At 64.8% G+C, this 57671-nt stretch carries 46 protein-coding genes and 11 pseudogenes (2 of these 57 running past the window's edge); 39 read left to right on the top strand and 18 right to left on the bottom strand.

Annotation, left to right across the window (positions count from 1 at the left end; genetic code table 11):
• The 3 genes from parC to F7R26_RS14600 all read left to right on the top strand — a co-directional run.
• Window positions 1–1072, top strand: the 3' end of a protein-coding gene (gene parC / locus F7R26_RS14610; RefSeq protein WP_150990753.1) for a DNA topoisomerase IV subunit A. It extends 1280 nt beyond the left edge of the window; only the last 1072 of its 2352 coding nucleotides appear in the window; the start codon falls outside the window, past its left edge; the stop codon is at window positions 1070–1072.
• Window positions 1073–1174: 102 nt separating this feature from the next.
• Window positions 1175–1846, top strand: a complete 672-nt coding sequence (locus tag F7R26_RS14605) for a chromate transporter (RefSeq protein ID WP_241754324.1) — start codon at window positions 1175–1177, stop codon at window positions 1844–1846.
• Window positions 1843–2373 (top strand): chromate transporter, encoded by a 531-nt coding sequence (locus F7R26_RS14600; protein WP_150990751.1) that lies wholly within the window; start codon window positions 1843–1845, stop codon window positions 2371–2373. The genes F7R26_RS14605 and F7R26_RS14600 overlap by 4 nt, the downstream gene beginning before the upstream one ends.
• Before the next feature lie 222 nt (window positions 2374–2595).
• Here F7R26_RS14600 and F7R26_RS14595 read toward each other — a convergent pair whose 3' ends face one another.
• On the bottom strand, window positions 2596–3741 hold the full coding sequence (locus tag F7R26_RS14595; protein WP_193692081.1) for an IS481 family transposase: 1146 nt from the start codon (window positions 3739–3741) through the stop codon (window positions 2596–2598).
• A gap of 883 nt (window positions 3742–4624) precedes the next feature.
• Complete coding sequence (locus tag F7R26_RS14590; RefSeq protein WP_150993343.1) at window positions 4625–6457, bottom strand: ABC transporter ATP-binding protein; 1833 nt, start codon at window positions 6455–6457, stop codon at window positions 4625–4627.
• A gap of 362 nt (window positions 6458–6819) precedes the next feature.
• On the opposite strand from F7R26_RS14590, the gene hutU reads away from it, so the two are divergent.
• The 9 genes and pseudogenes from hutU to F7R26_RS14545 all read left to right on the top strand — a co-directional run bounded on the left by hutU (window position 6820) and on the right by F7R26_RS14545 (window position 17377).
• Window positions 6820–8505, top strand: coding sequence for a urocanate hydratase (gene hutU / locus F7R26_RS14585; protein ID WP_150993341.1), 1686 nt, complete (start codon window positions 6820–6822; stop codon window positions 8503–8505).
• Window positions 8506–8513: 8 nt separating this feature from the next.
• Window positions 8514–10040: a histidine ammonia-lyase gene (hutH, locus tag F7R26_RS14580; protein ID WP_193692168.1), complete on the top strand. Its 1527-nt coding sequence runs from the start codon at window positions 8514–8516 to the stop codon at window positions 10038–10040.
• A gap of 92 nt (window positions 10041–10132) precedes the next feature.
• A complete protein-coding gene (locus F7R26_RS14575; protein ID WP_150993337.1) occupies window positions 10133–11533 on the top strand; it encodes an amino acid permease in 1401 nt (466 codons plus the stop codon).
• A gap of 185 nt (window positions 11534–11718) precedes the next feature.
• Window positions 11719–13026: an MFS transporter gene (locus F7R26_RS14570; protein ID WP_150993335.1), complete on the top strand. Its 1308-nt coding sequence runs from the start codon at window positions 11719–11721 to the stop codon at window positions 13024–13026.
• On the top strand, window positions 13023–13979 hold the full coding sequence (hutG, locus tag F7R26_RS14565) for a formimidoylglutamase (RefSeq protein ID WP_150993333.1): 957 nt from the start codon (window positions 13023–13025) through the stop codon (window positions 13977–13979). The genes F7R26_RS14570 and hutG overlap by 4 nt, the downstream gene beginning before the upstream one ends.
• A 100-nt stretch (window positions 13980–14079) precedes the next feature.
• Entirely contained in the window at window positions 14080–14352 is a 273-nt protein-coding gene (locus F7R26_RS14560; RefSeq protein ID WP_150993330.1) for a type II toxin-antitoxin system Phd/YefM family antitoxin, read from the top strand.
• On the top strand, window positions 14346–14771 hold the full coding sequence (locus tag F7R26_RS14555; RefSeq protein ID WP_150993328.1) for a type II toxin-antitoxin system VapC family toxin: 426 nt from the start codon (window positions 14346–14348) through the stop codon (window positions 14769–14771). The genes F7R26_RS14560 and F7R26_RS14555 overlap by 7 nt, the downstream gene beginning before the upstream one ends.
• 263 nt (window positions 14772–15034) lie before the next feature.
• A pseudogene (locus F7R26_RS14550) lies at window positions 15035–16232 on the top strand (tyrosine-type recombinase/integrase).
• On the top strand, window positions 16229–17377 hold the full coding sequence (locus F7R26_RS14545; RefSeq protein WP_150986385.1) for a PDDEXK nuclease domain-containing protein: 1149 nt from the start codon (window positions 16229–16231) through the stop codon (window positions 17375–17377). The pseudogene F7R26_RS14550 and the gene F7R26_RS14545 overlap by 4 nt, the downstream one beginning before the upstream one ends.
• 271 nt (window positions 17378–17648) lie before the next feature.
• On the opposite strand, the gene F7R26_RS14540 is transcribed toward F7R26_RS14545, so the two are convergent.
• The 4 genes from F7R26_RS14540 to F7R26_RS14530 all read right to left on the bottom strand — a co-directional run bounded on the left by F7R26_RS14540 (window position 17649) and on the right by F7R26_RS14530 (window position 22848).
• Window positions 17649–18425, bottom strand: coding sequence for an HNH endonuclease (locus F7R26_RS14540; protein WP_193692080.1), 777 nt, complete (start codon window positions 18423–18425; stop codon window positions 17649–17651).
• A gap of 212 nt (window positions 18426–18637) precedes the next feature.
• Window positions 18638–20683 (bottom strand): AAA family ATPase, encoded by a 2046-nt coding sequence (locus F7R26_RS14535; RefSeq protein ID WP_206702492.1) that lies wholly within the window; start codon window positions 20681–20683, stop codon window positions 18638–18640.
• Between the two features lie 363 nt (window positions 20684–21046).
• Window positions 21047–21271 carry a hypothetical protein gene (locus tag F7R26_RS40790; protein WP_206702491.1) on the bottom strand — a complete coding sequence of 75 codons (225 nt, stop codon included), beginning with the start codon at window positions 21269–21271 and terminating at the stop codon, window positions 21047–21049.
• Between the two features lie 206 nt (window positions 21272–21477).
• The gene (locus tag F7R26_RS14530) at window positions 21478–22848 is read right to left on the bottom strand and encodes an RES family NAD+ phosphorylase (protein WP_150986382.1); all 1371 of its coding nucleotides are present in this window, start codon (window positions 22846–22848) and stop codon (window positions 21478–21480) included.
• 668 nt (window positions 22849–23516) lie between these two features.
• Between F7R26_RS14530 and F7R26_RS14525 the strand changes: the two genes are divergently transcribed.
• The 5 genes from F7R26_RS14525 to F7R26_RS14505 all read left to right on the top strand — a co-directional run bounded on the left by F7R26_RS14525 (window position 23517) and on the right by F7R26_RS14505 (window position 28896).
• On the top strand, window positions 23517–24344 hold the full coding sequence (locus F7R26_RS14525; protein WP_150986381.1) for a DUF932 domain-containing protein: 828 nt from the start codon (window positions 23517–23519) through the stop codon (window positions 24342–24344).
• 65 nt (window positions 24345–24409) lie between these two features.
• On the top strand, window positions 24410–26461 hold the full coding sequence (locus tag F7R26_RS14520; RefSeq protein ID WP_150986380.1) for a ParB N-terminal domain-containing protein: 2052 nt from the start codon (window positions 24410–24412) through the stop codon (window positions 26459–26461).
• A 62-nt stretch (window positions 26462–26523) separates the two neighbouring features.
• Window positions 26524–26733: a hypothetical protein gene (locus tag F7R26_RS14515; RefSeq protein WP_150986379.1), complete on the top strand. Its 210-nt coding sequence runs from the start codon at window positions 26524–26526 to the stop codon at window positions 26731–26733.
• A 224-nt stretch (window positions 26734–26957) separates the two neighbouring features.
• A complete protein-coding gene (locus F7R26_RS14510) occupies window positions 26958–27773 on the top strand; it encodes a hypothetical protein (protein WP_150986378.1) in 816 nt (271 codons plus the stop codon).
• Window positions 27774–28581: 808 nt separating this feature from the next.
• Entirely contained in the window at window positions 28582–28896 is a 315-nt protein-coding gene (locus F7R26_RS14505; protein ID WP_150986377.1) for a DUF736 domain-containing protein, read from the top strand.
• Between the two features lie 354 nt (window positions 28897–29250).
• Here F7R26_RS14505 and F7R26_RS14500 read toward each other — a convergent pair whose 3' ends face one another.
• Complete coding sequence (locus F7R26_RS14500) at window positions 29251–29544, bottom strand: helix-turn-helix domain-containing protein (RefSeq protein ID WP_150986376.1); 294 nt, start codon at window positions 29542–29544, stop codon at window positions 29251–29253.
• Between the two features lie 248 nt (window positions 29545–29792).
• Between F7R26_RS14500 and F7R26_RS14495 the strand changes: the two genes are divergently transcribed.
• The 9 genes and pseudogenes from F7R26_RS14495 to F7R26_RS14455 all read left to right on the top strand — a co-directional run bounded on the left by F7R26_RS14495 (window position 29793) and on the right by F7R26_RS14455 (window position 37358).
• Entirely contained in the window at window positions 29793–30104 is a 312-nt protein-coding gene (locus F7R26_RS14495; protein ID WP_193692079.1) for a DUF2958 domain-containing protein, read from the top strand.
• Between the two features lie 343 nt (window positions 30105–30447).
• Window positions 30448–31218 (top strand): annotated as a pseudogene (locus F7R26_RS41770) (DUF2285 domain-containing protein).
• 83 nt (window positions 31219–31301) lie between these two features.
• Window positions 31302–31590, top strand: a pseudogene (locus F7R26_RS14485) (helix-turn-helix transcriptional regulator).
• A gap of 97 nt (window positions 31591–31687) precedes the next feature.
• Window positions 31688–32461, top strand: a complete 774-nt coding sequence (locus tag F7R26_RS14480; RefSeq protein ID WP_241754537.1) for a replication initiator protein A — start codon at window positions 31688–31690, stop codon at window positions 32459–32461.
• Between the two features lie 252 nt (window positions 32462–32713).
• Complete coding sequence (gene parA, locus F7R26_RS14475) at window positions 32714–33352, top strand: ParA family partition ATPase (protein ID WP_150986370.1); 639 nt, start codon at window positions 32714–32716, stop codon at window positions 33350–33352.
• Window positions 33349–33621, top strand: coding sequence for a chromosome partitioning protein ParB (locus F7R26_RS14470; RefSeq protein WP_150986369.1), 273 nt, complete (start codon window positions 33349–33351; stop codon window positions 33619–33621). Before parA ends, F7R26_RS14470 begins: the two co-directional genes overlap by 4 nt.
• Entirely contained in the window at window positions 33618–34163 is a 546-nt protein-coding gene (locus tag F7R26_RS14465; RefSeq protein WP_150986368.1) for a DUF2840 domain-containing protein, read from the top strand. The genes F7R26_RS14470 and F7R26_RS14465 overlap by 4 nt, the downstream gene beginning before the upstream one ends.
• Window positions 34160–34759 carry a S26 family signal peptidase gene (locus F7R26_RS14460; RefSeq protein ID WP_150986366.1) on the top strand — a complete coding sequence of 200 codons (600 nt, stop codon included), beginning with the start codon at window positions 34160–34162 and terminating at the stop codon, window positions 34757–34759. The genes F7R26_RS14465 and F7R26_RS14460 overlap by 4 nt, the downstream gene beginning before the upstream one ends.
• Before the next feature lie 621 nt (window positions 34760–35380).
• A pseudogene (locus tag F7R26_RS14455) lies at window positions 35381–37358 on the top strand (relaxase/mobilization nuclease domain-containing protein).
• 47 nt (window positions 37359–37405) lie between these two features.
• On the opposite strand, the pseudogene F7R26_RS41455 reads toward F7R26_RS14455, so the two are convergent.
• From F7R26_RS41455 to F7R26_RS14440, 4 genes and pseudogenes are all read right to left on the bottom strand, one after another.
• Window positions 37406–37797 (bottom strand): annotated as a pseudogene (locus tag F7R26_RS41455) (enoyl-CoA hydratase/isomerase family protein).
• 31 nt (window positions 37798–37828) lie between these two features.
• Complete coding sequence (locus F7R26_RS41450; protein ID WP_277820345.1) at window positions 37829–38119, bottom strand: enoyl-CoA hydratase-related protein; 291 nt, start codon at window positions 38117–38119, stop codon at window positions 37829–37831.
• Between the two features lie 110 nt (window positions 38120–38229).
• Window positions 38230–39011 (bottom strand): annotated as a pseudogene (locus F7R26_RS14445) (SDR family NAD(P)-dependent oxidoreductase).
• A 30-nt stretch (window positions 39012–39041) separates the two neighbouring features.
• A complete protein-coding gene (locus tag F7R26_RS14440) occupies window positions 39042–39677 on the bottom strand; it encodes an enoyl-CoA hydratase-related protein (RefSeq protein ID WP_416351334.1) in 636 nt (211 codons plus the stop codon).
• Here F7R26_RS14440 and F7R26_RS41765 point away from each other — a divergent pair.
• Window positions 39558–39854, top strand: coding sequence for a hypothetical protein (locus F7R26_RS41765; RefSeq protein WP_416351340.1), 297 nt, complete (start codon window positions 39558–39560; stop codon window positions 39852–39854). The genes F7R26_RS14440 and F7R26_RS41765 overlap by 120 nt on opposite strands.
• Here the strand turns inward: F7R26_RS41765 and F7R26_RS41995 are convergent.
• The 6 genes and pseudogenes from F7R26_RS41995 to F7R26_RS14420 form a co-directional block, all read right to left on the bottom strand.
• Entirely contained in the window at window positions 39835–40530 is a 696-nt protein-coding gene (locus F7R26_RS41995) for a thiolase family protein (RefSeq protein ID WP_463675069.1), read from the bottom strand. The two genes, F7R26_RS41765 and F7R26_RS41995, sit on opposite strands and share 20 nt — an antisense overlap.
• Window positions 40475–41008: a thiolase family protein gene (locus F7R26_RS41990; protein ID WP_463675068.1), complete on the bottom strand. Its 534-nt coding sequence runs from the start codon at window positions 41006–41008 to the stop codon at window positions 40475–40477. The genes F7R26_RS41995 and F7R26_RS41990 overlap by 56 nt, the downstream gene beginning before the upstream one ends.
• Before the next feature lie 31 nt (window positions 41009–41039).
• Entirely contained in the window at window positions 41040–41933 is an 894-nt protein-coding gene (locus tag F7R26_RS41985) for an AMP-binding protein (protein ID WP_277820344.1), read from the bottom strand.
• Window positions 41887–42705, bottom strand: coding sequence for an AMP-binding protein (locus F7R26_RS41980; protein ID WP_277820343.1), 819 nt, complete (start codon window positions 42703–42705; stop codon window positions 41887–41889). Before F7R26_RS41980 ends, F7R26_RS41985 begins: the two co-directional genes overlap by 47 nt.
• The gene (locus F7R26_RS14425; RefSeq protein WP_043373378.1) at window positions 42702–43769 is read right to left on the bottom strand and encodes a CaiB/BaiF CoA transferase family protein; all 1068 of its coding nucleotides are present in this window, start codon (window positions 43767–43769) and stop codon (window positions 42702–42704) included. The genes F7R26_RS41980 and F7R26_RS14425 overlap by 4 nt, the downstream gene beginning before the upstream one ends.
• A 2-nt stretch (window positions 43770–43771) precedes the next feature.
• A pseudogene (locus F7R26_RS14420) lies at window positions 43772–44911 on the bottom strand (acyl-CoA dehydrogenase family protein).
• A 194-nt stretch (window positions 44912–45105) separates the two neighbouring features.
• On the opposite strand from F7R26_RS14420, the gene F7R26_RS14415 reads away from it, so the two are divergent.
• From F7R26_RS14415 to F7R26_RS41760, 3 genes and pseudogenes are all read left to right on the top strand, one after another.
• Complete coding sequence (locus F7R26_RS14415; RefSeq protein WP_463675067.1) at window positions 45106–45807, top strand: AraC family transcriptional regulator ligand-binding domain-containing protein; 702 nt, start codon at window positions 45106–45108, stop codon at window positions 45805–45807.
• Complete coding sequence (locus F7R26_RS41975; RefSeq protein WP_463675066.1) at window positions 45792–46085, top strand: helix-turn-helix domain-containing protein; 294 nt, start codon at window positions 45792–45794, stop codon at window positions 46083–46085. Before F7R26_RS14415 ends, F7R26_RS41975 begins: the two co-directional genes overlap by 16 nt.
• A gap of 488 nt (window positions 46086–46573) precedes the next feature.
• A pseudogene (locus F7R26_RS41760) lies at window positions 46574–47517 on the top strand (MBL fold metallo-hydrolase).
• Between the two features lie 188 nt (window positions 47518–47705).
• On the opposite strand, the gene F7R26_RS14405 reads toward F7R26_RS41760, so the two are convergent.
• Entirely contained in the window at window positions 47706–48083 is a 378-nt protein-coding gene (locus tag F7R26_RS14405) for a transposase (protein WP_051962189.1), read from the bottom strand.
• Window positions 48084–48252: 169 nt separating this feature from the next.
• On the opposite strand from F7R26_RS14405, the gene F7R26_RS14400 reads away from it, so the two are divergent.
• The 9 genes and pseudogenes from F7R26_RS14400 to trbB all read left to right on the top strand — a co-directional run.
• Entirely contained in the window at window positions 48253–49620 is a 1368-nt protein-coding gene (locus F7R26_RS14400; RefSeq protein WP_012436225.1) for an MFS transporter, read from the top strand.
• 24 nt (window positions 49621–49644) lie between these two features.
• Window positions 49645–51423, top strand: a pseudogene (locus tag F7R26_RS14395) (acyl-CoA dehydrogenase).
• Between the two features lie 24 nt (window positions 51424–51447).
• A pseudogene (locus F7R26_RS14390) lies at window positions 51448–52195 on the top strand (electron transfer flavoprotein subunit beta/FixA family protein).
• Window positions 52196–53128, top strand: a complete 933-nt coding sequence (locus tag F7R26_RS14385) for an electron transfer flavoprotein subunit alpha/FixB family protein (RefSeq protein WP_193692077.1) — start codon at window positions 52196–52198, stop codon at window positions 53126–53128.
• A 17-nt stretch (window positions 53129–53145) separates the two neighbouring features.
• The gene (locus tag F7R26_RS14380; protein ID WP_027015136.1) at window positions 53146–54060 is read left to right on the top strand and encodes a LysR family transcriptional regulator; all 915 of its coding nucleotides are present in this window, start codon (window positions 53146–53148) and stop codon (window positions 54058–54060) included.
• Between the two features lie 25 nt (window positions 54061–54085).
• Window positions 54086–54316, top strand: coding sequence for an EexN family lipoprotein (locus tag F7R26_RS14375; RefSeq protein ID WP_027015135.1), 231 nt, complete (start codon window positions 54086–54088; stop codon window positions 54314–54316).
• 217 nt (window positions 54317–54533) lie between these two features.
• Window positions 54534–56549 (top strand): annotated as a pseudogene (locus tag F7R26_RS14370) (conjugal transfer protein TraG).
• Window positions 56546–57010, top strand: coding sequence for a CopG family transcriptional regulator (locus F7R26_RS14365; protein WP_012436232.1), 465 nt, complete (start codon window positions 56546–56548; stop codon window positions 57008–57010). Before F7R26_RS14370 ends, F7R26_RS14365 begins: the two are co-directional and overlap by 4 nt.
• Window positions 57007–57671: the 5' portion of a P-type conjugative transfer ATPase TrbB gene (trbB, locus tag F7R26_RS14360; protein WP_050873413.1), read on the top strand. 373 nt of this gene lie beyond the right edge of the window; the window shows 665 of its 1038 coding nt (coding positions 1–665); the start codon lies at window positions 57007–57009; its stop codon lies beyond the right edge, outside the window. Before F7R26_RS14365 ends, trbB begins: the two co-directional genes overlap by 4 nt.

The following is a 57671-nucleotide window of genomic DNA, read 5'->3' as shown; positions in this document are numbered from 1 at the left end:
CCGCGAGAGCGATGAGCCCAAGCCGGCGCTGATGCAGGCCTTCGGCCTGTCGGACCGCCAGGCCGAGGACATCCTGGAAATCCGCCTGCGCCAGCTGGCCAGGCTGGAAGCCCTGCGCATCGAGCAGGAGTTGAAGAGCCTGCGCGACGAGCAGGCCGAGCTGGATGTGCTGCTCAAGTCCGAGACCATGATGCGCCGGCGCATCATCAAGGAGATCGAGACCGACGCCAAGCAATACAGCCCGGAAGACAAGGATCCGCGCCGCACGCTGATCCAGGAAGAGCGCCGCGCCAACGCCGAGGTGCGCGTGGTCGACGAGCCCGTCACCGTGGTGGTCTCCCAGAAGGGCTGGGTGCGCACGCGCCAGGGCCACGGCCATGACGCGCAGCAGTTCACCTTCAAGGCGGGCGATACGCTCTATGGCACCTTTGAGTGCCGCAGCGTGGACGTGATGCTGGTGTTCGGCACCAATGGCCGCGCCTACACGGTGCCGGTGGCCGGCTTGCCGGGCGGGCGCGGCGACGGCGTGCCCGTGACCACGCTGATCGAGCTGCAGCCCGGCAGCCAGATCGCCCACACCTTTGCCGGCAGCGTTGACCAGCGCCTGCTGATCGCCACGCGCGGCGGCAATGGCTTCCAGACCAAGGTCGGCGACATGGTCAGCCGGCAGAAGGGCGGCCGCGCCTACCTGACGCTGGACGAGGGCGACGCGCCGCTGTTGCCCGCGCCGATCGGCGAGGAGGCCACACATGTGGCCTGCCTCTCGGCCAACGGCCGCATGCTGCTGGTCGCGCTCGACGAGATCAAGTCGCTCTCGGCCGGTGGCCGCGGCGTGATCCTGATGGAGCTGGAACCCAAGGAGACGCTGCAGCAGGCGATTGCCGTCGGCGCCCCGGGGCTGGTGGTGTCCGGTGCCGGGCGCGGCGGCAAGCCGAGCTCGCAGAAGCTCTACGGCCAGCTGCTGCTGCCTTATGTGGGCAAGCGCGCCCGCAAGGGCCGCGCGCTGGATCTCAAGCTCAAGGAGCCGAGCATCGAGCCGGTACGGATCGTGCCGCCGGCGAGCGGCAACTAAGCCGCGTCCACCCGAACTGGCCCTGCGCGACAATGCGCGGGGCCTTTTTCTTTCCCGGCATGCCGGACCGCCCCGGCGGCCATGCCTCTTCCGTTACAAGCGATGCCAGTTACTCCCTCTCCCACCGGCGACGACCCGATGGTAGCGCTAGCACCCCCACCCACGCCGCGGCGCCTGTTCATCGAATTCGCCCGCATGGGGCTGTCCGGCTTCGGCGGCGTGCTGCCCTTCGTGCGGCGTGCCGTGGTCGACCGCAACCGCTGGCTGGGCGACCGCGATTTTGTTGAACTGCTCAGCCTCGGGCAGGTGCTGCCCGGCCCCAACGTGATCAACCTCGCCCTGATGCTGGGCTTGCGCTTTGCCGGGCTGCGCGGTGCGCTGGCGGCCTTTGCTGGGCTGGTGATGGTGCCGATGGTGGGCGTGCTGGCGCTGATGCTGCTGTACGAGCACTACCGCGACGTGGCGGCGGTGCAGCGCATGCTCACGGGCATGACGGCGGTGTCGGCGGGCCTGGTGCTGTCGACCGGCTTCAAGCTCGCACAGAGCCAGCCGCGCACCGTGCGCGGGTTGATGATCGGCGGCGCGGCGTTCGTTGGCATCGGGCTGTTGCGCTGGCCGCTGGTGCCGGTGATGGCGGTGCTGGTGCCGATGGGGCTGGTGCTGGAGTGGCGCAGCGAGCAGCTTGCGCGGCGCGCGCGGGCGGAGGCTATCGAGGTGTCGTCCATGCCGCCCGCGCCGCCCGTGCCAGCGGTACCCGGGGAGCCACGGCAATGAGTTCACCGAACGTGCTTTCCAGCCTGCTCACGCATTTCCTGATGCTGTCGTTCCTCGCCATCGGCGGGGCCAGTACCACGATCCCCGACATGCATCGCTTCCTGGTGGAGTCGAACGCCTGGATGAGCGACGCGCAGTTCTCCGCCATGTACGCCATCTCGCAGGCCGCGCCCGGGCCGAACATCCTGTTCGTTGCCTTGTTCGGCTGGCAGGTGGCCGGCGTGGCCGGCGCCATCGTCGGCATGATCGGCATCTGCGGGCCATCCAGCGTGATCGCGCTCGGCTTCGAGTATTTCGCCGGCCGCTCGCCGCAAGCACGGTGGCCCGGCCTGATCCGGCGCGGCCTTGCCACGCTGACCATCGGGCTACTGTTTTCCACTGGCTGGATCCTTGCCGCGAGCGTGGATCACCGCTGGACCGCCGTGGCGGTGACCGTGGTTACTATCGGGCTGATGTTGAAGACTAAGGTGCATCCGCTGGTGCTGGTGGCGTTGGGGGCTGGGGCGGGGGTGATGGGGTTGGTTTGAGGATAGGGTTGTTGGCTGTTTTTTTTACGGCGTTGGTTTTTGGACCCAAAAGCCGTACGACATTGCCCTGCGGGGGTGGTCGCTGTTTGTTTGAGCGGCGTTGGTTTTTGGACCCAAGGGCCATACGACATCCCCCTGCGGGGGCTGCCGGTCACTTTTCTTTGACCGGTGTATAGACCGGGGACATGGGTGACACATGTGCGAGGACATGGTTGACACATTTTAAGCGGCATTCGGGTCGTTTAGGTCGATGCTTCCGAAGCGATGATGTGCGAAGTAAAGGGCGTATTTGCCGCTGTGTCTGGCGTCAGGCCGCAGCGCCACGTGCAGCTTGGCTAGGGCATTCGAAACCTTGAAGCGACGTCCCTGGAAACAGAGCTCGCCGTGCCATTTGACCTGCACTACGGTGTCGTCAGGGCCGTATTCGATGGGCGGCAACTGCTCCGGATATGGCCTCGGGCTGGGCCGATACCGCGTGACGGGCGTCGCCAGGCCAAGGGCTTCGTGAGGTCGCTGCTGGTTGTAGACATCGCGCCAGCGATCGAATGCGCGCTGCGCATAACGGCAGGAAGCAAAGTCGTTGCCGGTGAGCACCTCGGCCTTAAAGGTGCGGTGGAACCGCTCATCCTTGCCATTGGTTTGTGGGTGCGCGGGGCGGCTATGGCTCAGGCGTACGCCCAGGCGAATCAACCAGATCGCCAGGGCCGTGAGCTGGCCGGGTTGGGAAGGGCTGCCCCAGGGCGCACCGTTGTCGGCGTTGATGCGCAGCGGCAGCCCATAACGACGGAAAGCCTCGCGCAGATGGCGCTGCACCACTGCAGTCTGGGTTCTGGTGCAGGCCGTGAGCAGGATATTGAAGCGGGAATGGTCGTCCAGCACTGTCAGCGGGTAACACGGCACGCCGTCTCGGGTGGCAAACCAGCCTTTGTAGTCCATTTGCCAGAGATGGTTGGGCTCGGGATGCTCGAAACGCTGCCATGCCACCGATTTGGCGGAGGCCTCCGGGGTAATTAGCCCGTGGCGATGCAGGATCGAGGTGACAGTGCTGGGAGCCGGCGCCTCGGTATGCCCCAGGTCCTGCAAGCGGCGGCTGATCTTGCGCCCGCCCCAGGCAGGATGCTGCTGGCGAAGCGCGATCACGGCCTGTTCAAGGTCGGCGTGGGTCTGTTCCGGGCTGCGACTGGGCCGCCGAGAGCGGTCGACCAGACCGGCCTCGCCTTGCTCGGCATAGCGCGCGAGCCATTTGTAGGCGGTCTGGGGACTGATGCTGAAACGCCGGCATAACTCGCGGCGATTGCTGCCCTCTTGCTGGGCCAGAAGGATGAATTCTTGACGAAGGCTCATGGTGTCGCGCGTGCTCCAAGGCATGGTCGGATTCCGGGCAGATTCATTGCCCGAAAGTGTCAACCATGTCCTCGCACACCCGTCACCTATGTCCCCGGTCTATACAACCGGCAAAGAAAACTAACGAAAAGAAAGCCGCCCTGCCGGGAGCAGAGCAATCAGGCTTATGTGGGGCAGTGGTTGCGTCGTACGGCCCGGAGTGTTGGCTGGCGTGTTTTACCGGCTCAAAGGACATCGCACTTGCATGACCCACGGGTTACGTCGTGCAGCCCCCGACCTCGCTTGCGGTGACCATTCCCACATCTGCCGTTCGCGGCGCGAAGTGCTGCGCCGTTTCGGGCGTGGCTGGTTTCGTGGTTTTGTCTCGGAGGACGAGCGCCGTGGCTGTGAGCGCGGCCCTAGCGGACGGGCCACGGTGCCCACCACGAAACCCGGGAAGCCGAGAGCAAGGTGCCGCTCGCGCCGGTACGGCAGGGCATCAAATGGCCGAGCGCCCGCCGCCAGAGACAAAACCACGAAACCACGAATGCAGGCAGTGTCGCGGCCCTTCGATCCGCGAACGGCAGATGGCCGAACGCTCACCGCGCACGAGGTCAGGGGCCCCGCCACGTAACCCCTAGGTCATGCAAGTGCGATGTCCTTTGGGCCGGTAAAACACGCCAGCCAACACTCAGGGCCGTACGACGCAACCAACGATATCGAATAGCCTTATTGCTCTGCTCCCGGCAGGGCGGCTTTCTTTTGGTTACTTTGCTTTGCCGCGCAAAGAAAAGTGACCGGCAGCCCCCGCAGGGGGATGTCGTACGGCCCTTGGGTGCAAAAACCAACGCCGCAAAAACAAGCCACAGACAGCCCACGCATACAGGCCCTTGGGCACAAAAGCCAACGCCGCCTACATCAATCCCCCCTAATCTACCCCCACAAACCCCCCAGTCTGATGCGCCCACAACCGCGCATAAAGCCCCCCACGCGCCAGCAACTCCGCATGCGTGCCGCTCTCGGCGATCCGCCCGTCCTCCAGCACCACCAGCCGGTCCATGCGCGCGATGGTGGACAGGCGGTGCGCGATGGCGATCACCGTCTTGCCCTGCATCAGCGTCTCCAGGTTCTCCTGGATGGCGGCTTCCACTTCGGAGTCCAGCGCCGAGGTGGCTTCGTCCAGGATCAGGATCGGTGCGTTCTTCAGCAGCACCCGTGCCACGGCAATGCGCTGGCGCTGGCCGCCTGACAGCTTCACGCCACGCTCGCCTACCTGCGCATCCAGCCCCGTCGCCCCATGCGCATCGCGCAGGCGTGGAATGAACTCGCCGGCATGGGCGTCGTCGGCCGCGCTGAGCAGTTCGGCCTCGCTGGCGCCGGGGCGGCCGTAGCGCAGGTTGTCGCGGATCGAGCGGTGCAGCAGCGACGTATCCTGCGTCACCATGCCGATCTGCGCGCGCAGGCTTTCCTGCGTGACGCTGGCGATGTCCTGGCCGTCGATCAGGATGCGTCCTTGCTCCACGTCGTACAGCCGCAGCAGCAGGTTGACCAGCGTCGACTTGCCGGCGCCGGAGGGGCCGACCAGGCCGATCTTCTCGCCCGGGCGCACCACCAGGTCGATGTTCTCGATCACGCCCGAGCCCTTGCCGTAGTGAAAGCCCACGCCTTCGAAGCGCACCTCGCCACGCGCGACGCGTAGCGCTTGCGCGTTGTCGCGGTCGCCGACCGTGCGCGGCACGGCGATGGTCTGCAGGCCATCCTGCACCTGGCCGATGTTCTCGAAGATGCCGCTGATCACCCACATGATCCAGCCCGACATGCTGACGATGCGGATCACCAGCCCGCTCGACAGCGCAATCGCGCCGACGCTGACATGGCCCTGGCTCCATAGCCACAGCGCTAGCCCCGTGGTGCCGGCGATCAGCAGGCCATTGAGCGAGGTCACGGTGAAATCCATGGCGCTGACCATGCGCCCGGACAGGCGTGCCTTGTCGGTCAGGTCGGCCATGGCTTCGCGCGCGTAGTCCTCTTCATGGCGCGTGTGGGCGAACAGCTTGAGCGTGGTGATGTTGGTATAGCCGTCGACGATGCGTCCCATCAGCCGCGAACGCGCGCCGGTGGCGGCAACCGAGCGCGCCTTCACGCGTGGCGTGAAGTACAGCATGGCGGCCACGTAGCAAGCGATCCACGCCACGAGGGGAATCATCAGGCGCCAGTCGGCTTGCGCGAACAGGTAGAGGGAGCTGGCCGCGTAGATCAACACATGCCAGATGGCGTCCACGGCCTGCACCGCTGAATCGCGCAGCGAGAAGCCGGTCTGCATGATGCGCTGCGCGATGCGCCCGGCAAAGTCGTTCTGGAAGAACGACAGGCTCTGCTTGAGGACGTAGCGGTGGTTCTGCCAGCGCACCAGGTTGCCCAGGCTCGGGTTGATGACCTGGTGCACGAGGATGTCGTGCAGGCCGTTGAAGAACGGACGCAGCAGCAGCGCCACCACCGCCATCCACACCAGCTCGACACGGTGGCGCGCGAAGAAGTCGGCGGGCGGCGTTGCTTGCGCCAGGTCGACCAGGCGGCCGAGAAAGCCGAACAGCGAGACTTCGATCAGCGCACCAGCCAGTCCCACGCCCAGCAGCAGCGCGAAGACCGGCCACACTTCCCGCAGGAAATAGGCGTAGAAGCGCCAGATCTGGCTGGGGGGCTGGGTGTCGGGGAGGGCGCGGAACGGGTCGATCAGCCGTTCCAGGAAACGCATCAGCATGGGATTCCAGGGGGGTTGCGCGGCGATCGCCTTGTCCGGGTCGCAGGCGGGCTCGCGAGGGCCGTATCGATGCCATGGGCATGCGGCGGATCAGGAACATCATACCGCGCTTGCGCATCGCCGATGTCCGTAGCCGCGGGCGGGTCGTCCCCGTCGCGGTGCTTGGGTGCGTGCTCCGGAACGGCGAGCACTATACGTCGCTCCCATCATTTTAGTAATCACAAGTGCATTTTTTTGCCCACGCATGCGGCTTGTCTCCGGGAATACCCCAATTTATCCAAGCTTGTCTATACAACACTATACATACCTAGCATGGCTGAACAGACCGGTTCGAGCCGGCCTTATTGACCCAAGGAGTTCCCGTGAGCAACACCGACCGCTTTCGCGATGTAGAGATCCGCGCCCCGCGCGGCAACCAACTGAACGCCAAGAGCTGGCAGACCGAAGCGCCGCTGCGCATGTTGATGAACAACCTCGACCCGGAAGTGGCGGAGAACCCCAAGGAGCTGGTGGTGTACGGCGGCATCGGCCGCGCCGCGCGCAACTGGGCGTGCTACGACAAGATCGTCGAGACGCTCAAGACGCTGAACGACGATGAGACCCTGCTGGTGCAGTCCGGCAAGCCGGTCGGCGTGTTCAAGACCCATAGCAACGCGCCGCGCGTGCTGATCGCCAATTCCAACCTGGTGCCGCACTGGGCCACCTGGGAACACTTCAACGAGCTCGACGCCAAGGGCCTGGCCATGTACGGCCAGATGACCGCCGGCAGCTGGATCTATATCGGCAGCCAGGGCATCGTGCAGGGCACTTACGAAACCTTCGTGGAAGCCGGGCGCCAGCACTACAACGGCAACCTCAAGGGCCGCTGGGTGCTGACCGCCGGGCTGGGCGGCATGGGCGGCGCGCAGCCGCTGGCCGCCACGCTGGCCGGCGCCTGCTCGCTGAACATCGAGTGCCAGCAGACCAGCATCGATTTCCGCCTGCGCACCCGCTATGTCGATGAACAGGCCACCGACCTCGATGACGCGCTGGCGCGCATCGCCAGGTACACCGCCGAAGGCCGCGCCGTCTCCATCGCGCTGTGCGCCAACGCCGCCGAAGTGCTGCCCGAACTGGTGCGCCGCGGCGTGCGCCCGGACATGGTCACCGACCAGACCAGCGCGCACGATCCGCTCAACGGCTACCTGCCGGCAGGCTGGACCTGGGGCCAGTACCGCGACCGCGCGCAGACCGAGCCGGCTCGTGTGGTCAAGGCCGCCAAGCAATCGATGGCGCTGCATGTGCAGGCCATGCTGGAGTTCCAGAAGATGGGCGTGCCCACCTTCGACTACGGCAACAACATCCGCCAGATGGCCAAGGAAGAGGGCGTGGCGAATGCCTTCGATTTCCCGGGCTTCGTCCCCGCCTACATCCGCCCGCTGTTCTGCCGCGGCATCGGCCCGTTCCGCTGGGCCGCGCTGTCCGGCGATCCGCAGGACATCTACAAGACCGATGCCAAGGTCAAGGAACTGATCCCCGACGATGCGCACCTGCACCGCTGGCTGGACATGGCGCGCGAGCGCATCAGTTTCCAGGGCCTGCCGGCACGTATCTGCTGGGTTGGCCTTGGCCTGCGCGCCAAGCTTGGCCTGGCATTCAACGAGATGGTGCGCAGTGGCGAGTTGTCGGCGCCGGTGGTGATCGGCCGCGACCACCTCGACTCCGGCTCGGTCGCCAGCCCCAACCGTGAAACGGAAAGCATGCAGGACGGCTCCGACGCCGTGTCCGACTGGCCGCTGCTCAATGCGCTGCTCAATACCGCCAGCGGCGCGACCTGGGTCTCGCTGCATCACGGCGGCGGCGTGGGCATGGGCTTCTCGCAGCATTCGGGCGTGGTGATCGTGTGCGACGGCACCGACGAAGCGGCCGCGCGCATTGCCCGCGTGCTGCACAACGATCCCGCCACCGGCGTGATGCGCCATGCGGATGCCGGCTACGACATCGCCATCGACTGTGCACGCGAGCAGGGCCTGAACCTGCCGATGCTCAACAGCAAGAAGGAAGCTTGAACGTGAATGTGCTGAACCTCAAACCTGGTCAACTCACCCTGGCGCAGCTGCGCCAGGCCTATCTGCAGCCGCTGCGCGTGAGCCTGGATGCCGGGGCCGCCGAGGCCATCGCCGCCAGCGTGGCCTGCGTCGAGAACATCGTTGCGCAAGGCCGGACCGCCTATGGCATCAATACCGGCTTCGGCCTGCTGGCGCAGACTCGCATCGCCCGCGAGGATCTGGAGAACCTGCAGCGCTCGCTGGTGCTGTCGCATGCCGCCGGTGTGGGCGAGCCGCTCGACGACGCCATGGTCCGCCTGATCATGCTGCTAAAGATCAATAGCCTGGCGCGCGGCTTTTCCGGCATCCGCCGCAAGGTGATCGATGCGCTGATCGCCCTGGTCAATGCCGAGGTCTATCCGCATATCCCGCTCAAGGGCTCGGTGGGCGCCTCTGGCGACCTGGCGCCGCTGGCGCATATGTCACTGGTGCTGCTGGGCGAAAGCCGTGCCCGCTACCAGGGCGAATGGCTGCCGGCGCGCCAGTCGCTGGCCCGTGCCGGCCTGGAGCCGCTCACCCTGGCCGCCAAGGAAGGCCTGGCCCTGCTCAACGGCACCCAGGTATCCACCGCTTACGCGCTGCGCGGCCTGTTCGAGGCCGAGGATCTGTTTGCCGCGGCCACGGTCTGCGGCAGCCTCAGCGTCGAGGCCATGCTCGGCTCGCGCGCGCCCTTCGACGCGCGCATTCATGCGGTGCGCGGCCAGCGTGGCCAGATCGACGCGGCCGCCACCTATCGCGGCCTGCTGACCGATACCAGCGAGCTGGCGCGTTCGCATGCGCAGTGCGACAAGGTGCAGGATCCCTATTCGCTGCGCTGCCAGCCGCAGGTGATGGGTGCCTGCCTGACGCAATTGCGTCAGGCAGCCGAGGTCCTGGAAGTGGAGGCCAACGCGGTCTCGGACAACCCCTTGGTGTTTGCCGCCGAAGGCGACGTGATCTCGGGCGGCAACTTCCACGCCGAACCGGTGGCGATGGCCGCCGACAACCTGGCGCTGGCCATCGCTGAGATCGGCTCGCTGTCGGAGCGCCGCATCTCGCTGATGATGGACCGGCACATGTCGCAGCTGCCCCCTTTCCTGGTAGCGAACGGCGGCGTCAACTCGGGCTTCATGATCGCCCAGGTCACCGCCGCGGCGCTGGCCAGCGACAACAAGGCACTGGCCCATCCGCACAGCGTCGACAGCCTGCCGACCTCGGCCAACCAGGAAGACCATGTATCGATGGCGCCGAATGCCGGCAAGCGCCTGTGGGCGATGGCCGAAAACGTGCGCGGCATCCTTGCCGTGGAGTGGCTGGGCGCCTGCCAGGGCCTGGACTTCCGCGAAGGCCTGAAGAGCTCGCCCAAGCTGGAGCAGGCACGCAGCCTGCTGCGCGCCGAAGTGCCCTACTACGAGAAGGACCGCTTCTTCGCGCCGGATATCGAGACGGCGAGCCGGTTGCTGGCGGCCGGCACCCTGAACGCGCTGCTGCCGGCGCGGTTGCTGCCCAGCCTCTGAGGCTTGGGGCATGACGCCCGGGGGTGGGACGCCTGCCACGCAGCAGCCCGCGCCCCGGGCGCGACAAAAAATAAAGATTGGGAGACAAATCAATGCAAGAGCAGTCGCAAGGCCTGCAGCGTGGCCTCAGCGCGCGTCATATCCGCTTCATGGCGCTCGGATCGGCCATCGGCACGGGGCTTTTCTACGGTTCGGCCTCGGCCATCCAGGCCGCGGGACCGGCGGTGCTGCTGGCCTACGTGATCGGTGGCGCCGCGGTCTACATGGTGATGCGCGCGCTGGGCGAGATGGCGGTACGCAATCCGGTGGCGGGTTCGTTCGGCCAGTACGCCAGCACCGGCCTGGGACCGCTGGCGGGCTTCCTGCTTGGCTGGACCTATGCCTTCGAGATGATCGTCGTTTGCCTGGCGGACGTGACCGCCTTCGGCATTTACATGGGCTTCTGGTTCCCGGACGTGCCGCGCTGGATCTGGGTGCTCGGCATCGTGTTCCTGATCGGCGGGCTCAACCTGCTCAGCGTCAAGGTGTTCGGTGAGCTGGAGTTCTGGCTTTCGCTGCTGAAGGTCGGCGCCATCGTCGCGATGATCGGCGGCGGCGTTGCCATCATGCTGTTCGGCTTCGGCATGGCCGACGGCGGCGTTGCCACCGGCATCCACAACCTCTGGGCGCACGGCGGCTTCATGCCCAACGGCATGGCTGGCGTGATCGCCTCGTTCGCCGTGGTGATGTTCGCCTTTGGCGGCATCGAGATCATCGGCATCACGGCCGGCGAGGCGCGCGACCCGCAGCGCGTGATTCCGCGTGCGATCAACGCGGTGCCCCTGCGCATCCTGCTGTTCTATGTGCTGACGCTGGCGGTGCTGATGTCTCTCTATCCTTGGCACCGCATCGGCAGCGAGGGCAGCCCCTTTGTGCAGATCTTCAGCCGGCTGGGCATTGGCTCGGCCGCCGCGTTGCTCAATGTCGTGGTCATCTCCGCGGCGGTATCCGCCATCAACAGCGACATCTTCGGCGCTGGCCGCATGCTGTACGGCATGGCGGTGCAACGGCAGGCGCCACGCATCTTCGCCAGCGTATCGCGCAAGGGCGTGCCCTGGATGACGGTGGTGGTGATGGCGTTCGCGCTGCTGGCCGGCGTGGTGCTCAACTACGTGATGCCCGAGGACGTGTTCACGCTGATCGCCTCCATCGCCACCTTTGCCACGGTCTGGGTGTGGCTGATGATCTTGCTGTCGCAGGTCGCCCTGCGCAGGCGCATGAGCCGCGCCGAAGTGGCGGCGCTGAAGTTCCCCGTGCCGTTCTGGCCGGTAGCGCCGCTCGCGGCCATCGCCTTCATGCTGTTCATCTTCGGCGTGCTTGGCTGGTTCCCGCAGACCCGCGCAGCGCTGCTGGTGGGCGCGGTGTGGCTGCTGCTGCTGGTGGTGGCGTGGTGGTGCTGGGGACCGCCGCGCGGCCAGGAGGGTGCGCCTGCTTCCTCCTTTGCGGCGGACTGATACATGCGCGGGCCCGGCCTCGGCAGGGTCCGCGTTGCCTGGCATCTGTCTAGCCGGATGCCAGGGTAGCCGGCAGCGCACGCCAGCCACGCGCGCTGCCGTAGTGGCGCGACGAACACCCTGTCTGGGTTGCGCTCACCGCCCGCGTGCGGGCGGCCAGGATTATTTTGCTTCGGAGTGACTTCATGTCCATTGACAACACCATCGCCGGCATCGCGGCCCCACATGCCGCCACGGCCCAGCCGCTGTCCAGGTTCAAGTCCATTGCTGCCATTACTATCGGCAATGGCCTGGAGTTCTACGATTTCGTGGTCTACAGCTTCTTCGCCACGCTGATCGGACGGCTGTATTTCCCGGTTTCCGATCCCACCGGGCAGTTGTTGTTGTCCTTCGCCACCTTCGGCGTCGGCTTCCTGATGCGCCCGCTGGGCGGCCTGCTGATCGGCATGTACGCCGACCGTGTCGGGCGCAAGCCGGCGGTGGCGCTGACGCTCTGGCTGATGGGCCTGAGCTCGGTGATCTTCGTGGTGACGCCGACGTATGCGCAGATCGGCATGCTCGCGCCGATCATGATCCTGCTGGCGCGCCTGGTGCAAGGCTTTGCCATCGGCGGGGAGATGGGGGCCTCCACGGCGCTGCTGCTGGAGTATGCCGACGACCGCTCGCGCGGCTTCTACACCAGCTGGCAGCCGTTCAGCCAGGGCCTGGCGGCGCTGTTTGGCGCGCTGGTTGGCTTGCTGCTCAGCAACGTGCTGGAGCAGCAGGCACTCGAGGCATGGGGCTGGCGCCTGGCCTTCGTGATCGGCATCCTGGTGATCCCGGTGGGCCTGGTGATTCGCCGCCGCCTGGAAGAGACGGCGCCGGCTGCCGGCGAGTCGGAGCGCGGCTCCACGCTGCAATTGCTGCGTGAGCACGGGCGTGCGCTGGTGGCCAGCATCCTGCTGATGATCGGCGTGGCTTCGTCGACCTATATCGTGGTGTATTACCTGAGCAACTATGCCGTCAGCCAGCTGCATATGCCGCTGTCGCTGGGCATCTGGGCCGCTTGCGTGGCCGCTGCCGTGCAGGTCGTGCTGTCGCCGTTCGCGGGCTGGCTGAGCGACCGGGTGGGGCGGCGCCCGGTGGTGCTGTGGTCGCGCGTGGCCTTGCTGCTGATGATCTATCCCGCTTTCGTGCTGATCAACGCCGAGCCCAGCCTGACGCGCCTGCTGCTGGTGGTGGGCTGCCTTTCGGTGCCGATGTCGATGACTTCGCCTGCGTCGATGGTGCTGGTCAGCGAGGTGCTGCCGCAGCGCATGCGCGCCACCGGCCTGTCGATTGCCTACTGCGTGGCGATTGCCATCTTCGGTGGTTTCGCGCAGTTCTTCTCGACCGAGCTGATCCATCTCACCGCCAATCCCAATGCGCCCGCGTTCTACGTGATCGGCTGCGGCCTGGTCTCGCTGATCGGCCTGGCGATGGTGCCGGAAACCCTGGGTCGCCGCTTGTCATGAGCGAAAGGGATCCAATGGCCGCGGCGCCGGGCAGCATCTGGCACGGCCGCAGCGATGCGGGCGAGCTGGGCGACACGCGTCGGCTGTTCAATGTCATGCGCGCGCAAGGCACTGAACGCGTGCCCGGCGCGCCCGTGCTGCTAGGCTTTTGCTGCGACGCCGGTGTGCTGCGCAACCAAGGCCGTCCCGGCGCGGCGGGTGGCCCGCGCGAGATCCGCCGCGCGCTGGCCGGCATCCCGGCCCATGGCCTGGAAGCGTTCCACGATGCGGGCGACGTCGTCTGCCACGATGGCGATCTCGAGACGGCGCAGCAAGCGTTAGCAACAGCGGTCGCGGCCGAATTGGCGCAGGGGGCATTCCCGCTGGTGCTCGGTGGCGGCCACGAGATCGCCTGGGGCACCTGGCAGGGGCTGCGCGCGCATCTCGATGCGCGCGGCGACCACGGCCGCGTGCTGGTGATCAACCTCGATGCGCACTTCGACCTGCGCACCGGCCGTCCCGGCAATTCGGGCACGCCCTTCGACCAGATCGCGCAGGCGTGTCGCGAGCGCGGACAGCGTTTCGAATACGCCTGCCTGGGCGTCAGCCGGCTCGGCAATACCGCCGCGCTGTTCGCGCATGCCAAGGCGCTTGGCGTGCACTACGTCGAGGACGTGCAGATGCAGGAACGGCATCTGGACGCGCGGCTTGCCGAGTTGCAGGGGCTGATGGATGCGGTCGATCACGTCTACCTCACGATCGACCTCGACGTGCTGCCGGCGGCAGTCATGCCGGCAGTCTCGGCGCCTGCCCCTTATGGCGTGCCCCTGCCCGTGGTCGAGGAGGTGGTGGCGCTGGTGCGCGCCAGCGGCAAGCTGCGCGTGGCGGACCTGGCGGAGTTCAATCCGCTCTATGACCGCGACACCTGCGGCGCTCGGGCCGCGGCGCGGCTGGCTTACCGGTTGATGGCCTGAGGGCCGTGGTCATCGTCATTGCCGCAAGGAAACCCCTCGCCGACATGCGGCGGCTCATTCTTGTACAATTGAGTTGTACATTTCGAGCGGGAGGCACGCTATGCAAACCATTCCATTCTCGGAGGCAAGAGCGCATCTGGCTGATGTGCTTCGGGACGCGGAAAGAGGGCAGGAACCGCTGCTGATCTCCCGGCGCGGTGAGCCGGCCGCAGTGTTGATGTCCTGGTCGCAATACCGGCTGCTTGTCGGTTCCACGTCGGGCTTCTTTGGGCGTTTGAGCGAGTGGCGCAGCGAGCACATGCAACCGGAAGATGAAGCCGACCCATTCGAGCATGTGCGTCAACCCGGCGACGGGCGTGACTTCACATGGTGAGCGCTGCGAGTTGGCTGCTGGACACCAATATTGTCTCGGAGGCGATGCGGCCAAAGCCGGATGCGGAGGTCATGGCGAATCTGGCCCGATTCGATGGCGAACTGGTTATTCCGGCGCCGGTTTGGCATGAATTACGTTATGGCTGGCTGCGCATGCCGGATAGCCAGCGCAAGGACGCAGTTGGCCGCTTCGTGCAGGAAGTGGCGGGCAGCTTGCCGGTCTTGCCCTATGACAGCGCCGCGGCGCGGATCCATGCCGAGCTACGCAATCTGCGGGAGCGGGCTGGGCTGAGCCTGCCTTTTGTGGATGGACAGATCGCATCCGTCGCGATGGCGCACGGCCTGACGTTGGTGACGCGCAATATCAGGGATTTTGCCGGGCTGCCGGGCTTGCGGCTGGTCAACTGGTTTGGGGGCTGAGTTCGGGGGCTGAGCGCGGGCTCCGGCGCCCAGCTCCCGTTTCAGCTTCAGTCTGGCCCCGCCCATGCACGAGCGGGGCCTTTTTCATTTCACCATGACTCCAGCACCGAACTTCGCTGGACTACGCCGAAACCCGATGCAGCAGGTTTATCAATAACTTAGGCGAGTTCAACATATGCCGGTGCTTTCCGAAACCTGACCCGGCTTCCCCTCTGCTGGCCCCTACATGGCTCTTGGGAATCGGGTCTTTCCGAGGAGTCATCGTGGCAAAACTCAAGCTCACCAAGTCCGCAGTCGATGCGGCGCTACCCCAGGCGCAGGCCGTCGAACTCCGGGACACGCTGGTGCCCGGCTTCCTGTGCAAGGTTACACCAGCGGGCCGCAAGGTCTTCATGCTCCAGTACCGCACGAACGCCGGCGAGCGGCGCAAGCCCGCTCTGGGCCTGTACGGGGAACTGACCGTCGAGCAGGCCCGCTCGCTGGCCCAGGAATGGCTGGCCGAGGTGCGCCGGGGCGGCGACCCCAGCGCGGCCAAGGCCGCTGCCCGCGCAGCCCCACGGTCAGGAGCTGTGCACCAAGTTCATGGAGGACTACTCCAAGCAGCGCAACAAGCCCAGCACCCAGCGGGGGTATCAGGCCGTCATAGACCGCTGCATCGTTCCGATGCTGGGCCGCATGAAGGTGCAGGATGTGAAGCGGCCGGACGTGGCCACGGCGATGAAGAAGATGGCCCACAAGCCGGCCGAGGCGAACCGCGCTTTCAGCGTGATGCGCAAGATGTTTAATCTGGCCGAGGTATGGGGCCATCGGACGGACGGCACCAATCCCTGCCGCCACGTCCCGATGTACCCCAACGGCAAGGCCACCCACCTCATCAGCGACGAGGACATGGGCAAGCTGTTTCGGCGACTGGAGCACATCGAGGCCGAGGGCCTGGAGAACTACGTCATCCCGCTGGCGATCCGCCTGCAGTTCGAGTTCGCCGGTCGCCGCTCCGAAGTCGTCACGCTCGAATGGGCTTGGGTGGATCTGGAAAACCGGCGTGTAGTCTGGCCCGACAGCAAGACCGGCGGCATGTCCAAGCCCATGAGCGAGGAAGCCTACCGGCTGCTCTCGACGGCCCCACGGCAGGAGGGCAGCCCTTACGTGCTGCCTTCTCCGCGCCACCCCGGCAAGCATCTGACCACGGGCGAGTACTACGGCGGCTGGAGCCGCGCCCTCAAGGCGGCGGGCGCGGCCCATGTGGGCACGCACGGCATCCGCCATCGCTCGGCCACGGACATTGCCAACTCGGGTATCCCTGTCAAAGTCGGCATGGCGCTGACGGCGCACAAGACCGTGGCGATGTTCATGCGCTACGTTCACACCGAGGACGACCCTGTGCGCAAGGCCGCCGAGTTGGTGGCGAACCGGCGCAAAACGATCACCGAGGCGCAGCGGCCTGCGGAGGTGGTCGCATGACCAGGAAGACGCCTGCGGCGGTGGGAGCCGCACCCGCCGCCGTACCTGCCGGCTACGCGGGCATCCACGGCGGCATCGTGGAACTGCTCGATGCCGCGCGCCAGGCAGCAGCGCGCAGCGTCAATGCGCTGATGACGGCCAGCTACTGGGAGATTGGCCGCCGCATCGTGGAGGCCGAACAACAGGGCAAGCGGCGCGCGGGGTACGGCGAACAGTTGATGGCCCGGTTGTCCGCTGACCTGACCGCGCGGTTCGGGCGGGGCTTTGGCGTCAACAACCTGGAGAACATGCGGCGGTTCTTCCTCGCATACCCTGTTTCCGAGATTTCCCAGACACTGTCTGGGAAATTGGACAACGAGCTGCCTGATGAGAAATCCCAGACGGTGTCTGGGAAATTGAGCCTCGCCGAGCTGGCGCAAGTGTTCACGCTGCCGTGGTCGGCCTATGTCCGGCTGCTGGTGGTCAAGGATACCCATGCCCGGCGCTTCTACGAAACCGAGGCACTACGCGGCGGCTGGAGCGTGCGCCAGCTTGACCGGCAGATTGGCAGCCAGTTCTACGAGCGCACCGCCTTGTCCAAGGATAAGGCGGCGATGCTGGTCAAGGGAGCTGTGGCGAGGCCCGAGGATGCCGTCACGCCCGACGACGCGATCAAAGACCCGTATGTACTGGAGTTCCTGAACCTCAAGGACGAGTATTCGGAATCCGATCTGGAGGCCGCGTTAATCCAGCGGCTGGAGGATTTTCTGCTGGAGCTGGGCGAAGGCTTCACCTTCGTCGGCCGGCAGCGGCGCTTGCGCATTGACCAGACTTGGTATCGGGTCGATCTGCTGTTTTTCCATCGCAAGTTGCGTTGCTTGGTCATCATCGACTTGAAGCTGGGCAGCCTGACCCATGCGGACGTGGGCCAGATGCACATGTATTGCAACTATGCCAAGGAACATTGGGCCTACCCCGAGGAAAACCCGCCCGTGGGCTTGATTCTGTGCGCAGACAAGGGCCATGCGCTGGCGCGGTATGCGCTGGAAGGCTTGCCTTCGAAGGTGATGGCGGCGAACTACCGTACCGTGCTGCCGGATGCCGAACTGTTGCAGAAAGAGCTGGAAACCGCGCGGCACCTGTTGGAGTTGCGTACGTCGAAGTAGTCCCGGAAACTCCAGCAATAGCCGGGCGTCCTGGCGTGCCGCCGTCGGGTTCACGGGCTGCACCCCGCGCCTCTTATCGCTCTACGCTTCCGAGGCCGCGTCTGGCCCCGTCTTGTGGACGGCAAGTTCGTAGCCAACTTGAACCGGAACGACCTCTCCTTTGACTACCTCACGCCCGGTTAGATCCAGCACCCGAACCTTGGATGGCCCATACCGTGCCGGGTCTGGTGAACCCGGTGTCGGAAAGGAAGAATTGAAACTGGCTGACCGTTCAGGGCGAGGTCGTGTTTTCCGACGGTAACTGCACTTGGAATACCTCGTTCCCGTAGGCCAGTACCAAGAACATGTAGGGATAGTTCGCGACGTGAGCTTTTCGCCGCAGGACAAATGCGGCGATCAAATCGTTCGGCATTGGCCCTGGCTGAAATGTACGAATGATCGGGCACTGATCCGCAAATCGACGACTGTGGTCGGTTGACCTCACCCAACTCATCAAGTGCGGGAAGTTTCCGACTTCTTCGTCGGGGAGCAATGTCAGGCCAATCTTCATGAACGCCTTGAGCACTGCGACCGGCGTATAGGAATCGCGCTTGAGCTGAAAGGTGATCCGCTGGTTCGCTTCGTCTATCTGGTAAAGCGGGTCATCCTCATACGAGGTGATATTGAAGCCCGCAGCGCCGTACTCGATTCGCCAGCCTTTCCCGTCGCCGCCTTTCTTCAAGGTCGGCACGCCAGTTTTTCCACGAATGCGTGCGAAGGTACGTGTTGGCTTCGACCAGTTGCCTAGATCGTTCTCGATGCCGCGTCCAAACCCTTCATTGCAGTCGTCGCACTCATACGCGCTCTCTATGCTCTTGTTGCCGAGTGCTTCCGGTATCGCATGAGCGACCTTGCGGAAGGTCACCTCGGGCGGCTTCCTACCGCAAAACCTGCAAGTGCGATTCTGCCTGTCGCCGAGGACAACCTTATCTCCTGGGCGCAGGAACCATTGCCGCAGCATGTCGTAGTGCGTTTCGTAGAACTTGATATTGGCTTCGAGAGAGGTCATGAAGCTTTCGTTTTGAGATGATGGTTGAGCGCCTATGCGCGCGATACACGGCATGCAGGCCGGATTGTCGTTTGATCCGGCCCTTGGGCGTCGCAAAACGCCCAAGCGCACTGCGGCCGACGTGTCGGCGACGCTGTGTGATGACTTGAGCACCGAATGGGAAAGGTTGATGCTGCGAGTCTCCGAAACTCGATGAAAGTACCTTGAGCCGTCTACGGCGCTGCGGCAAGTGACGCGACGGCAGGTCCGGCCTTACGCTTCTTGGCCGTGTTCACGTTGCGTGTCTCGACCTGTCCGCGCCAAGTCTCCAGCGCCATGATGTCGGCGAGCAGTTCATCGGGTTCTGGGACGGCGACACCACCCATGAGTGCCTTATCGTGCGCGTAGTTCGAGCACTTTGTCATGCCCGCGTTCACTTGCGCGTAGTCATCATCCTCAACTACAACACCGGCCAGCCGCTGCGTCTCGACACCTTTGCGGAAGCGAAGGATGACCTCTCGCAGTAGTACTTCCTCGACGGCACGTTCCCATGCCATGCGCAAGCGGAAATAGGCATCGACGGTCTGCCGTCTGTGTTCTTGCTCTTCGCCGTCCTTGTGGAGTTTGGCGATGGCTTGATGCTGGGCTTTCAGGGCGCTGACGCGCTTGCTCGCGGTCTTTCCCTCGAATGGTAGATCGGGGTCTGCAACCCCGAAGCCCTCTGTGCGGCGGGTCAGACTTTGGGTTGCGATAGGGACACCCGCCAACTTCGCTTCTTCGACCAACAGGCACAGGAAGTAGATGTCATGGGTAAATACCGCAACCTGCCGCCGCGCTGCCTCTGCAGTCAGGCGCTTTGCCACACGTTCACGCCGACGGTGATCGAGAGATGACACCGGATCATCGAACACGATGCCGCCCTGCCCCCCATTTAGGCCGACCTCGGCAAGGAAGGAACCGATCGCGATCGCGCGCTGCTCGCCCTCGCTCAAGATCTCGCCCGGACTGCGGCTTTGTGGTAGTTCCAGCTTGAGCTTGTGCAGGGCTTTACCTCTATCCGACCGGCTCTGCAGCGAAACGCGCAACGTGCCGACACCGAGCGCCTTGAATTCGCGGTTCAGGGCGTCGGCCAGTTCCTTCGACACAACCTTCTCCGCCAGTTCCGACGCCTTTAACGAGATGGCGTTGGTCTTCACGGCAGACAGGCACTTCGTGAGCTTGGCCTGGTGGGCGAGTCGATTGACGGCGGTGACGACAGCATCCTTGATCTGACTCAGTCTTACCCGTGCATCCAGTTCCAGGAACTGCTTCTGCAGGGTCGCACGGGCCTTTTCGTCCGAGGCCTTCTCCAAGGTCACCGCTTCGGCATTCAACTTGTCAGCCAAAGCCTGAAGGCGCTCGGTCGGATTGACCAGAGGTTGACTGACGTCGTCCCACTGATGCGAGATCACTGCCGCTTTGATGGCCACCTGACGGGCGGCCAGGAGCGGCTCGAAAGCCTTGGCATCGGCGGCCAGTTGCGGGTCCAAGGCCTCGATTTCTCCATATGTCACGTCGTCGAGATTCAGCGTGAGAACCTGCGCAGCGAACGGCTTGTATTCCGCGTACAGGGCAACACGGCGTGCCTGGGATGTCTTCTCCGCTTCCTGTTGAATAAAGGCTTCGAAGCGCAGCAAGCGGTCGGAGCCTTCGGCAAGGGGTTGTTGGCAGAGCGGGCAAGGTGCGTCCGCGCCCAGCGCGGGGAACGATTTTTCTGGGTGGGACTCGATGGCGAACTTACGCGCTGCCTCGAATAGTTCACGCCATGTCTCGCCGCCAGTAGCCGGCAGCAGGTTCTCACCTTCCTTGAACTGCTTCGCGGCGAGGGCGGCTGCAGTCTGCGCCGTGCGATAGCTGTCTGCCAGACCTTTCAGCTTGGCGACGACAGCTTGATCCACCTGTGCGCCTTTGCTGGCCGCATTCGCTGCGATAGCTGTGATACGGCGAGCGCGCAAGCGCAGTTGCGCAGCCTTCTCCTTCGGGTTGTTCTCCTTTAGGCTCTTGTCCAGAGACGCATGCTGGGTCAGTTCCTCTGGGGTCACCGTTGCTAGCGCTTCAATCTGGGCAAGGGCCGTCTTGGCGGAAAGCGAGGCGACTAACTTGCCGACGGGTGTGTCGCCTTGCAAGGGCGCAAAGGCGGACAGATCAGCGGCGGATTGGGTGTATTCGGTTTCGATCGCCGTCTTCAACTGCTTGCAGACTTTGGCCAGCCCTTCGAATACATCGAGCCCGTAGGGCACATAGGAGAAATCGTCCTCTCTGTCGAGGTAGGCGCGAGCGCAACGCGAGTCAAAATCGCAAATGACGAAAGCGCAGCAGGAGCCGCTTTGCCGTGGAGCCAGTGTGCATCTTGCGCAACTCCGTCGATTGCGATTTCGAATGTGGCTTCCGGAGTCCCGGCTTTGCCTGCAGGCAAGTTGGCGTTCGGATGAATAGCCTCCGTCTGATCGCGCGCACGACATGCGCGCTTGAGCACACGGGAGTACCCCGATTTGCCTGAACCGTTATCGCCATAGATGACGGTCATTCCAGAGGCGCCGAAGGGCAGACGCTGGTTCTCCGCAATCGCGTTGACGTGCCGCATGCTCTTGATGGCTCGCAGCTCAACGTGAGTTGCCGCGGACCGGAGCGGGAATCTGATCTGCCGTCAGCGGCTTGGGCTTGCGGTCTTTGGGATCTGTGATGCCATGTGCCGCCTTGAGTAGCGCGAAGAGGTCATCCTGATCCTCTATCGTGAGCGTTTGCTTGGCCAGCAGGCGGGCCACCGCATCGCTCTGCCACTCAGGCAACCCCTTCGTCCAGTCCAGTATCTCCTGCAATATCGACATAGGCCCCTCCCGCCGTCGTGTCATTTATCGTCCAGAAGCTCTCCCGATTCGCCGTACAGGCCATGGGAGCGCTGTTGCAAACGGAAACATTATGACCCCCCAGGGTTTCGCTGCAAGGCTCGCGCACAGTGCCTGGCGTTTCGCACCAAACCGCCACCACGCGGCATTGCCTTCTCATGCATTTGGTAGCGAGGAAACCCTTCGCCCTAAGTCCGCTCAGATACGTCCATCAATTGCACCTCCGATTTCCGTATGTCATAGCTGATGCCTTTGATTTCGCAGATGACTATGGACTGGGGGACAAGCTCCAACGTCGAATCGGTTTTTTCCAAGAAATCCCATTCATCGTTGAGCGATGCGGGATCTTCTTTGTACCAAACCTGTGGATGAAACCATTGATCACCCTCATCATCCGTTTCGTATAGATAGGCATTTAACTCGCGCCCATGTCTCTTGAAAAATCTCTTTACGAACGATGCCTTGTTGAATAGCGTGACGTTGAGCGGGCGCCTGTTTTCGGATGCTGGCACCTGCGCAGAGCGGAAGATTAATCCATCCAAATTGAGCTTCGCATGGGTGGCGAGATAGTCGGATATCACTTGTGTCAACAGATAGCCATCCTCACTGTGCTCAGGGAGGACGGGCTTGGTGAGTACTCTTTCGAGTTGAGAAAGGAACTTCTGTCGTCGCGCGATTTCCAGTGATGACGCATCGAACATGCTGCGATTTATGACAGATGGAATTTGCGGCAGGCGTGTCAAATCCAGCAATCGTATTGAACGAAGAATTTTGAATTCTGCAACCGCAACGCGGCTTCCAACGGGAGGCCGTACCTCGGCAATCGCGACATCTGGCGAATTGGCGCCGTAGAACATCGAGATGCCTCTGGCGTTCATGCGTCCCGCACCGCCAACACCCGAAGGGGGGGGCCCCAGTTGAGCGTCTGGGTCTTCCAGCGCCTTCTCCAAGGCATCGTCGTTCTGAAAAACACGTGCGCGGAAAAGAGTTCCCAGTTCATGACCGGGGCCGACCTCGACAATCAAAGGCTCGCCCGAGGCAGTGACATCTTTGTCTACCTTGTCGAAGACCATCTGGAGCACTTCGAGTGCGTCTGGGTTAACAAACCTAGTGCGTGTCCGAAGACTTTCCTGCATGTCATGCCATCGGCGATGAAGCCAGTGGTCTGCTACGCCAGTTTTAATGAATAAGGCGTCCGCCTCTGGTGCCTGGCCATCGTATGCATCGCGTTCCCAGATGGCCCACACGATTTCGAATAAATCGTCGGAAAGCGCATGGGATGCGGGTTCTACTTCTTGCTGAATGATCTCCTGGAGTTCATCCCCGAGAGACGGATACCCATGATCCTCACGAAGAATATTGTCGGCAACTTGATAGTTGTCCTGGAACTCGTGGTCAAAAATCTGTGCGATTTCATCTAGCCCCAAGGTCGGTGCGTTCCGTCCGCAATAGTCACACGCTACATCGGTCGTTTCGCTGGCACTTATCTTCTGGCTTAGGAACTTATTGCCGATGCATGTGCCACAGACTGCCTTTTCATCTAGATCGACTCCGCTCAAGATACTGCTCCATTATTTTTGAGTTGCTTTGTCCCCGGCGCCACACTGCACAAGCAGACGAAATCCTGCTAGGCAGGCGCCATGTCCCGGCCCTTTTCATGGGCGTGCCATCGCTAGATTAGCGTAACGACCAGTTACCAAGTTCGGCGCTCATGCTTTGTCGGTTGTGGATGCAGGGCGTCCCCGGCCAAGAAACATGGCCGGTCGCGCTGTCGTGCTGCGCATCGAGCCGCCTGCAGCGTCTCGCCCCATGCGGGCTTCCATCGTTCCCTCGCTCCGCTCGGCTGACGCCTCCGGCCCGGCTTCCAGCTTCGGGCCTGCGCGCTTGCGCTTGCCGTGCGGTCGGCACACAGGGAGGGCCGTTGCCATGTCCAGCCGTCTTCCTGACTCCATCACCTTGTCAGCGACCGTAGCCCGCTCCCGTAGGCCGTCAAGGCGCGCAGGGCCGTGTCCTCGGCTGCGCCTGCGGGCCGCACCCACCCTGCGCTTGTTTCCTTGACGGCCCCCGTCCGCGCGCTCCTTTGGCCGCGGGCGATGAACTCAGGAAAGACGGTGGCAACAGGGCCAACCGGGTTCCTCGTGCCGACCGCACCGAACAGCCGAAAGGCTGGGCTCCGAATCTAGGAATCCGGTGTGCGGTTTTCTTCAACAGCCTCAGGAGAAAGACCATGCAACTCGCATCCCGCTTCGCTCACCACTCCCCCGCATTGCGCAGCGAAACCCCGCTGTCCGATGACCAGATTCGCAGGGTGGCCCCGTCCATCTTCGCGGACGCTCCGCATGAGAGCCGTTCCGAGCGGTACAGCTACATCCCCACCGCCGCCGTGTTGACCGAGCTTCGCAAGGAGGGTTTCCAGCCCTTCATGGTGTGCCAAACCCGCGTGCGCAACGAAGGCCGGCGCGAGCACACCAAACACATGCTGCGCCTGCGCCACTCCAACCAGATCAACGCCCGCGAAGCCAATGAAATCATCCTGCTGAACTCGCACGACGGCACGAGCAGCTATCAATTACTGGGTGGCATGTTCCGCTTCGTTTGCAGCAATGGCCTTGTCTGCGGCGACACCATGGGCGATGTGCGCGTGCCCCACAAAGGCGACGTGGCCGGGCATGTCATCGAGGGCGCCTATCAGGTGCTAGGTGGCTTCGAGCATGCGCAGGAATCGCGCGAATCCATGCAGGCCATCACGCTGGATGCAGGGGAATCGGAAGTGTTCGCCCGCGCTGCGCTGGCCCTCAAGTACGACGACCCGACCAAGCCCGCGCCCATCACGGAATCGCAAATCCTGATGCCGCGCCGGTTCGATGACCGCCGCCCCGACCTGTGGAGCGTGTTCAACCGCACGCAGGAGAACTTGACCAAGGGCGGATTGGCTGGCCGCGCCGCCAATGGCCGCAGGCAGCGGACCCGGCCCGTGCAGGGCATCGATTCCGATGTGCGCCTGAACCGCGCCCTGTGGCTGCTGGCCGATGGCATGCGTCAGCTCAAGGCCTGAACCGTTCCCCCGCCGGAGGGGCGGTTCCCCTCCATTCCCTTGTTTCACTCGATTGGAGATTCACCATGAACGCCGTTACCTACACCGAAGCCCAAGCCCTCGACACCCGCGCCAACGTGCTGCAAGCCGCCGACCCGAGCAAGCCCATGATTCTGGTTCCCCTGTCGCGGCTGGTGCTGCGCCCCACGGGCCGCAACGTGCGCAAGACCCCGCGCATGTCCATTCCCGAACTGGCCGCGAGCATCCAGCGCGTGGGCTTGCTGCAAAACCTGATCGTGATTCCCGCTGCCGATGGCGAGCATTACGAGGTGGTGGCCGGTGGTCGCCGCCTTGCGGCCCTCAAGCTGCTGGCGAAGAAACACCGCATCGCCAAGGATTGGCAGGTGCCTTGCCTGCAAGTGGCCGATGGCACGGCCCGTACCGCGAGCCTCACCGAGAACGTGCAGCGCGAAGCCATGCATCCGGCAGACCAGTTTGAAGCGTTTGCGGCATTGGTGGCCGAAGGCCGCCCCATCGAAGACATTGCAGCGGATTTTTCCGTCACGCCGCTGGTGGTGCAGCGCCGCTTGAAGCTGGCGAACGTCTCGCCGCGCCTGATGGCGAACTACAGGGCCGATGCCGTGACGCTCGATCAGTTGATGGCGCTCTCCATCACCGACGATCACGCCGCGCAGGAGCGTGCGTTCTACGATGCGCCGCTGTGGCAACGCAGCCCCTCCGCGCTGCGCGAACGCCTGACCGAGCGCGAGATTGACGCCTACCGCCATCCGCTCGTGCGCTTCGTGGGGCTGGATGCCTACGAGCAGGCAGGCGGCGGAGTTCGCCGTGACCTGTTCGCGGAGGATGACGCGGGCGTGTACCTGAGCGACGCCGCCTTGCTGGAACGGCTGGCGCAAGACAAGCTGGCAGGCATCGCCGCCGAGGTGAAGGCCGAGGGCTGGGCTTGGGCCGATGCCACGCCCGGCATGACCCATGCCGACCTGCACGCCTTTCAGCGTGCGCCGAGGGAGCGGCGCGCACCCAACAAGCGCGAAGCACAGCGCATCGAGAAGCTGCAAGAGAAAATGCGCGCCATTGGCGAAGCCGTGGACGCCGCGATGGATGCCGAGGACGAGGAGAAGGCCGACGCCTTGCAGGAGGAAGGCGAAGCCCTGGGCGAGCAGTTGCAGGCGCTGGAAGAAGGCTTGCGGGGATACGGCGCGAACGTGAAGGCCGCAGCCGGTGCCATTGTGACCATCGACCGCAACGGCGAAGTCGTGATTCATCGCGGGCTGCTGCGCGAGGCCGAAGCTAAGGCGCTGCGCACGCTCGAAAAGCTGCGCCAAGGCTTCAGCGACCCGGACGCCGCGAACGATGACGAAGGCGAGGAAGACGAAGCGCCCAAGACAGCAGCGATTTCCGACCGACTGGCTCAGCGCCTGAGCGCCCATCGCACGGCTGCACTGCAAATCGAGGTAGCCCGGCATCCACAGGTGGCGCTGGCCGCGCTGGTGCATGGCATGGTGCAGACCGTCTTGCAGGGCCGCTACTACGGTCATGATCTACCGCTGGGCGTGCGCCTGACGGTGCAAGACCGGCTGGAAGGCATGGCCCCGGACTGGCCCGATTCACCCGCCGCCGTGGCGCTGCGCGAATTGCAGCAGGCGTGGGGCGGCAAGCTGCCCGACGACAGCGCCGAACTGTTCGCCGCGCTGCTGGCGATGGAGCAAGGCGAACTGGTCAAGCTGCTGGCCGTGTGCGTGGCTTCGACCGTGGACGTGGTGACGCCGCGTGCCACGGTACAGCAGCCGGGCGCGGAACTGGTGCAGGCTGTGGGCCTCGACATGGCCGCATGGTGGAGGCCGACCGCAGAAGGCTACTTCAAGCACGTTCCGAAGGCAGCGATTCTGCAAGCCGTGGGCGAGTTGGTGCCCGAGAGCGTCAACCGGCTGGCGAAGCTCAAGAAGGCCGACATCGCCAGCGAGGCCGAGCGGCTGGCGGATGGCACGGGCTGGATGCCTGCGATCTTCAAGGCCGAAGGCCCACAGGAGGCAATGCAGGAAGAAGGCCCGGAGCAGGACGCACCGGCAGATGCCGAGGCCGTGGCGGATGAACCCGCCGAGGCGCTGGCCGCTTGACCCACGCCGAAGGCAAGCGCCCCGGCCTTGACCGGGGCGCTTCGCTGGAAGGAGAACAACCCATGACCCGCACCACGACCAGCCGCCCACACATGGCGGCGACCTACGCCCCCGGCACGGTTCGCGCCCGCCGCTGGCACGGCGAGAGCGACGTGCGCGGCTATCGCCCGCCCTCGGGTTGGATGGCCTGCGCCGACCTCACCGACATTCACCCCATCACGGGCCGCGCCTTGCCGCGTGCCGTGTGGTGGATCATCGAGACAAAGGAATAACCGCGATCAGCACCGCGCCCAGGCCGTTCCGCCCTGGGCGCGGTGGACGCAAATCCGGGCGCGGCAGTGGCCGCGCCCGGTGTTGAAGGCCAACAGCCCAATCAGAACACCGCCGCCTGATCTGTCGCTCAGACGACCTGTTAACGGCATCGTGCGATGCCTTCCTTGCCTCCCGGCAAACAGCGAGTGCTATTAAAGTGAAGTGATACGGGAGGCAATATCTGATGAGAAAACAACATCGTCCACACGGCAAGGCCCCTACTGCATGGGAAGCCGACATTCTCAAAATCCGGGCTTTTGAGATGGTGCTGATCCTTTTCTATATGGAGGATCTGCGACGCTTCATCATGGGTTCCATCGAGGCCACCGACAAACTGCATGGGGTGAATCGGCTGAGTGACGGCAAACCCAAAACCAAGGAAGGCAAGAAACTGGAGTTTGCCCGTGCCGTGTTGGTATCCGATGGGGTCATTAACCAGGCCGAGAGCGATGAACTCAAAGAACTGGTGGACTATCGCAACATCATTGGGCACACGATCCATGATCTGACCGTGGATGTGGGTGCCTATTCCGATCTGACAAGGCATCACCCCGAAACCTTCAAGCCGATGCCTTTGTATGACTACACGGCTGCCAAGCGGGCCAAGGTGCTCAGCGAGAAAGTGAGTAAGGGCATGATGAAGAAGTTCATGATGATGGCCTCGCTCGACTTCTTGGCCTTTGAAGCGGCGGAGAAGACCTATATTGCGGAAATTGAGCGACTGAAGGAGCGGGTCAACAAGGGCATTGAGAAGGCCAACAAGGTGATCGTCGAGACGAACCGCGTCATCCAGGCTATTCCGAAGTCGGTCATGGAATCGGCCCAACCTGGCCACCCGAGGAACATCAAGGAAAGCGGCGCCCTGAGCAAGCGCGGAGCGGAGTGCGTTTTCCAGCTCTTTGAAGCCCATGTCACCCCATTGGCTGTGGCTTACCTGATGAGGATTTCGCATCGTTCGGCCGCGCATTGGTTTGCCAAGTGGCAGGCCAGCAAGGCATAGACGTTTTCCGTCTGCGCTGTTCGGCTGAATACGCTGGGCGTGTCGGCGCAAGCGCCGCCGGGCTTTCGGGCTGCGCCCCGTGCCGTCTTTGTCGTCACGGCCTTCGGCTTTAATCCCTCACGCCTTCGCGCCTGCGGCGCTGCGCACTATGTTTGCCTCCAGGGGAAAGCCCTGCGGGCTATCCCCGCCGCGCAGGGCTTGGCGCCCCTTGATACCGCCAACCCGGCTGCGCCGCATCGGCCCGGCCAGCGCCCCGCCGTGTGGGCAGCGCGCTGGCGAACACGCTGGCGCTTGCTGCGGCAGGTTGTGCGGATGCGTGCCGTCCTCGACGCTGGCGGTCCCTGCCCATCACGTCTCGAAGGACGGTTTACGGACAACCCGCACGGCATCGCTATGGAGCTTCCACGCCACGCCTCAAGACCGGCGCCGCAGGGCGCGGCGGAGGCGTTCTTGTCTGTCGTTGGGTGGTTGCCCTGGCCCGCGTCAGGGGGCGAGCCAGTGCAGCCTTCGAGCGGGATGCCGAGTCTGCCCTGTCTCCTTTCGGAGGAGGTGGTTCGGCCCAAGGCGTCCTTGTGTTGTTGTGAATCCTGGCAGGGGCGCGGCTGCGCCTCGGGCTTCATGGCTGCAACCGTCCAGCGAAAACAATTTCCCTGCACTGCGTGCATTCCTCGCGGGACAAATTCTTTTCGCCTCCCGGCCCTCCACTGCGTTGCGGCCGCAAGCGGTGCAGCCCGCCCGTCCCCCGCCGGCCGGATCACAACAAGGACGCGATGGGCGCGAACCTTGTTCCACCAAAAGGAGATCCATCATGGCCAACATCGGCACCTTCACCGCAGACAAAGACGGCTACACCGGCACGCTTCGCACCCTGACGCTCAACGTCAAGGTCAAGCTGGTGCCCAACGACAAGGGCGACAGCGAGAAGGCCCCGGACTTCCGCCTGCAGGCCGCCAGTCACGACATCGGCGCGGCGTGGAAGAAGACTAGCGAGGCCGGGCGGGAGTACATCTCCGTGACCCTCGACGATCCTTCGTTCCCGGCCACGGTCTACGCCCGCCTGATCGAAGGCGAGAACGGCACGCACGACCTGATCTGGTCGCGCAGCAAGCCTCAGGCGGCGTGACCGCCACCAGCGCCCCGCCTACGTGGCGGGGCGCTGCTGCTTTCGTCGCACTGTATGGAGGCAGCACCATCACCAGGGCTCGTGTCGAGTTGCTTCCGTCTGCGTTGAGTCTGTGGCTGCAAGAATGGCCGGGCGTGTCGGTGCGGTGCACCGCCGGGCTTTTCGGGCCACGCCCCGTGCCGACTTCGCCGTCACGGCCGTCCGGCTCCAATCCCTCACGCCTTCGCGCCTACGGCGCTGCGCGCTTCACTTGCCCTCCGGGGATCGGCACAAGGCCCATCCCCGCCGCGTTGCACTTGGCGCCCCTTGAACACCGCCGAACCGGCGGCGCCGGATCGGCCGGGCCGACGCCCGTTACCGCACATCCTCTTTCTTCGTCACGGCTTTCAGCTCCTGCCGCACCTGCGCGAGAAGCTGCTCGGCCTGCTGTGCGTCGTCGCCAGCGTAGGCCAGCGTCAGTAGCGTGAGCGGATGGATTTCCATGACCTCGCACAGCTCGGCCAGCTTGTTCAGGGTGGGGCTTTTGCGATCGCGTTCCAGCGAACTCATATAGGTGCGGCTGGACACGTCGGAGAAGGCTTCCTGGCTCAGACCACGCGCCTTCCTGATGGTTTTCAACGCCTCTGACAATGTGTGCTTCGCCGCCACTCTTGGAACTCCCCAAAATCCAAGATGACATCCGATTGCGCCCTATAGGGCTACAATCTATAGTGTTCATTCAAACTGCCAGGCGCCTTTCTGCTTTTACGGAAACCCGTTTTTACGGATGCGGACAGAACCACAAAGCCGCATCCGTGCCTTGGCGTGAAGCCGCAAATGCGGCTTCACGCTTCAGCGGATTTGTTCAATAAGGGGCCGCCGATGAACCGACTCATCACCGAGGACGAGCGCAGGAGTTGCTGGCCCACGGCCAGGCCCGTGCCGACGGCGAGGCCATCGACCCGCTGCCCGTCGTGCGGCTGTTCACCCCGGATGCACACGCCATCTGGCTGCTGACCGCGCTCGATCCCGCTGATGCCGATACGGCCTATGGCCTGATCGACCTGGGGATCGGTATGCCCGAGCTGGGCCACATCAAGCTGTCCGACCTGGCTTCCATCGTGGGGCCGCGCAAGCAGCCTGTGAGGCGGGATCGGTATTTCCAGGCAGTTCGCCCGCTGTCGGAATATCTGCGGCAGGCCCAGGAGAACGGTTCCGTCCTTGATTGAACCGCCATGCTCCGGCCAAGCGAGGCGCATTGAGACTATTTCGATCTCATTCCAGACCTGTCGGGTCTGAATTCAGACCATTGCATCAATCCCAGGCGGGTATGACCCAATCAGTCACGATCCTTTTTACAGGTTCGGGCACGGTGTTTCTTGCCGCGTGCCCCATTCTGGTCAGGCGGCCGTCGTTTTCGGACGGGATTCGCAACGCACCGGAGCCAATTGATTTTGATACCGCATGTTACATGCTTGAGTTGATGCAGATGATGTTTTTGATCTGGATGCGGTAGCTCCGTTTCTGATTCGCCCGTGGCGGCGTTCCTGCGGTTCGACAGGAGTTTTCGCCATGGTCAATCCTCATCACGTCGCGCACTGGTATCCCACTGCTGCGTACCTCTACATCCTGGGCCTGGACATGTTGGCGTTGGCCTGGGAGTACCTGCGCAGACACCCCGACTACCGGCTCGACTGGCTGCGCCACCATCGCCGGCGACAACCAGCACATTCAGCGGCACATGCAGCCGCGCAGCGCTGGGGCTTGCGCCTGTGGAAGACCCGGCCTTGGATGCGCGTGACGCGCATCCGGCCTGGCTGCCTGGCCACGATGCCGTGGTGCAGCTCTACCCGGATGCCGATCCGCCGCCCGAGGCGGACGTTTTCGATGTCTGGCGCATCCCTGGCCACAAGCAGTTGATCCACGATGGCAAGGGGCTCGCTCTGATCGCACGCAGCCCCGGCCGTTGGCAGCGCTTCGCGCTCGCGCCCGGGTTGGAAGACGGCATGGCCGTCGCCCATGCCCATCGCGGTCGCGGCACCACCCATGCGCCCGACACGCCCGCGCCCATGGCGCGGCCCAGGGCCGCCTTCGGCGCTGCTGGAGCTTCACACCCTGCAGGCGCTCGACGCCACCCTGGCGGGTGCGTCCTTGCGGGAGGTGGGCGAAGGACTGTTCGGCGCGGACGCCGTGGCCGATTGGTACACCGACGGCGGCCTGCGTTCCAAGGTGCGCCGCCTGGTGCGGCGCGGCGAAGCGCTGATGTGCGGCGGTTACCGCCGCCTAGCACAACTGCCCCCGCTTGAGAAGGGTCGTTTTGAAGGGGACGCAAAACGACCCTGAGCAAGAGGGCTTCGTTTTCTGAGACTGCCTCCATCCGGTTGCGCTGTGTGGCCGGAGCCCTGCAACCGATGGAGGTTCTCACCATGCGTCCTGCTCCCTTGCGGCCTGCCGCCGCTACCGCCACTGCCTCGACCGCTGCCGCGCAACCGCAGCGCTATCTCACCAACGACGAAGCGGCCGACTACCTGCGGCTGTCGCCGCGCACGCTGGAGAAGCAGCGCGTCCTGGGTGGTGGCCCCAAGTTCCGCAAGTTCGGCCGGCGCGTCATGTACGCCGTGGCCGACCTCGATGCCTGGGCTGCCGACCGCAGCTTCGAGCACATCCGATCCCGAGTACGCCGAGCACCACTCGGCGGACAGCCGTGCGCGCTGACCGCTGGAGCGCGGGAGGCCATCGCCATGTCCAGCCCTCCGGGGCCGTCCGGCAAGAGCGCGAACAGCTCGACCTGTTCCGCGCCCTGCCGGGCGACATGGCGCCGCGCGACAGCCAGGACTTGATGGCCTTTCCGTTCTTCTCTCTGGCGAAGTCGCGGCGCACGGCGCCGATCGACTTCCAGGCGGGCGGCGTGACGATCCGCGTGGAAGGCACGGCGGAGCATGGCATCGCCACGATCTGGGATGCGGACATCCTGATCTGGGCGGCCAGCCAGATCGTGGAAGCCCGCGATGCGGGCCTGCGCCCGTCGCGCCTGATGCAAGTGCGTCCCTACGAGATCCTGCGCTTCATCGGGCGCGGTACGTCGCTGCGCGACTACCAGCGCCTCAAGGCCGCGCTGGATCGTTTGCAGTCCACGACGGTGGCCACCTCCATCCGCGAGACGACCGGGCGACGCTTGCACCGCTTCTCGTGGATCAACGAATGGAAGGAGCTGGCCGACGCCCGCGGCACGCCGCTGGGCCTCGAATTGATCCTGCCCGACTGGTTCTACGCGGGCGTACTCGACGCCGCCCTGGTGCTGACCATCGACCCGGCGTATTTCCGGCTGACGGGTGGCATCGAGCGCTGGCTGTACCGGCTGGTGCGCAAGCACGGCGGGCGGCAGCCGGGGGGCTGGCAGTTCGATTTCCAGCACCTGTACCGCAAATCGGGCAGCGTGGCGCGGTACTACGACTTCGCCGCCGACTTGCGGATGCTGGTGGCACGGCAAGCCCTGCCGGGTTATCTGCTGGGCATCGAGTATGTTTCCTACCTGCCTTCGCCGCTGCTGACATTCCGGCCCGTGCCGGCCACGGCACGGGGATAACTGCGGCAAAGCCTGTGGACGGGCTCGTGCTATCAGGCAACGAAAGTCTCGTGCTATCAGGCAACGAATCCTCGTGCTATCAGGCAACAAAACCGCCCGCAAACCCAGTTCTGGCGCGGGTTTGCGGCCTCTCTAACTTCCTAACTTAAATTCTCTAACTTTTAGTAGAAGCGCCGCGCCACGGTGGACAACCACTCCGCGGCCAGCAACGCAGCGGCAACAGCCGGGCTTTCCAACACGGAGGGCCAGGCCATGATCGTTGCTCTGCTCAACCAGAAAGGCGGCGTGGGCAAGACCACGCTCGCCACTCACATCGCCGGCGAGCTGGCGATGCGCGGGCAGTCGGTCATCCTGCTGGATGCCGACCCGCAAGGCTCCGCGCTGGACTGGACGCAGCGCCGCAGCCAGCAAGGTTTGCCACGGCTGTTCGGCGCTGTGGGCCTCGCCCGCGAAACGCTGCACCAGGAGGCGCCAGAACTCGCCAGGCGGGCCGATCACATCGTCATCGACGGCCCGCCGCGCATCGCCGCCTTGGCGCGCTCCGCGCTGCTGGCGGCCGAGCGCGTGCTGATTCCTGTGCAGCCCAGTCCCTACGACCTGTGGGCCAGCGCCGAGATGGTGGCGCTGATCCGCGAGGCGCAGGTGTTCCGGCCTGCGCTTCGCGCGGCCTTCGTCATCAATCGGCGCGTCAGTACCACCGTGATCGGGCGCGAAGCACGCGGCGCTCTGGCCGAGCAGCCACTGCCCGCGCTGCGCTCGGAAGTGCATCAGCGCATTGTTTTCGCCGACAGCGTGGCCGCTGGCCGGCTTGCACGCGAGGCGGCGCCCGACAGCGCCGCCGCCCGCGAGATCACCGCGCTAGTGGACGAACTGCTGCGGTGGCCGTCATGACAGCGAAACCGCCACTCAGCAGCAAACGCCCGGCCAAGCGCGTCGGCATCGGCGCGCGCCCACCGGCGAATCCGCACGCTGAGGCGTGGATTCGCCAGGGCAGCGCCGACGACCTCCAGAAGGGCGACCTCTACACGGCCCGCCTGACCCTCGACATCACGCCCTCCATGCGCTCGCGCATCAAGGTGTCGGCCTTCACGCAGGGCGTGACGGTGGCCGATCTGCTGCGCGCATTGCTGGAACGGGAGTTCCCGGAGCAAACACCATGACTGCATGCGCTTTGCCTGCCGCTGACGCGGCCACGGCGGCACCGTCGCCACTGCTGGCCGCGCTCGCTGCGCAACCAGCCTCAACGCCGCTGACGCGCGTTGCACTGGCCTATGTTGACCAGCGCATCGACATTTATCTGCGCTTCGGCGAGCCGGCGCACATCATTCGGTTCGACCGCTGGCGGCGCTGCGCGGTGTTCCTGCCGAACGCCGTGTTCTGCCGCATCCGCTGGCAGTCCAACGACTACGGCACGATCCGCTGGCAGCTCATGGTGATGCAGACGTGCACGCCATTGGATGGCGCGCAGCGCATCCCCGGCGTGCAGCCGGGCGCGCGCTTGCTGCTGCACGCCGAAGGCGAAAACCAGGTGCGCGCCGTGCTGGAGCGCATCGACGCCATCGAAGCGCTGGGCATCGCGTCTGCTGCCGTCTCGCCCGCGTACTGGCGCACGCTCGCCAACCGGCTCGCTGCGCGCCTGCCGTTGCCTGAATACACCGCCGAGAGGCACGCCGCCTGCCTGGCAGGGAGGGCGTTGCCATGACGATCCTCTCCACCATCGCCAGTACGTCCGGTGGCACGTTGCGTCCTCGCTCGCGCCTGCGCGCTCGCCTCGGGCTGGCGGGCCTGTCCGCCTGCGGCCTCGCTGCGCTGGCCTGGGCGTCCTTCGTGCACCCGCTGCCACGCCTGACCTACAACCCGTCCGATAGCGTGGCGGTCGGCTGGTATCGCGTCGATCCACTCGATCCGCGTACGGGCTCGCTACCAGCGTCATTGCGCGTGGGCAGCATCGTGCTGACCACGCTGCCGCCGGACGCTACTGCGCTGGCAGCGCAGCGCGGCTACCTGCCGACGCGCGTGCCGCTGCTCAAGCGCGTGGGCGCGATGGCACCGCAGGAGGTGTGCATCACTGGCGGCAGCGTCCGCATCGACGGCGTGCCGTCGGCCGCCGTGCTGTCCGCCGACCGCTGGGGCCGGCCGCTGCCATCCTGGAGGCAGTGCCGGCAGCTCCAGCCCGGCGAGCTGTTTCTGCTCAGTGTCACCAACCCGGCGTCTTTCGATAGCCGGTATTTCGGGCCGGTCAGCGCTGCCGCCGTGATCGGCGTGGCGCATCCGGTCTGGCTGGAGAAACGGCCATGACCGCCGCACTCGCGCTGCACGTCGCCGTGCATTGCGTCGTGCCACCGGGCATGTCGTCTCGGTGTATGGCGTCGCGCACTCGCGCATGTCGTGCGCGTGCATTCGCACCGCACTTCACGCGGCACTTTGCGCGGCATTCGGCGCTGCTGTCCGATGTGCCACTGATTGCACCGCAGGCCGGCGACTCGCTGCGCATCGGCGTACAGCCCGTCGTGCTATCAGGCGTGTTCGCGCTGATACAGGTGCCATGTCGCTGCACATGGCGTGCCCGTGCCTTCGCGCGGTACGCCGCGCTGCATTCGGCGCAGCCGTCAAAGTGCAGGCGTCTTGCCTCGAACATGCCGGGCCTGTGGCCCTGGCCGCGTTTGCCGGGGCGCTGGCTGCTCACGCAGCAGCGCCACCGGGCCGCAGCGGCCGGGAGCGGATGCGGGAGGCCAATGCGGAAGGCAAGACAAAAGGGTTCGGCACCTGTCGGCCCGCAAAGCCAGTCTGCACATGGGGGTGGCGCGACACGCAGCAGCTTCGCCACCGTGCCGCGTGGGGCGCGAAGCCCGCGCCGATGCGGGCATGTCCGCGTGCTTCGCACGCCCGGACACGCCAGAACTTGCAAGGAGCACAGCCATGACCGACCGTCGCGACGACGATTTCCGCATCCGTCCCAGCGCCCCGAAGAACCGGGGCCAGAGCTTCGTCTCAAGGTACTCAAGCAGGCGGGCAAGGCCAGCAGCGGCAAGTCGGCGGTGCGCCGTCCTGGTGGCAGTAGCAAGAGTGCCGGCTCCGGCCAGCGGCCCGGCTCACGCTTGGGACGCGGCCACACGGCGGCGCGCTTCGCGGGGGCGAAGCTCACGTCCATGTCGCGGCGTGTGACCATCAAGACGCTGCTGCTCAATCAGCACCGAACCAGCCCGCAGTCGCTTGCCAAGCACCTGCGCTATATCGAGCGCGATGGTGTGGGCCGCGATGGCGAGTCGGGCCAAGCCTACGGGCCGCAGACCGATGCCGCCGACCTCGATGCGTTCAGGAACGCTGCGCCGACGACCGGCATCACTTCCGCTTTATCCTTTCGCCCGAAGATGGCGCGGAGCTGGAAGACCTGCGCACCTATACCCGGCACCTCATGGGTCGCATGGAGGCCGACCTTGGCACGGGCCTCGATTGGGTGGCCGTCAATCACTGGAACACCGACAACCCGCACACGCACATCGTCGTGCGCGGGCGCGACGACACCGGCAAAGACCTCATCATCGCGGGCGACTACATCGCCGATGGGTTCCGCCATCGCGCCGCCGAACTGGCGACCGAATGGCTGGGGCCACGCACCGAGCTGGAGATCCAGCAGACCTTGCGGCGCGAGGTGGATCAGGAGCGGTGGACGAGCCTGGATCGCACCTTGAAGCGCGAGGCCGGCGACGATGGCATGGTGCATGTCGAACGGCTCAACGAACCCCGACTGCAACGCCAGCGTCTGCTGCTGATCGGCAGGTTGCAGCGTTTGCAGCGCCTGGGCCTGGCCGACGGGCCCAGCCCGGCACGTGGACCGTCCACAACGATGCGGAAAAGACCCTGCGCGCCCTGGGCGAGCGCGGCGACATCATCCGCACCATGCAGCGGGCCATGCGCGGCGAGCCGCGCGAACTGGCGGTGTTCGAGCCTGGGGACGATGGCCGAACCATCCTCGGCCGCGTGGCCGCGAAGGGGCTGGCCGACGAACTGCACGACCGGGGCTATCTGGTCATCGACGGCGTGGACGGCAAGGCCCACTACGTTGCGCTCAACGCCCGCGACGAGCTGGCGAACTATCCGACCGGCGCCGTGGTGGAGGCAAGGAGATCGGCTGACGTGCGCGCGGCCGACAAGAACATCGCCGCGTTGGCGAGCGATGGCCTGTACCGCACCGACCACCACCTTGCCATCGCGCAGGGTCAGGCCGTGCCCGGCCGCGATCCGCAGGAAGTGGTCGCGTCCCGTCCGCCGGCTGGAAGCCTTGCGCCGTGCCGGTATCGTGGAACGGGTGGCCGAGGGGCTATGGAAGGTGCCGGACGACCTGCCCGAGCAGGGCCGTCGCTACGATGCGCAGCGCCTGGGCGGCGTGGCGGTGGAGCTGAAATCGCACCTGCCCATCGAGCGGCAGGCCCGCGTGATCGGAGCCACCTGGCTCGACCAGCAGTTGATCGGCGGCGGCTCGGGCCTGGGCAACCTGGGCTTTGGCAGCGAGGTCAACCAGGCGATGCAGCAGCGCGCCGAATTCCTGGCCGAACAGGGGCTGGCAGAGCGGCGCGGGCAGCGCGTAATCCTCGCGCGCAATCTATTGGCGACACTACGCGATCGGGATGTGATTCGGGCTGCCAAGGATATTGCCACCGAAACCGGGCTGGAACACCGTCTGGCGGCCGATGGCCAGCGCGTGACCGGCATCTACCGGCGCAGCCTCATGCTCGCCAGTGGCCGCTTTGCCATGCTCGATGATGGTATGGGGTTCAGCTTGGTGCCATGGACGCCGGTCATCGAACAACGACTCGGCATGCTGATTTCTGGGCAGGTACATGGTGGCACCCTATCCTGGCAAATCCGACGGCAGCAGGGTTTATCCGTTACCTGACGCCAGCAGCGATTGAGCACCTACCGACCGGATGCGTCTACAGCCGTTCAGCGTCCGGCAAACTGCGGGACTCGCTTTGCGACGAACGCGTGAACCGCTTCCAGCGAATCTGTGGTTTTCGAGGCTCGATTCATTTCGGCCGCCTCCAGCCTCAATGAGGTCGCCAGATCACTCTCGAAGGCAGCGAGTTGCAGGCGCTTGGCGCCCGCATAACCTTGCGTTGGTCCGACCGAAAATTGCACCGCCATACGCCGCGCTTCGCCCAGCAGGCTCTCGCCAGGAACCACTTTCTCGACCAATCCCAGGCCAAGGCCTCGTCCGAACTGACTACGCGATTGGTCAAGATCATGTCTCGTGCGCGTCGTCCACCCACTGCGCGTGGAAGTAGCCAGCTGATGCCGAAATCCCCCGCGTATCCGAGGCCGGTATGGGCCGCCACAAACTTCGTCCCACTTGCGGCAATCAGGTAGTCAGAAGGCCAAGGCAAGCCCGAGACCGCCTCCGGCTACCGCGCCTTGTACGGCGCAGACTACCGGGAACGGCAGGCTGGCGAATTGAGGAATCATGCTTTCGGCCACTCTCAGTTCGTCATCGACCAAGGTAGACAACGCATCGCCTGCGGCCACCATTTCTTCGATGTCGCCTCCGCAACTGAACATCCGGCCCTCGCCGCGCAGCAAAGCTCGGATCGAGCCATCGCGTTCGACATCTGCAATGACACCAGCGAGCACGTTTACGACCGACGTGCTCAACGCATTCATTTTTTTGGCGAGTTGAGTGTTATGGTCGCGACGGCACCATTCTTTTCGAGAATTACCGGATTTCCAGGCATGCTGACGTTCCCTGATTGATCAAAATTTCAGCGTCAGCGTCAGCGCGGCGCCATGCGAATGGCACCATCCACACGAATGGACTCGGCATTCATGTAGCCGCAAGTAACGAGAAACTCGACGGCCTGCGCGAATTCATCGGGGTCGCCTAAACGCTTGGGAAGGGCACGCTGGCCGCCAGCGCCTGTTTGACGTTGTCCGGCAGACCCAGCAGCAACGGTGTACCGAAGATCCCCGGCATGATGGTGTTGATCCGGATCCCTTCGTCCATCATGTCGCGCGCGATTGGCAGGGTCATGCCCACGATGGCTGCCTTGCTGGCCGCATAGCTGGCCTGGCCGACCTGGCCGTCCTGCGCGGCGGCCGAAGCAGTGTTGACGATGGCGCCGCGGTCGCCATCGGCCAGCGGCGCGAGCGTCAACATGCCCGCAGCTGACTTGGCGATGCAGCGGAAGGTGCCCACCAGGTTGATCTGAATGATGCGATTGAAACGATCTGCCGCGCATGGGCGGATTTCGCCGGTTTTCTTGTCGCGGCTGACAGTCTTGACGGCATCGGCAGTGCCGGCGCAGTTGACCAGAATGCGTTCCTGCCCAATGGCCGCGCGGGCCTTGGCGAAGGCGGCGTCCACCTGCTCCTCGGACATCACGTCCACATTGCAGTAAACGCCGCCGAGTTCGCTAGCCAACGCCTGGCCGACGGTTTCGTTCATGTCGAAGATGGCGACTTTGACGCCATGGCTGGCCAAACGCCGGGCCGTGGCGGCTCCCAGGCCGGAAGCGCCCCCGGTGATGACGGCAGAGATGTCGGAGTTCAGTTGCATGGTTTTTCCTCGATGGGTGAGAAACAGGCGTTATTGGCCGGTAAAGTTGGGTGTGCGCTTGCCTAGAATGCCGCTTGCCCTTCCAGGTTGTCGGCCGAACGCAAAGCGACGAAAATTGCGCTTCTCATGCTCCAGGCCTTGCGCGAGCGGAGTCTCAAAGCTGGCCAGTGCCGCATCTTTCGCCAGCGCCACGGCCAGCGGCGAATTGGCTGCAATCCGGTTGGCCATCGCCAACGCCGTCGGCAGGGCCTGGCCATCAGCCGTCACTTCGGCGACCATGCCTGCATCGCAAGCCTTGCGGGCGTCGATGAAATCGCCGGTCAGCAACAGGGCCATGGCCTTGGACTTACCGATAGCGTGGATCAGGCGCTGCGTGCCCCCGGCACCCGGAATGGCGCCCAGCTTGACTTCCGGCACACCAAAATTGGCAGACTCGCCAGCGATCGCGATGTCGCAGGCCAGCGCTAATTCTGTGCCGCCGCCCAGCGCGAGCTTTTCCACCGCTGCGATGACGGGCTTGGGGAAGCGCTCCAGTTCCGACCAAAAGTGGCCGCCTGCTGCCGCACGATCGCCCAGCAGTGGCTCGGCGCGCAGCGCATCGAAGGCCGTGATGTCGGCCCCGGCGCAGAACACGCCCTCGGCGCCGGTGATGATGACCGCGCGCACGGTATCGTCGTCGCGCAGTTGCACAAGCTGCGCACGCAGCCATCGAATACCGCGCGGTTCAAGCTGTTCTTCGCGCGCGGGCGGTTGATGGTCAAGGTGGCGATGGCGCCATCGCGGCTGACGAGCACTTCGCTGGCTTCGCTCATGGTGGCCCCGCTCATCCAAGCCGCTCGATGATGGTGGTGTTGGCCGTGCCCGAGGCCTCGCAAATCGTCTGCAGGCCATAGCGGCCGCCCCGGCGCTCCAGCTCGCACAGCAGGTCAGTGAGCATGCGCGCGCCGGTAGAGCCCAGCGGATGGCCGATGGCTATCGAGCCGCCGTTGACGTTGAGGCGGTCGTCCAGGATGCCGAACTCCTGCTGAAACATCAGCGGCACGCCGCCGAAGGCCTCGTTGACTTCGAACAGATCGATATCGTCGAGGGTCAGACCCGATTCCTTCAGTGCCTTGCGGGTGGCGTCGAGCACGGCGGTGAACTGGATCACCGGGTCGGCGGCTGCCACGGCGGTGCTGACGAAGCGCGCACGCGGCTTCAGGCCGTATTGCTTGGCGTAGGCACGGCTGGCGATCAGCAGCGCGGCGGCACCGTCGCTGATCTGCGATGAGTTGGCGGCCGTGGTGGCGCCGTCGGCGGCAAACACGGCTTTCAGCGTGGCCATCTTCTCGGGGTTGGGGTCCGCGCGCACGCCCTCGTCGGCGGCGACGATCGGGCTGTCCGGATCAGCCGGATCCTCGGTCAGCCGCACCAGTTGATCCCTGACGCGGCCAGCCTGCGAGGCCTCGGTGGCCCGCCGATGGCTACGCACGGCGAAGGCATCCAAGGCCTCGCGCGTGAGACCGAAGCGCTTGTTCATCAACTCCGAGGAAGCGCCCTGCGGTATCAGCGGGTTGTCCTGGTAGCGCGCCAGTTCGCTCGGGCTGTATTGCGAGCCCAGCGGCGCGCCGGGCGAACGACGGCGGCATGGGGGCCTGCGACATCGACTCGACCCCGGCACCGATGACCAGTTGGTAAGCGCCCGCCCGGATGCCATGCACGGCAAAGCTCACCGCCTGCTGGCCCGACCCGCATTGCCGATCGACCGTCACCGCCGGCACGGATTCGGGCAGCCCCGCCGCCAATACGGCATGACGGCCCAGGTTGCCGTGCTGCTGGTCCCACTGCAGCACGCAGCCGACGATCACATCGTCCAGATCGGCCGGGTTGATGCCGGAGTGCTCGACCAGTTGGCGCAGCGTCTCGCCCAACAAATCGACGGGATGCCATTTCTGCAGGCGCCCGCCGCGCTTGCCACGGGGTGCGCAGCGCACCGACGATGACGGGTTCATGGTCATTCATGTTGTTCTCCTGGTTCAAAAGGTTGGCTCACTCGGCGTAGCGGCCCGCATGCTCGGCGCGGATGCGCTTCTTGTCGAGCTTGCCGACGCTGGTCTTGGGGATGGCTTCGACGAACAGGACCTGATCCGGCCACTGCCACTTGGCGAAGGCGCTGCCCAGGTACTCCTTCAGTTGTTCCTGGGTCGCCTGCTGGTCGGGCTTGAGCACCACCAGGGCTAGTGGCCGTTCCTGCCACTTCGAATGCGGAACGCCGACCACGGCGGCGTCGCGCACGGCGGGGTGGCCCATGAGCAGGTTTTCCATGTCGATGGAAGAAATCCATTCGCCGCCGCTCTTGATCACGTCCTTGATGCGGTCGGTAACTTTGAGGTAACCGTTCTCGTCCACCGTTCCGACATCGCCCGAGCGCCACCAGCCGTCTTCCAGGAAACGGTCTGCGGAATCAGGCATGTCGTGGTATCTGGCCGTGATCCAGGGGCCGCGCACGCAAATCTCGCCCGCTGACTTTCCGTCGTGCGGCAAGTCCTTGTCGTCGGCATCGAGGATGCGAATATCCACCCCGGTCAGCACCAGACCCTGCTTGCGCTTGAGGTTCCACTTCTCTTCCTCGGTCAAGCGCTTCTTGAGCGTGGACTTGAGGCGGTTCATCGTCACCAGCGTCGTGGCTTCGGTGGCGCCGTAGGCGTGCACCACCTCAGCACCCGTGAGGTCGTAGAAACCGATCATCATCGACAGCGGCGGCTCGGAGGCGCCAGACAGCATGCGCATGCGGCTGAAGTCCGGCTTGACCTGCATCGTCTCGATGTACTGCAGCATGGGCTGGAAGATGGCCGGTGCGCCGTTGGTGATGGTCACACCCTCAGCGATCATGGCGTCAACCAGCGGCTTGGTGTCTTCGGCAGCGTAGCGGCCCGGCAGCACGATCTTGTCGGCCAGCAGCGTGGCGGCCTGTGGCAGGCCCCAACTGCCCGTGGAACATGGGCGTGATGAGCATGACGCAGTCGTCCAGCGTCATGCCCAGATTGGTGGCCATGGCCGTGGAGTGCAGATAGATGCCGCGGTGCGAGTAGTACACGCCCTTGGGCTTGCCTGTGGTGCCGGTGGTATAGCAGGCGCTGTAGGCCGAGGTTTCGTCGATCTCGGGCCAGTCGATCTTCGTGTCGGCGGCGGCCAGCAGGTCTTCGTAGTGCAGCAGCGGTTTCAGCGTGGTCTTGATCTGGTCCAGCGGCTTGTCGGTCATGACAATCCAGCCCTTGATCTGGGGCGAATTCGCTGCGACGGATTCGGCAAGGGGTAGCAATGACTCGTCTACGCAAACGTAGGACACCTTGCTGTGGTCGACCACGTAGCCCAGGTCCTCTGGGCCCAGGCGCAGATTCATCTGCAACATGACAGCACCCAGGCCGGGAATAGACCAGTACAGCTCGAAGTGACGTCGGCTGTTCCAGTCCAGGATGCCGACCCGGTCGCCGGGCTCGACACCGAGCGCGCGCAGTGCATTGGCGCTGCGGCAGATGCGCGCGTAGCAGTCCGCGTAGGTGTAGCGATCCCAGCCGCCATCGGGTGTGCGGTAGACGATCTCCTGGTCCCCATGGGTGCGCGCGGCGTGCCGGATCAGCGTCGTGGTGTTGAGCTGGCGGTCGTTGCCCGTGGTGGACGGGCAGCCGCGGACGATGTGGGTGGTAGCAGTCATTTCTTTGTCTCCTGGGTGGTGGTTGCGTTGAGTGCCTGGAACCGTGGGGCCGAGGCCGCTTCGATGGCGCCGAAAGAGGTGGTCTGGTAGATGCCCCGTGCCGCGTTGTGCGGATGCCGCACTGCCTCGGCCAGGCTGAGCACGGGTGCAAAGCAGGCGTCGCTGCCTTCAAGCAGCGCGCACCAGTGCGCCTGGGGCTGGGTGCGGATGAGGGCCGCGATGCGCTCCTTCAACGCTGGCCACGCCGCCGTGTCGTACTGGTCTGCAGGGTTCACGTCCGCCAGGCCCAACTTGGACAACAGCAATGCGTAGAACGGCGGCTCGATCGCGCCGAGGCTGATGAAGCCGCCGTCGGCGCAGACGTACACGTCATAGAACGGCGAATCGTGGAACGGGCTCGGCTGTGCGCCGTCGATCTGCCCGTTGGCGCGAATCCAGTGCACCAGCGTGCCCAGCATGGCCACGATGTCCACGATGGCTGCGTCCACAACCCGGCCACGGCCGGTGGCCCGTGCATCGACCAGCGCGCAGGCGATGCCAAAAGCCATGCCTAGCGCCCCGGCACCGTCCCCGAGTACCGAGGGCGGCACGATGGGCGCCTGCCCCCTGTGCGCCGACAGCGACAGCAGGCCCGTCAGCGCGACGTAGTTCAGGTCGTGGCCCGCGGCGTGGGCAAGTGGCCCGTCCTGGCCCCAGCCCGTCATCCGGCCATAGACCAGCCGGGGATTGAGCGCCGCGCAATCTGCGGGGCCGAAGCCCAGCCGCTCCATCACCCTTGGGCGAAAGCCTTCGATCAGAGCGTCGGCCTGGGCAATCAGTTCCAGTGCGCGCGCCTTGCCACCGGGCGACTTCAGGTCGATGACCTCGACCTTCTTGCCGCGGTGCAGCGGGTTCTCCACCGCCCCGCCCAGCCGCTGCGCCCCAGCAGCCTGCTCGGCCCGTGCCAGCGCGATCACCTCGGCGCCCATGTCGACCAGCATCCTGGCGGCCAGAGGGCCTGGACCGATGCCCTCAAACTCCACCACACGGACGCCGTGCAGAGGCAACTGCAGCGTGTGCGGCATGTTCACAGCTTCCTCGAAACCAGGTCTTTCAGGACCTCGTTGGCGCCGCCGTAGATCTTCTGCACTCGCGAAGCGGCATACATCCGCGCGATCGGATACTCGGCCATGTAGCCGTAGCCGCCGAACAATTGGAGACACTCGTCCACCACGCGGCACTGCTGTTCGGTGCACCACCACTTGGCCATGTAGGCGGCCTCGTTGTCGAGTGTGCCGTCCAGCAGTCTCTGTGTACAGTCGTTGACGAAGCTGCGCACCACATGCGCGATGGTCGCCATCTCGGCCAGCTTTTGGCGCGTTGTCTGCATGTCGAACAGAGGCGCACCGAATATCTTGCGCTGCTTCGTGTATTCGATGGTGAGCTCCAACGCCCGGTCGATGACGGCCGCCGCCGGCACTGCAATGACCATGCGCTCGTAGGGCAGCGCGCCCATCAGTTGCCCAAAGCCTTGGCCTTCAACGCTCCCCAGCAGTTGGTCGGCTGGAACGCGCACGCTGTCGAAGAAGAGCTCCGCCGTGTCCGAGGCCTGCATGCCAATCTTTTCAAGCAGGCGGCCCACACGAAAGCCTGGCAGGTTCTCGGTCTCCAGTACGAACAGCGACACCCTTTGCTGCCCGCGCCACTGGTGCGCGCCGCGACGATCAGCAGGTTTCCGGTGAAGCCGTTGGTGATGAAGGTCTTGGCGCCGTCGATCACGTAGTAGTCGCCGTCGCGCCGGGCCCGTGGAGATGGCCTTCAGATCCGAGCCGCAGCCCGGCTCGGTCATCGCGATTGCGGCCAGCATCTCGCCGTTCGTCACCTTGGGCAGCCAGCGCTGCTTTTGCGCTTCGGTGCCAAAGTCCAGGATGTAATGCGAAGCGATGGTGTGCACCGCGATATTGACCGGCATCTCGGCCTTGGCCAGTTCGTCCTGCACCACCAGCTGGTAGGCGAGGCTGGCGCCGGCACCACCATAGGTCTCGGGCATCTCGGGCAGCAGAAAGCTCATCCCGCCGAACGGACGCCAGACCTCGCGCGGGATGGCCTGGCGGCGCCATTCGTCGAGCCGGGGAGTGAATTCGGCGGCAACGTAGCGACGCACCTGCTCGCGAAAAGCGTCGATCTCGTGGTCCATCCAGGCGTGGCGATACAGCTGTGGCAGCATGGGCATGTCTCCTTGTATGTTGGCTTCTGACCCCGCACCGGGCGTTCCGCACAGCGCCACTGCCGAAGTGTTTTTGGGGATGCGACAATCGTAATAATTGGCCCCTGCAAGGGCGATAGCGGATTGCCTCAATCAACTGACAAATAACTTCTTTTGGCCCGCGCGACCGGCGTTGGCTCCTTCGATCACACGCAATGCTGCAACCCGTCTTCACCGCTCCTATCTTTGCCGTGCATGGCCTGCTGGACGGCGCGCGCGGCAAGGGGCTGGCCACGCAAGAATGGCTGAAGGGCGTGCTGGGGCGCGCCGGCATCAGCGAATCGCTGCTGGAGCTCGAGGATTCGCGCGTAACCGTGGAGCAGTTCAACGCGCTATTTATCGCTGTCAAGGACAGCCTGAACGACGAGTGCCTGGGCTACCTACATGAGCGACCCATGCGCCCGGGCAGCTTCGCGCTAATGGTGCGCAGCGCGTTCACTGCCCATTCGTTGTCATGCGCCCTGCGTCGCCTGAGCGAATCCTTCGCCCTGCTGCAGGACGACGTGACGCTGGTGCCCGTGACCGAGGGCGCGCTGGGGGGCTTCGCGCTGGAGATGCGCGGCGGCCCGGGCGCACATGCCGAATTCCTTCATGCACATCTGCTGCGCGTGTTCTGGCGCTTGTTGCTGTGGCTGCACGGCGGCCGGCTGGTGCCGCAGCGATTCGACTTCAATTTTGCGCTGCCGCTCCATGCGATGAGCTACGGGCGCATCTTTCCGGTTCGCTGTGCTTCGGGCAGCCGCGCACGGCCGCCTGGTTCGACGCCGACGCCTTCAAACTGCCGGTGCGGCGCGATCGGGACGCGCTGCAGTCCTTTCTGCGCGCCACGCCGGGCAACGTGGTGGGGCCGCACCTGAACGAGCGCAGCGCCAGCGCGCGGGTCCGCATGGTGCTGCAGCTGGCCAACCCCGAATGGCCCGACCTGCCCGTCACCGCGCAGCGCCTGCATATGTCGGTGAGTGCGTTGCAGCGGCACCTGGCCACCGAGGGCACTTCCTTCCAGGCACTGAAGGACCAACTGCGGCGCGACATGGCGATCGTGCGCCTAACCAGCAGCGAAGCCTCGCTCATCGCCATCGCCGCCGACCTGGGCTTCACCGACAGCACCGCCTTCCAGCGCGCCTTCAAGGTCTGACCGGCAGCGCCGGGAGCCTACCGCGCCCGCTCGCGTAGCCCGCAGCACCCTACATAGAGGCATTCGACCAATTCCGGCACGGCCACGAGGCTGTAGCCGACCACCGAGAAGATCGGCGCCTTCATAGCTGCCGGGTCTTGGCCCACATCGAGCGAGGCTTTCGTGCGCTCAAGAGACTGTTTGCAGCCCTGGCAGTTGCACCGACGGCAGCGCAGCGACAGGCTGCGCCAGGAAGCAGACGCTTTCCGTCAGCCTATCGAGGTCATTCGTCATTGCCACCGTTGAGGCTGACTTCTAAGCTTCCTAAGCTAAAACTGAGCTCGCACTGCATAGGAGTGATGGCTCTGCGCCATTAGGAGCAGCACTGCCAGAATGTAAATCAAGCATCATGACCCACGCAGCCCCGGCACTCGTATCCGTTCTCGGATCTCCCACTCCCTGGCCAAGCCACGGAAATCAAGCCTGGTGTGCTGTGGCTGCGCATGCCGCTGCCGTTTTCCCTGGATCACATCAACCTCTGGGCATTGAGCGACGGTCCTGGTTGGGCGGTCGTGGACACGGGCATTCGCAGCGTGGACGTCAGGAACGCGTGGCTCGCCTTGCTCGCTCCGCAGGCCGCTAGCCGGCCGACCCATCTCCCGTGTGATAGCGACGCACATGCACCCGGATCATGTGGGCATGGCGGGATGGTTGACACGTCGCTTCGAATGCGCGCTTTGGATGACACGAGACGAGTATTTGAGCTGTCGGGTGATGCTTGCCGATACGGGGCGGGAAGCGCCAGTCGATGGCGTTCGCTTCTATCGGAGGGCCGGATGGAGCGACACCGAGGTGGATGAGTACCGCACCCGGTTCGGTGACTTCGGTAAAATGATCCATCCATTGCCTGACAGCTTTGTGCGGCTCACGGATGGCCAGATGTTGCGGATCGGGGACCAGGAATGGGAAGTCATCGTCGGCACAGGACATTCCCGAGCACGCGTGCTTCTACTCGCGCGAACTGGATTTGCTGATATCGGGGGATCAGGTTCTTCCCAGGATCAGTTCCAATACCTCCGTGTACGCCACCGAGCCGCATGCGAATCCTCTGCAGGGCTGGCTCGATTCCATCGACCGGTTGATGCAACGCGTACCTGGGAGCGCCCTGATTCTGCCTGCCCACAACGAACCTTTCCATGGCCTGCACCTACGGTTGGAGCAACTGCGTGCGAGCACCGTCAGAGGCACCGACCGCGTCAGGCAACAACTTGCGCAGCCTCTGAGGGTCATCGACCTGGTTCGCGCCCTGTACCGTTCGTCCATTGTTGCGGAGCAAATGCACCTCAACCTCTCGACCGGAGAGACGCTCGCCCACCTAAACTATCTCGACCAGCGTGCGGAAATCGTGTCTGCAGAAGACGAAGACGGCGCAATGCGCTATCGGCTCGCCTGATGCACTAATTTGCCCTCAAGGATATAGAAGTAACCCAATCAAGCCTGTCATTGACTGGGTTCTTTGCTGATGTGTTTCGAGAGCAATGAGTCCTTGCACCAGCGCGTCGTGTACGGCCTCCAGTTCTTTGAACACCGTGTTGGCAAACCAATCCTGGCACGGCACCTTCCACAGATGCTCGACCGGGTTCAGCTCAAGGCTGGCAGAAACTCTAGGCGCATATTCTGTGGCACATCCAAGTGACCCGCGATGTGCCAACCCGCCTGATCCATGACCATCATGATGAAATCGACGGCATGGCGTCGCGCCATCTCGGCCAGGAACACCTGCATCGTCTCAGCGTTGGCCCAGGGCAGCACCAGAGAGTCAATCACGCCATCGTGCGTGCTGACGGCGGCGAAGGCCGTACAGGGTCTGGCGTTGAGGCGTGCGCCGACGATGGGGCGCGAGCCCCTGGGCACCCAACACTGCCGGGGTGTTCCCAGCAGGCAGAAGCGCCCTTCGTGCTGGAATATCAGCCGCACGCGGCGACCATATTCAGCTTGACGCCTGACCTCTTGGCGCACTTGAACAGTGCTCTCAGAAAGGGGCCGTTTGTCATTCGATCGGGGCGCTTCGTCATCGCGGCTCGCAGCACCGGCACCTAGGATTCCTTGTGTGCGCTGGACGACATGTAGCGGAGCGGCGATGACCGCCGCCCCACGATCCAGAGCCTAACTCAAAGGAGACAAACACGTGTGCCAAATCGACATGCAGAAGCTCGCCGACGACGCTCGCTTTAACCGCTTTCATGCCAAGGTGCTTCTGTGGTGCCTGTTGATTCTCATCATCGACGGCTATGACATCGCCGTGGTGGGCATCGCCCTGCCGTCCATCATGCAGCAGATGGGCGTGAACGCATCGACTGCCGGTTTCATGGCCAGTTCGGCCCTGTTCGGCATGATGTTCGGCGCCATGGTTCTGGGCACGCTGTCCGACCGGATTGGTCGGCGCTGGGCCCTCTCCATTGGCGTCATGCTGTTCAGCGTGTTCACCGCGGCCGCCGGATTCACCAAGGATCCCATCAGCTTCAGCGTGGTGCGCTTCATCGCGGGCCTGGGGATTGGCGGTGTGCTGCCGGTCATCGTGGCACAGATGGTCGAGTACTCGCCCAAGAAGATCCGCAGCCTGATGACGGCGCTGATGACTTCGGGCTACGCACTGGGCGGCATCCTGGCCGCGGTGCTCGGCAAGCAGCTGATCGGCGAGTACGGCTGGCAGGTCGTTTTCATCGCAGCGGGTGTGCCGGTCCTGCTGATTCCGTTCATCCTGAAGCTGGTGCCGGAATCAATGACCTACCTGATCTCGCGCAGCCGCAACGGCGAACTGGCCGAAGTGGCCCGTAATCTCCAGCCGGGAGTCAAGCACCCGGCGGACGCCCAGTTCGTCGTGCCCACCGCCGACCGCGTGGCGGGTGCGCCGGTCTCCCGGCTGTTCCAGGACGGGCGAGGCCCGAGCACGGTGCTGTTCTGGATCGCCTTCTTCTCGGGCCTGTTCATGGTCTATGCGCTCAGCAGCTGGCTGACCAAGCTGATGGCTATGGCTGGCTACAGCCTGGGGTCTGCCCTCAGCTTCGTGATCGCGCTGAACGTTGGCGCCATCATCGGTGCCGTGGGAGGCGGGTGGCTCGCCGACAAGTTCAACATCAAGTGGGTGCTGGTGGGGATGTATGCGCTGGGCGGCGTGCTGCTGTACCTGATGACGTTCCAGACCTCGACCGAGCTGCGTTATCTGATCATCGGCGCGGTCGGCGCCTGCACCACCGGCGCGCAATTGGTGGCCTATGCCTACTGCGGGCAGTTTTACCCGATGTCCATCCGCTCGACCGGCATCGGCATGGCCTCCGGCGTGGGGCGCCTGGGCGCGATCGCGGCGCCGCTGCTAATCGGCCAGATCGTTGCGCTTGAGCTGCCGCTGGAGCAGAACTTCCTGGTGATCGGGGCTTTCGGAATCATCGGCTCGATCGCTCTGGCGTTCATCAGGCATGGCGGCCCGGCGTCGGTGGGCCCGCAAGAGGCTGCACGCGAGTTGCGCCCGTCGCAACAGACGCCGCAAAACGCCTGATCGTAGCCATCAAGGAAATTCGCTGTGTCTGTCTACATAGCCCCCCTGCGCGAAATGCTGTTCGCCATGAAAGAGGTCGGCGGCCTGGACGCGATCTGCGCCCAGCCCGACCATGAAGAAACCACGCCCGACCTGGTCGAGGCCATCCTGCAGGAGGCGGCTAATTACGCCGCTGGCGTGCTGGATCCGCTCAACCGCCCCGGCGACGTGCAGGGCGCGCGCTGGCACGATGGTCGGGTCACGCCCGCCGACGGCTTTCGCGAAGCCTGGGCCAGCTTCTGCGAGAACGGCTGGAACGGCATGCCCGCTGCCACCGAATGGGGCGGCCAGGGCCTGCCCACGCTGGTCTCCACCGCCGTGCTGGAGATGTGGAAGTCGTCCAACCTCGCGTTCAGCCTGTGCCAGATGCTCACGCTGGGCGCGGTGGAGGCCATTGCGCACCATGGCAGCGACGCACTCCAGCGCCGCTTCCTGGCACCCATGGTCGAGGGCCGCTGGACGGGCACCATGAACCTCACCGAGCCCCAGGCCGGCTCTGACCTGGCCGCGCTGCGCAGCCGTGCCGTACACGAGGGCGACCACTACCGCGTCAGCGGCAACAAGATCTTCATCACCTGGGGCGAGCACGACATGGCCGAGAACATCGTGCACCTGGTGCTGGCGCGCCTACCCGATGCGCCACCGGGGTGAAAGGCATCTCGCTGTTCCTGTGCCCGAAGTACCTGGTCAACGACGATGGCACCCTGGGCGAACGCAACGACTTGGCCTGCACGTCGATTGAGCACAAGATGGGCATCCACGGCAGCCCCACGGCGTCGATGAGTTTTGGCGACAGCGGCGGCGCTATCGGCTACCTGGTCGGCGAGCCGCACCAGGGGCTGGCCTGCATGTTCACCATGATGAACCACGCGCGGCTGAACGTTGGCCTGGAAGGCGTGGGCATTTCCGAGCGCGCCTACCAGCGCGCACGCGCCTATGCGCTGGAGCGGGTGCAGGGCAAGCCGCTGATCAGCGGCAGCACCGCCATCGCAGGCCACCCGGACGTGCGGCGCATGCTGATGGACATGAAGGCCCGCACCGAGGCCATGCGCGCGCTGGCCTACTTCTGCGCCGGTCAGATGGACCGCGCCGCGGGCCACGCCGATGCGCAGGAGCGCGCGCAGGCGCAGGCCCTGGTCGGCCTGCTGATACCGGTGGTCAAAGGCTGGTGTACCGACAGCGCGCAGGGCATCACGTCCGACGGCGTGCAGGTGCATGGCGGCATGGGCTACGTCGAGGAAACCGGCGCCTCCCAGCACATGCGCGACGCGCGCATCACGACCATCTACGAAGGCACCACGGGCATCCAGGCCAACGACCTGATCGGCCGCAAGCTGGCACGCGAGGGCGGGCGCACGCTGAAGGCGCTGCTGGGCCGCATCGACGGCGATGCGCGCCGGTTGGTCGAATCGCCCGATGCAGTGCTGGCGCAGATCGGCCGCGCGTTGGCAGCCGCTGCCCAGGCGCTGGACGAAGCGGTCGACTGGCTGCTGGCCCACGACGGTCAACCCGCGCAGTGCGCGGCGGGCGCCGTGCCCTTCCTGCGGCTGGCGGGCACCGTGATCGGCGGCTGGCTGTCGGCGCGCATGGCCGAAGCCGCTACCGCGCAACTCGCGGCGGGCGCGGGCGATGCGGGCTTTCGGTACCAAGCGCGCCACAGCCAGCCATTACGCGGCGCATGTCCTGGTGCAGGCGCCGATGCTGCGCGACATCGTCACGGGCGGCGCCGCCAGCACGCTGGCCCTGGCGGACGATCAACTCTGAATGATCCTGAAAGGAAACCCTCCCATGAAAATCCTGGTTCCCGTCAAGCGGGTGGTTGACTACAACGTCAAGGTCCGCGTCAAGAGCGATGGCAGCGGCGTGGACATCGCCAATGTCAAGATGAGCATGAACCCTTCGACGAGATTGCCGTCGAAGAGGCTGTGCGGCTCAGGGAGAAAGGCGCGGCAACGGAGATCGTCGCCGTCTCGTGCGGCGTGTCTCAATGCCAGGAGACGCTGCGCACCGCCATGGCCATCGGTGCCGACCGCGGCATCCTAGTCGAGACCAATGAAGAACTGCAGCCGCTGGCCGTGGCTAAGCTGCTCAAGGCCCTGATCGACAAGGAACAGCCCGGCCTCGTGATCCTGGGCAAGCAGGCCATCGACGACGACTGCAACCAGACCGGCCAGATGCTGGCGGCGCTGGCCGGTCTGCCGCAAGCCACCTTCGCCTCCAAGGTCGAGCTCGCCGGCGACAAGGCAGCCGTGACCCGCGAAGTGGACGGCGGCCTGGAAACCCTTAGCCTCACGCTGCCCGCGGTCATCACCGCCGACCTGCGTCTGAACGAACCGCGCTACGTCACCTTGCCCAACATCATGAAGGCCAAGAAAAGCCGCTGGACACCATCAAGCCCGAAGACCTCGGCGTTCAAGTCGCCCCGCGCCTGAAGACCCTGAAGGTGACCGAACCCGCCAAGCGCGGCGCCGGCGTGAAGGTGGCTGACGTGGCCGCCCTGGTCGAAAAACTCAAGAACGAAGCGAAGGTGATCTAAATGTCGGTACTCGTTATTGCTGAACACGACAACGCATCCATCAAGGGCGCAACCCTGAACACCGTGACGGCTGCAGCCGCTTGCGGTGGCGACGTGCACGTGCTGGTGGCCGGCCACAATGTCGGCGCTGCCGCACAAGCCGCCGCCCAGATCGCCGGTGTCGCCAAGGTCATCCACGCCGACGCCGCAGGCTTGGCCCACGGCCTGGCCGAGAACGTGGCCGCCCAGGTGCTGGCCATCGCCGGCAACTACAGCCACATCCTGTTCCCGGCCACGGCCGGCGGCAAGAACGTGGCCCCCCGCGTGGCCGCCAAGCTCGACGTCGCCCAGATCAGCGACATCACCAAGGTGGTGAGCGCCGACACCTTCGAACGCCCCATCTACGCCGGCAATGCCATCGCCACCGTGCAAAGCAGCGACGCCACCAAAGTCATCACCGTGCGCACCACCGGCTTCGACGCCACAGCGGCGACCGGAGGCAACGCAGCAGTGGAAACGGCAACCGCAGCGGCAGACACCGGCAAGAGCAGCTACGTGGGCAGCGAAATCGCCAAGAGCGACCGGCCCGAACTGACGGCGGCCAAGATCATCGTCTCCGGCGGCCGTGCGCTGGGCAGCAAGGAAAAATTCGACGAAGTCATCACCCCGCTGGCCGACAAGCTGGGCGCGGCCATCGGCGCGAGCCGCGCGGCGGTGGATGCGGGCTACGCGCCCAATGACCTGCAGGTGGGCCAGACCGGCAAGATCGTGGCGCCGCAGCTGTACGTGGCGGCGGGCATCTCGGGGGCGATCCAGCACCTGGCGGGCATGAAGGACTCCAAGGTGATCGTGGCGATCAACAAGGACCCGGAGGCGCCGATCTTCAGCGTGGCCGACTACGGGCTGGAGGCGGACCTGTTCGCGGCTGTGCCGGAACTCGTCAAGGCCCTTTAACTTGGATGAGATACACCATGGAGCTTCGGCATTTGCGTTGCTTTATAGCGGTGGCCGAAGAACTTCACTTTGGCCGCGCAGCGGAAAAGCTGCACATCGATCAGTCCCCTTTGTCGCGCACCATCAAGGAGATAGAGGAAGAGCTCGGGGCGCAACTGTTCACGCGAACCACGCGAAGCACCCGCCTGACCTTTGCCGGAATGGCATTCCTGGAGCGGGTGCCGCGAATCTTCGAAGCTCTGAAACAGGCGTGTGACGGCGTCAAGTCCGCCGCCAGTGGGTTTCAGGGACAGTTGCGCATCGCTTTGTCCGATGGCATCACGCCCTCGCGAATGCCGACGCTGCTGGCACGGTGCCGAGAGGAAGATCCAGAGATTGACATTCGGTTATTTGAGGTGCCGTTGGACCAACAGATCAAGGGTCTGCACGATGACCTGTATGACGTCGGCTTTTCGATGGCCGAAGAGGTGGGCGACGGCATTGTGGTCAGGCCTGCGTGGGAAGACGAGCTGATGGTGGCGGTCCCAGCTCGCCATCCTGTGCTGGCCCACAAGCACGTTCCGTTGGAAGAAGTGCTGCGCTATCCGCTGGCGCTATGCGATCCGGCGATATGCGAAGGCCATGCACGCCAAGTTGATCGCGTTTTGCAGCGCTACGAGCAACAGCCACTGATCGCCCAGCGCGTGGCGTCCTATGAGGTGATGATGACCTTAGTCTCCGCCGGATTGGCACTTGGTTTGGCGGGCGCCGCGCACATTGCATCCGGCCGTGGGCCAGGTGTTGTGGCCCGGCGCTTGGCGGGCAAGTCGCAGATGCTGGCCACGTATCTGCTGCACCGTGACGTGGAGCCCTCCGAAATGCTGGCTCGGTTCATCGCACGAGTGGACTCCATTGATTCGGCGGATGGCTCCAGCGCCGCCGAGGACTCCTGATCCACCTGCTGAAAGGACCCAAGCCATGCCCCGATTCCTGTCGCTGCTGATGGCCGCTGCACTGACAGCCTCCTGTGGGCCATCCCAACCGACGGAAACCGTGGACTTCCTCGTGGCCCATCCTGAGCGTCTCAAGGAAGTCCAGCGCCTGTGCAAGGAAGAGCGCGCGAAGGCCGGCGAAGAACTCTGCCGACGTGCCGCCGAAGCCGCGAATCGCCGCTTCTTCGGTGATCGGCCGGAGCAGAAGCCTCAATAGGGCACCCCTCCGTCGCGGCGCCGCGACGAAGGTCTCACTGTTACCTCATCACGCCGCAGCGCGCTCGCGCATGCGGCATTTTTATTGTCTTCGCCACAGCAATAAGTCTGGCTCTTTTGGCCTGAATCCCCGCCACAACGGTCTTTGACCGACCTGCACGCTCGCCTTGATCCTCGGCACTACGGCACGTTCCTGTGCCGTAGTGGGAGGTTGACCAATGCAAGGAACGAACGTGCTGTTCGGTCAGATTGCCGTTGTCTTCGGCATCGTGATCGCTGGCGTATGGAGCGCTACGCAATGGACGGCCGCCGCCCTGGGCTACCAGCTACGCCTGGGCTCGCCGTGGTTCGATTTCTTCGGCACGCCGGTCTATCACCCCTGGCGCCTGTTCGAGTGGTGGTTCTTCTTCGACGCCTACGCGCCGCATGTCTTTGACGTGGGCGGTGCCATTGCCGCAGGCAGCGGCCTGATCGCGGTGGTGGTTGCCATCGGCATGTCGATCTGGCGCTCGCGCCAGTCCGCTGGTCACGACCTACGGGACGGCTCGCTGGGCCAACGCGGAGGACATTTGCAAGGCGGGGCTTGACCAGCCTGCGGGCGTGTTCCTCGGCCAGCATCGCCAGCAGTACCTGCGACATGAAGGCCCAGAGCATGTTCTGACCTTCGCGCCTACCCGCTCGGGCAAAGGCGTGGGCCTGGTGGTTCCCACCTTGTTGAGCTGGCCTGCATCGGCCGTCATTCACGACATCAAGGGCGAGAACTGGAGCATCACCGCCGGCTGGCGCTCGCGCTTCTCGCATTGCCTGCTGTTCAACCCGACCGATGCGAAGTCGTCGGCCTACAACCCACTGCTGGAGGTGAGGCGCGGCGCGCACGAAGTGCGCGACGTGCAGAACATCGCAGACATTCTGGTCGATCCCGAAGGAGCACTGGAGCGGCGCAACCATTGGGAGAAGACCTCGCATGCGCTGCTGGTTGGGGCCATCCTGCACGTGCTCTACGCAGGCGAAGACAAGACGCTGCGCGGAGTCGCCAACTTCCTCAGCGACCCGGCCTGTCCCTTCGAGCTGACCCTGCATCGGATGATGACCACGCCGCACATCGGTGGTGGGCCGCATCTGGTGGTGGCATCGGCAGCGCGCGAAGTCCTGAACAAATCGGACAACGAGCGTTCCGGCGTGTTGAGCACCGCCATGTCATTCCTCGGCCTGTACCGCGACCCCACGGTGGCCGAAGTCACCTCGCGCTGCGACTGGCGCATTGCCGACCTGATCGCGGCCGAGCATCCGGTGTCGCTGTACCTGGTGGTGCCGCCTTCGGACATTTCGCGGACGAAACCGCTCATTCGCCTGATCCTCAACCAGATCGGGCGACGGCTGACGGAATCGCTCGACGGCAGCGATGGCATCGCGCGCCGCCACAAGCTGCTATTGATGCTCGACGAGTTCCCGCGCTCGGACGGCTCGACTTCTTCGAGACGGCCCTGGCCTTCATGGCCGGCTACGGTATCCGCAGCTTCCTCATCGCCCAGTCGCTCAACCAGATTGACAAAGCCTACGGCCAGAACCATTCGATCCTGGACAACTGCCATGTCCGGGTGACGTTCGCCACCAACGACGAGCGCACCGCCAAGCGCATCTCCGAAACGCTGGGCACCGCGACCGAGCTGCGCGCGCAGCGCAACTACGCCGGCCACCGGCTCGCGCCATGGCTCGGGCATCTGATGGTGTCGCGCCAGGAGACGGCACGTCCGCTGCTCACGCCGGGCGAGGTAATGCAGCTTCCGCCCGACGAGGCCGTGGTGATGGTGTCCAGCGTGGCGCCCATCAAGGCCAAGAAGCTGCGCTACTACGCGGACAGCAATTTCAAGCGGCGCGTGCTTCCGCCGCCGGTGCTTGCAACCCTGTCCATGCAGGGGCGCTATGCCGATGTGCCACCGGAACGCGCCGACGACTGGAGCGGGCTGGCGATTCCCGCCATGCCGGTCGCACCGACGGCCGACGCCGCCGATGGGCTGGAGAACCTGGGTTCGGCCGACGACAGCGGCCCACGCCGCCAGCCCGAACTTTCCGAAGCCGTCACCTACGACCCCGACCTGGTTGCGCCCGCAGCCGACCTCGGGCTGCTCGATGACGACGACATGCCGCATCCCCTTCCTCGCCAGCTCGATCCGGCCCTGCAGCGCACGGCCCGGCTGGCTTCCCTCGACCCTGACGACGGAATCGACCTATGACCCAACACCGCCTCAATGTGTTCATCCAGCCGGAGCACAGCAAGCGGCTCGATGAACTGGCCGCCAAGAAGGGCGTGTCCAAGTCCAGCATCGTCGCGGCGGCCCTGGCCTCCTGGCTGTCGCCCGATGCGGCCGACCAGCGCGAGGCGGCAATTGCCAAGCGGCTGGACCGCCTGTCGCGCCACGCCGAGCGCCTGGAGCGCGACCAGAACATTGCCATCGAAACATTGGCGCTGTTCATCCGCTATTTCCTCACGGTGAGCACACCCGTGCCCGAGGCCCATCAGGATGCCGCTCGCGCCCAGGGCAAGGCCCGCTTCGAGCAGTTCGTCGAACAGCTCGGACGGCATTTGCTGCGCGGGCGCAGCCTGGTGCGGGATGTGGTGGAGGAACTGCACACCGATCCGACGCGACCGGAGGGCGCTGCGGCCGTCGCGGATGCCCAGGAGCGTGCCTTATGAGCGCCGTTCCTTCCTCCTTCACGGCCACCTCGCTGGATCGCCGCATCCAGATGCTGCGCACGGCCATGGGGCCGCTGATCGCTGCCGCGCTCGAAGACCCAGACGTGGTGGAAATCATGCTCAACCCGGATCGCACGCTCTGGGTGGATCGCCTGTCCACGGGCCGCGCGCCGATGGGTGTGGAGCTGTCCGAGGCCGATGGCGAACGCATCATCCGCCTCGTCGCTGCCCATGTCGGCGCCGAAGTGCATCGCGGCCAGCCGCTGTTGACGGCCGAACTGCCGGAAACCGGCGAACGCTTCGAGGGCATCCTGCCGCCCGCTGCGCCGGGGCCGGCCTTCGCGTTGCGCAAGCGCGCCGTGGGCGTGATCCCGCTGTCGCGCTACATCGAGGACGGAATGATGACCGCCGCGCAGGCGGGCCTGCTGGTGCGTGCGGTGCGCGAGCGCCAGAACATCCTGATCGCCGGCGGCACCAGCACGGGCAAGACGACTTTAGCTAATGCGCTGCTCGCCGAGATCGCAGCCACGGGCGACCGCGTGCTGGTGCTCGAAGACACGGTGGAGCTGCAATGCGCGGCGCGCGACCACGTGCCGCTGCGCACGCGCCAGGGCGTCGTGTCCATGACCGAGCTGGTGCGCTCGTCCATGCGCCTACGCCC

It is taken from the genome of Cupriavidus basilensis, from assembly GCF_008801925.2.
In the GTDB taxonomy this organism is placed as follows: Bacteria; Pseudomonadota; Gammaproteobacteria; order Burkholderiales; family Burkholderiaceae; genus Cupriavidus; species Cupriavidus basilensis.
The sequence above is the reverse complement of the archived record's forward strand: the minus strand, read 5'-3'. Positions and strand labels throughout refer to the sequence as shown.

Bases quoted from the DNA above. Each gene is read 5' to 3' on its own strand.
- F7R26_RS14605 (WP_241754324.1), top strand. From the start codon at position 1,175: ATGCCAGTTACTCCCTCTCCCACCGGCGACGACCCGATGGTAGCGCTA.
- F7R26_RS14600 (WP_150990751.1), top strand. From the start codon at position 1,843: ATGAGTTCACCGAACGTGCTTTCCAGCCTGCTCACGCATTTCCTGATG.
- F7R26_RS14595 (WP_193692081.1), bottom strand. From the start codon at position 3,741: ATGCCTTGGAGCACGCGCGACACCATGAGCCTTCGTCAAGAATTCATC.
- F7R26_RS14590 (WP_150993343.1), bottom strand. From the start codon at position 6,457: ATGCTGATGCGTTTCCTGGAACGGCTGATCGACCCGTTCCGCGCCCTC.
- F7R26_RS14575 (WP_150993337.1), top strand. From the start codon at position 10,133: ATGCAAGAGCAGTCGCAAGGCCTGCAGCGTGGCCTCAGCGCGCGTCAT.
- F7R26_RS14570 (WP_150993335.1), top strand. From the start codon at position 11,719: ATGTCCATTGACAACACCATCGCCGGCATCGCGGCCCCACATGCCGCC.
- hutG (WP_150993333.1), top strand. From the start codon at position 13,023: ATGAGCGAAAGGGATCCAATGGCCGCGGCGCCGGGCAGCATCTGGCAC.
- F7R26_RS14560 (WP_150993330.1), top strand. From the start codon at position 14,080: ATGCAAACCATTCCATTCTCGGAGGCAAGAGCGCATCTGGCTGATGTG.
- F7R26_RS14555 (WP_150993328.1), top strand. From the start codon at position 14,346: ATGGTGAGCGCTGCGAGTTGGCTGCTGGACACCAATATTGTCTCGGAG.
- F7R26_RS14545 (WP_150986385.1), top strand. From the start codon at position 16,229: ATGACCAGGAAGACGCCTGCGGCGGTGGGAGCCGCACCCGCCGCCGTA.
- F7R26_RS14540 (WP_193692080.1), bottom strand. From the start codon at position 18,425: ATGACCTCTCTCGAAGCCAATATCAAGTTCTACGAAACGCACTACGAC.
- F7R26_RS40790 (WP_206702491.1), bottom strand. From the start codon at position 21,271: ATGTCGATATTGCAGGAGATACTGGACTGGACGAAGGGGTTGCCTGAG.
- F7R26_RS14525 (WP_150986381.1), top strand. From the start codon at position 23,517: ATGCAACTCGCATCCCGCTTCGCTCACCACTCCCCCGCATTGCGCAGC.
- F7R26_RS14520 (WP_150986380.1), top strand. From the start codon at position 24,410: ATGAACGCCGTTACCTACACCGAAGCCCAAGCCCTCGACACCCGCGCC.
- F7R26_RS14515 (WP_150986379.1), top strand. From the start codon at position 26,524: ATGACCCGCACCACGACCAGCCGCCCACACATGGCGGCGACCTACGCC.
- F7R26_RS14510 (WP_150986378.1), top strand. From the start codon at position 26,958: ATGAGAAAACAACATCGTCCACACGGCAAGGCCCCTACTGCATGGGAA.
- F7R26_RS14505 (WP_150986377.1), top strand. From the start codon at position 28,582: ATGGCCAACATCGGCACCTTCACCGCAGACAAAGACGGCTACACCGGC.
- F7R26_RS14480 (WP_241754537.1), top strand. From the start codon at position 31,688: ATGGCGCCGCGCGACAGCCAGGACTTGATGGCCTTTCCGTTCTTCTCT.
- parA (WP_150986370.1), top strand. From the start codon at position 32,714: ATGATCGTTGCTCTGCTCAACCAGAAAGGCGGCGTGGGCAAGACCACG.
- F7R26_RS14470 (WP_150986369.1), top strand. From the start codon at position 33,349: ATGACAGCGAAACCGCCACTCAGCAGCAAACGCCCGGCCAAGCGCGTC.
- F7R26_RS14465 (WP_150986368.1), top strand. From the start codon at position 33,618: ATGACTGCATGCGCTTTGCCTGCCGCTGACGCGGCCACGGCGGCACCG.
- F7R26_RS14460 (WP_150986366.1), top strand. From the start codon at position 34,160: ATGACGATCCTCTCCACCATCGCCAGTACGTCCGGTGGCACGTTGCGT.
- F7R26_RS41450 (WP_277820345.1), bottom strand. From the start codon at position 38,119: ATGAATGCGTTGAGCACGTCGGTCGTAAACGTGCTCGCTGGTGTCATT.
- F7R26_RS41995 (WP_463675069.1), bottom strand. From the start codon at position 40,530: ATGAACAAGCGCTTCGGTCTCACGCGCGAGGCCTTGGATGCCTTCGCC.
- F7R26_RS41990 (WP_463675068.1), bottom strand. From the start codon at position 41,008: ATGACCATGAACCCGTCATCGTCGGTGCGCTGCGCACCCCGTGGCAAG.
- F7R26_RS41980 (WP_277820343.1), bottom strand. From the start codon at position 42,705: ATGACTGCTACCACCCACATCGTCCGCGGCTGCCCGTCCACCACGGGC.
- F7R26_RS14425 (WP_043373378.1), bottom strand. From the start codon at position 43,769: ATGCCGCACACGCTGCAGTTGCCTCTGCACGGCGTCCGTGTGGTGGAG.
- F7R26_RS14415 (WP_463675067.1), top strand. From the start codon at position 45,106: ATGCTGCAACCCGTCTTCACCGCTCCTATCTTTGCCGTGCATGGCCTG.
- F7R26_RS14385 (WP_193692077.1), top strand. From the start codon at position 52,196: ATGTCGGTACTCGTTATTGCTGAACACGACAACGCATCCATCAAGGGC.
- F7R26_RS14380 (WP_027015136.1), top strand. From the start codon at position 53,146: ATGGAGCTTCGGCATTTGCGTTGCTTTATAGCGGTGGCCGAAGAACTT.
- F7R26_RS14375 (WP_027015135.1), top strand. From the start codon at position 54,086: ATGCCCCGATTCCTGTCGCTGCTGATGGCCGCTGCACTGACAGCCTCC.
- F7R26_RS14365 (WP_012436232.1), top strand. From the start codon at position 56,546: ATGACCCAACACCGCCTCAATGTGTTCATCCAGCCGGAGCACAGCAAG.